At 59.0% G+C, this 57527-nt stretch carries 41 protein-coding genes and 1 pseudogene; 30 read left to right on the top strand and 12 right to left on the bottom strand.

What is annotated here, in order from left to right:
• Positions 1-260 precede the first annotated feature (260 nt).
• On the top strand, positions 261-734 hold the full coding sequence (locus ACIPLA_RS17860) for an LEA type 2 family protein (protein WP_008069225.1): 474 nt from the start codon (positions 261-263) through the stop codon (positions 732-734).
• 3 nt (positions 735-737) lie between these two features.
• On the opposite strand, the gene ACIPLA_RS17855 is transcribed toward ACIPLA_RS17860, so the two are convergent.
• Positions 738-2315, bottom strand: a complete 1578-nt coding sequence (locus ACIPLA_RS17855) for an alkaline phosphatase D family protein (RefSeq protein ID WP_401174676.1) — start codon at positions 2313-2315, stop codon at positions 738-740.
• A gap of 101 nt (positions 2316-2416) precedes the next feature.
• Between ACIPLA_RS17855 and ACIPLA_RS17850 the strand changes: the two are divergent.
• Positions 2417-2488: pseudogene (locus ACIPLA_RS17850) on the top strand (GNAT family N-acetyltransferase); the annotation flags it as partial.
• Positions 2489-2619: 131 nt separating this feature from the next.
• On the opposite strand, the gene ACIPLA_RS17845 reads toward ACIPLA_RS17850, so the two are convergent.
• Complete coding sequence (locus tag ACIPLA_RS17845; RefSeq protein WP_218395156.1) at positions 2620-3543, bottom strand: carbon-nitrogen hydrolase family protein; 924 nt, start codon at positions 3541-3543, stop codon at positions 2620-2622.
• 83 nt (positions 3544-3626) lie between these two features.
• Between ACIPLA_RS17845 and ACIPLA_RS17840 the strand changes: the two genes are divergently transcribed.
• Positions 3627-4565, top strand: coding sequence for a LysR family transcriptional regulator (locus ACIPLA_RS17840; protein ID WP_218394749.1), 939 nt, complete (start codon positions 3627-3629; stop codon positions 4563-4565).
• On the opposite strand, the gene ACIPLA_RS17835 is transcribed toward ACIPLA_RS17840, so the two are convergent.
• Positions 4558-4809 carry a hypothetical protein gene (locus tag ACIPLA_RS17835; protein ID WP_007897387.1) on the bottom strand — a complete coding sequence of 84 codons (252 nt, stop codon included), beginning with the start codon at positions 4807-4809 and terminating at the stop codon, positions 4558-4560. The genes ACIPLA_RS17840 and ACIPLA_RS17835 overlap by 8 nt on opposite strands.
• Positions 4810-4975: 166 nt before the next feature.
• On the opposite strand from ACIPLA_RS17835, the gene ACIPLA_RS17830 reads away from it, so the two are divergent.
• Positions 4976-5293 carry a YqjD family protein gene (locus ACIPLA_RS17830; protein WP_123496796.1) on the top strand — a complete coding sequence of 106 codons (318 nt, stop codon included), beginning with the start codon at positions 4976-4978 and terminating at the stop codon, positions 5291-5293.
• A 102-nt stretch (positions 5294-5395) separates the two neighbouring features.
• On the opposite strand, the gene ACIPLA_RS17825 is transcribed toward ACIPLA_RS17830, so the two are convergent.
• On the bottom strand, positions 5396-6436 hold the full coding sequence (locus ACIPLA_RS17825) for an Ldh family oxidoreductase (protein WP_401174671.1): 1041 nt from the start codon (positions 6434-6436) through the stop codon (positions 5396-5398).
• 267 nt (positions 6437-6703) lie between these two features.
• Here ACIPLA_RS17825 and ACIPLA_RS17820 point away from each other — a divergent pair, with 267 nt between their 5' ends.
• Positions 6704-11527, top strand: coding sequence for a dermonecrotic toxin domain-containing protein (locus ACIPLA_RS17820; RefSeq protein WP_401174668.1), 4824 nt, complete (start codon positions 6704-6706; stop codon positions 11525-11527).
• A 326-nt stretch (positions 11528-11853) separates the two neighbouring features.
• Complete coding sequence (locus ACIPLA_RS17815; protein WP_401174665.1) at positions 11854-12855, top strand: FecR family protein; 1002 nt, start codon at positions 11854-11856, stop codon at positions 12853-12855.
• Between the two features lie 55 nt (positions 12856-12910).
• Here the strand turns inward: ACIPLA_RS17815 and ACIPLA_RS17810 are convergent, their stop codons facing one another.
• Complete coding sequence (locus tag ACIPLA_RS17810) at positions 12911-15256, bottom strand: acylase (RefSeq protein ID WP_401174662.1); 2346 nt, start codon at positions 15254-15256, stop codon at positions 12911-12913.
• A gap of 234 nt (positions 15257-15490) precedes the next feature.
• On the opposite strand from ACIPLA_RS17810, the gene ACIPLA_RS17805 reads away from it, so the two are divergent.
• Positions 15491-15856, top strand: coding sequence for a fe2+ zn2+ uptake regulation protein (locus tag ACIPLA_RS17805; protein ID WP_218394744.1), 366 nt, complete (start codon positions 15491-15493; stop codon positions 15854-15856).
• Between the two features lie 19 nt (positions 15857-15875).
• Here the strand turns inward: ACIPLA_RS17805 and ACIPLA_RS17800 are convergent, their stop codons facing one another.
• Positions 15876-16064: a hypothetical protein gene (locus ACIPLA_RS17800; RefSeq protein WP_007901365.1), complete on the bottom strand. Its 189-nt coding sequence runs from the start codon at positions 16062-16064 to the stop codon at positions 15876-15878.
• Between the two features lie 564 nt (positions 16065-16628).
• Between ACIPLA_RS17800 and ACIPLA_RS17795 the strand changes: the two genes are divergently transcribed.
• The 5 genes from ACIPLA_RS17795 to ACIPLA_RS17775 all read left to right on the top strand — a co-directional run bounded on the left by ACIPLA_RS17795 (position 16629) and on the right by ACIPLA_RS17775 (position 23744).
• The gene (locus tag ACIPLA_RS17795; RefSeq protein ID WP_401174736.1) at positions 16629-17870 is read left to right on the top strand and encodes an MFS transporter; all 1242 of its coding nucleotides are present in this window, start codon (positions 16629-16631) and stop codon (positions 17868-17870) included.
• A 21-nt stretch (positions 17871-17891) separates the two neighbouring features.
• The gene (locus ACIPLA_RS17790) at positions 17892-19022 is read left to right on the top strand and encodes an acyl-protein synthase (protein ID WP_401174658.1); all 1131 of its coding nucleotides are present in this window, start codon (positions 17892-17894) and stop codon (positions 19020-19022) included.
• 1 nt (position 19023) lies between these two features.
• On the top strand, positions 19024-21426 hold the full coding sequence (locus ACIPLA_RS17785; RefSeq protein ID WP_401174655.1) for an aldehyde dehydrogenase family protein: 2403 nt from the start codon (positions 19024-19026) through the stop codon (positions 21424-21426).
• 63 nt (positions 21427-21489) lie between these two features.
• Positions 21490-22782, top strand: coding sequence for a phenylacetate--CoA ligase family protein (locus ACIPLA_RS17780; RefSeq protein WP_401174734.1), 1293 nt, complete (start codon positions 21490-21492; stop codon positions 22780-22782).
• Positions 22779-23744, top strand: a complete 966-nt coding sequence (locus ACIPLA_RS17775; protein WP_401174652.1) for a GNAT family N-acetyltransferase — start codon at positions 22779-22781, stop codon at positions 23742-23744. Before ACIPLA_RS17780 ends, ACIPLA_RS17775 begins: the two co-directional genes overlap by 4 nt.
• On the opposite strand, the gene ACIPLA_RS17770 is transcribed toward ACIPLA_RS17775, so the two are convergent.
• Positions 23733-24659 (bottom strand): LysR family transcriptional regulator, encoded by a 927-nt coding sequence (locus ACIPLA_RS17770; RefSeq protein WP_401174649.1) that lies wholly within the window; start codon positions 24657-24659, stop codon positions 23733-23735. The genes ACIPLA_RS17775 and ACIPLA_RS17770 overlap by 12 nt on opposite strands.
• Before the next feature lie 117 nt (positions 24660-24776).
• On the opposite strand from ACIPLA_RS17770, the gene ACIPLA_RS17765 reads away from it, so the two are divergent.
• Entirely contained in the window at positions 24777-25772 is a 996-nt protein-coding gene (locus ACIPLA_RS17765) for an aldo/keto reductase (RefSeq protein ID WP_218394738.1), read from the top strand.
• A 49-nt stretch (positions 25773-25821) separates the two neighbouring features.
• Here the strand turns inward: ACIPLA_RS17765 and ACIPLA_RS17760 are convergent, their stop codons facing one another.
• Positions 25822-26352: a hypothetical protein gene (locus ACIPLA_RS17760; RefSeq protein WP_008069187.1), complete on the bottom strand. Its 531-nt coding sequence runs from the start codon at positions 26350-26352 to the stop codon at positions 25822-25824.
• A gap of 454 nt (positions 26353-26806) precedes the next feature.
• Between ACIPLA_RS17760 and ACIPLA_RS17755 the strand changes: the two genes are divergently transcribed.
• The 13 genes from ACIPLA_RS17755 (at position 26807) to ACIPLA_RS17695 (ending at position 45005) form a co-directional block, all read left to right on the top strand.
• Positions 26807-27253 carry a DUF411 domain-containing protein gene (locus ACIPLA_RS17755; RefSeq protein ID WP_192342907.1) on the top strand — a complete coding sequence of 149 codons (447 nt, stop codon included), beginning with the start codon at positions 26807-26809 and terminating at the stop codon, positions 27251-27253.
• Positions 27253-27687: a YqaA family protein gene (locus ACIPLA_RS17750; RefSeq protein WP_008069184.1), complete on the top strand. Its 435-nt coding sequence runs from the start codon at positions 27253-27255 to the stop codon at positions 27685-27687. Before ACIPLA_RS17755 ends, ACIPLA_RS17750 begins: the two co-directional genes overlap by 1 nt.
• A 211-nt stretch (positions 27688-27898) precedes the next feature.
• Positions 27899-28948 (top strand): alpha/beta fold hydrolase, encoded by a 1050-nt coding sequence (locus ACIPLA_RS17745; protein ID WP_218394737.1) that lies wholly within the window; start codon positions 27899-27901, stop codon positions 28946-28948.
• 13 nt (positions 28949-28961) lie between these two features.
• Entirely contained in the window at positions 28962-29915 is a 954-nt protein-coding gene (locus ACIPLA_RS17740; RefSeq protein WP_218394736.1) for a D-2-hydroxyacid dehydrogenase family protein, read from the top strand.
• Positions 29916-30468: 553 nt separating this feature from the next.
• Positions 30469-32055 (top strand): glycogen synthase GlgA, encoded by a 1587-nt coding sequence (gene glgA, locus ACIPLA_RS17735; RefSeq protein WP_401174642.1) that lies wholly within the window; start codon positions 30469-30471, stop codon positions 32053-32055.
• A 13-nt stretch (positions 32056-32068) separates the two neighbouring features.
• On the top strand, positions 32069-33865 hold the full coding sequence (treZ, locus tag ACIPLA_RS17730) for a malto-oligosyltrehalose trehalohydrolase (RefSeq protein WP_218394735.1): 1797 nt from the start codon (positions 32069-32071) through the stop codon (positions 33863-33865).
• Entirely contained in the window at positions 33862-35940 is a 2079-nt protein-coding gene (malQ, locus tag ACIPLA_RS17725; RefSeq protein ID WP_401174637.1) for a 4-alpha-glucanotransferase, read from the top strand. Before treZ ends, malQ begins: the two co-directional genes overlap by 4 nt.
• Complete coding sequence (locus ACIPLA_RS17720) at positions 35937-38735, top strand: malto-oligosyltrehalose synthase (protein WP_401174634.1); 2799 nt, start codon at positions 35937-35939, stop codon at positions 38733-38735. Before malQ ends, ACIPLA_RS17720 begins: the two co-directional genes overlap by 4 nt.
• 21 nt (positions 38736-38756) lie before the next feature.
• Positions 38757-39098, top strand: a complete 342-nt coding sequence (locus ACIPLA_RS17715; RefSeq protein ID WP_401174631.1) for a DUF2934 domain-containing protein — start codon at positions 38757-38759, stop codon at positions 39096-39098.
• 128 nt (positions 39099-39226) lie between these two features.
• Positions 39227-41386: a glycogen debranching protein GlgX gene (gene glgX / locus ACIPLA_RS17710; protein ID WP_192342898.1), complete on the top strand. Its 2160-nt coding sequence runs from the start codon at positions 39227-39229 to the stop codon at positions 41384-41386.
• A 361-nt stretch (positions 41387-41747) separates the two neighbouring features.
• On the top strand, positions 41748-42506 hold the full coding sequence (locus tag ACIPLA_RS17705) for a PIG-L deacetylase family protein (RefSeq protein ID WP_401174628.1): 759 nt from the start codon (positions 41748-41750) through the stop codon (positions 42504-42506).
• A 203-nt stretch (positions 42507-42709) separates the two neighbouring features.
• Positions 42710-43510 carry an endonuclease/exonuclease/phosphatase family protein gene (locus ACIPLA_RS17700; RefSeq protein ID WP_401174625.1) on the top strand — a complete coding sequence of 267 codons (801 nt, stop codon included), beginning with the start codon at positions 42710-42712 and terminating at the stop codon, positions 43508-43510.
• 427 nt (positions 43511-43937) lie between these two features.
• Positions 43938-45005 (top strand): autotransporter domain-containing protein, encoded by a 1068-nt coding sequence (locus tag ACIPLA_RS17695; RefSeq protein WP_401174622.1) that lies wholly within the window; start codon positions 43938-43940, stop codon positions 45003-45005.
• Positions 45006-45138: 133 nt separating this feature from the next.
• Here the strand turns inward: ACIPLA_RS17695 and glgB are convergent, their stop codons facing one another.
• From glgB to ACIPLA_RS17680, 3 genes are all read right to left on the bottom strand, one after another.
• Positions 45139-47370 carry a 1,4-alpha-glucan branching protein GlgB gene (gene glgB, locus ACIPLA_RS17690; RefSeq protein WP_401174619.1) on the bottom strand — a complete coding sequence of 744 codons (2232 nt, stop codon included), beginning with the start codon at positions 47368-47370 and terminating at the stop codon, positions 45139-45141.
• 2 nt (positions 47371-47372) lie between these two features.
• Positions 47373-50714 carry a maltose alpha-D-glucosyltransferase gene (gene treS / locus ACIPLA_RS17685; RefSeq protein WP_401174616.1) on the bottom strand — a complete coding sequence of 1114 codons (3342 nt, stop codon included), beginning with the start codon at positions 50712-50714 and terminating at the stop codon, positions 47373-47375.
• Between the two features lie 178 nt (positions 50715-50892).
• On the bottom strand, positions 50893-52890 hold the full coding sequence (locus tag ACIPLA_RS17680) for an alpha-1,4-glucan--maltose-1-phosphate maltosyltransferase (protein ID WP_401174613.1): 1998 nt from the start codon (positions 52888-52890) through the stop codon (positions 50893-50895).
• Between the two features lie 216 nt (positions 52891-53106).
• On the opposite strand from ACIPLA_RS17680, the gene ACIPLA_RS17675 reads away from it, so the two are divergent.
• Complete coding sequence (locus ACIPLA_RS17675) at positions 53107-53292, top strand: hypothetical protein (RefSeq protein WP_123496862.1); 186 nt, start codon at positions 53107-53109, stop codon at positions 53290-53292.
• On the opposite strand, the gene ACIPLA_RS17670 is transcribed toward ACIPLA_RS17675, so the two are convergent.
• Complete coding sequence (locus ACIPLA_RS17670; RefSeq protein ID WP_192342890.1) at positions 53293-53799, bottom strand: MgtC/SapB family protein; 507 nt, start codon at positions 53797-53799, stop codon at positions 53293-53295.
• A gap of 129 nt (positions 53800-53928) precedes the next feature.
• Here ACIPLA_RS17670 and ACIPLA_RS17665 point away from each other — a divergent pair, with 129 nt between their 5' ends.
• The 3 genes from ACIPLA_RS17665 to mapR all read left to right on the top strand — a co-directional run bounded on the left by ACIPLA_RS17665 (position 53929) and on the right by mapR (position 57337).
• Entirely contained in the window at positions 53929-54162 is a 234-nt protein-coding gene (locus ACIPLA_RS17665; RefSeq protein ID WP_123496866.1) for a DUF3203 family protein, read from the top strand.
• Between the two features lie 195 nt (positions 54163-54357).
• A complete protein-coding gene (gene ccoG / locus ACIPLA_RS17660; RefSeq protein WP_218394723.1) occupies positions 54358-55788 on the top strand; it encodes a cytochrome c oxidase accessory protein CcoG in 1431 nt (476 codons plus the stop codon).
• 139 nt (positions 55789-55927) lie between these two features.
• The gene (mapR, locus tag ACIPLA_RS17655; protein ID WP_218395154.1) at positions 55928-57337 is read left to right on the top strand and encodes a GntR family transcriptional regulator MpaR; all 1410 of its coding nucleotides are present in this window, start codon (positions 55928-55930) and stop codon (positions 57335-57337) included.
• The last annotated feature ends 190 nt before the right edge of the window (positions 57338-57527 follow it).

Raw genomic sequence — 57527 nt, 5'->3', positions numbered from 1 at the left:
CGTAGGAGCGAGGCTTGCCCGCGAAGAACGATGACGCGTAATACCTGAAAAACCGCGGCGTATTCTTCGCGGGCAAGCCTCGCTCCTACAGTATTTTCATTGCGGAGCTGCCGAAAGGCTGCGATCTTTTGACCTTGCCTGGTTCACCGGCGTGGAGAGTGAACCCGTTTCACCTGCGGCTGTCGCACAGGTAGACCGTGCGTAATACTCAAGAGCCGAGCCACGAGCGGCTCGGCCTTTTTCTTTACGAGAACCTGTCCATGCGCAGATTGTTTGCCCTGTCTCTGTCCCTCCTGTTGCTCTCCCTGAGCGCCTGCGCCCTGTTCCCCCAACACGACCCGCTGAACATCAATGTGGTCGGTATCGAGCCACTGCCAAGCCAGGAACTGGAAGTGCGTTTCGCGGTAAAACTGCGCGTGCAGAACCCCAATGAAACGGCGATCGACTACAACGGCGTGGCCCTGGATCTGGAGGTGAACGGTCAATCCCTCGCCTCTGGTGTCAGCGACCAGTCGGGCTCGATTCCGCGGTTTTCCGAAGCGGTGATCGTGGTGCCGGTGAGCGTTTCGGCCTTCTCGGTGCTGCGTCAGACCCTCGGGTTGGGGCAGACGCAGACACTGAACAATCTGCCTTACGTGCTTCGGGGCAAACTGGCTGGTGGCGTGTTCGGCACAATGCGTTTCCTTGATCGCGGCAAACTCCGCCTGCCGGAGCCGACCACCGGCACGTGGTAACGCTCACGGTTCGGCTCGCGGCTTAACCGGATCGATCACCTGGGTCACACAATGTTTGAGGCCTTCTACGTGCCAGTTGGCCCACAGCCGACTTTTGCCGGTGCTGTCTTCATCCGGCTCTATCGCCAGCCAGTTTCGAGCGGCGATCAGGTAACGTCCCCGTGCACCAATGGGCAACATGGTTCCGGTGATGCCGTAATCGATCTGTTCCTGGTGCTTGCCAATGGACTCCAGAAACTGCACTGCCAGCACCGGCGGTGCAGGATGCACGACCCCGGTCGAAATCAATTGGTAGATCAATCCCGAACCATCATTGCGATGCCGGGACAACGTCGATTCGATCACGCAGGCCCCTGCCACATGAACATCACCGGACACCAGCGTGACCTTGCATGACTCGGCATGGGCGAAATCCAGCAGACGCATGATCAGCCGCTTGCGTTCGTCCCGGTGGGGCAGGCTTCGCCAATGATCGCGCAAATCGTCCTCAAGCTCCTGTTGCCCCGAGATCAGGTCCAGTGCCTTTTCCGCCGCCTGCAAATCAAGGTAACCCACGGGAATACTCGACATCAGCAGCAAGTGCTTATGCCCCTTGGCCTTGCCCAGCCAGGCATAAATCGCATCCCAACTGACGGGCGAAATGATCCGGGTTTGCCGAGCCGGCGCAGTCGTCAAATCCGGCGCACGTTCGCTGCGCAAGTCGGGAACCAGCAATGCCAATTCGCCCAGGCCGGTAAACCCCAGGTGAAAGCCGTCAGCGGTATCGGGAATCGCACAAGGGTGGGTATCAGCGGACGGTTTGAGGTGCGGATGAGTCTGGATCAGTTGCTGTTGGAAAATCCTGAAATAGCGTTTGGCCGTGGCAAACAGCCCCTGGAACACCGGGCTTGAATGCAGAATCTCATCGTAGGAACCCCAGCCATCGATGATGTCATGGTCGTCCCACATCATTACCGTCGGAACGGCGCTGAGCAGCTTCGCGACCTCAGGCTGTTTCCAGCGCTCCAGGTAGAGTCTGGCGAAGAACTTGTCCAGATCGGCTTCGATCACTTTGCTGTAGACCGCCTTTTTGCGCTCGGCGAAGGGTTTGGCAAACCATGTTTTCATCGACGACAGATTGCTGCGCATGTCATCGCTGTAAACCTGATCGCCCCCCATCAACAACAGGTGATAGGGCTTGCTTTGATGAGCCCCCCACATGTGCTCCCAGCGCTCATGGTTCCTGTCCACCTTCTCCATGTCCTTGGGGTTCGAAAAGCCGTTGCACGACACATAGGCTATGCGCGGCGACTGGCCCTCGGCCGGAACGACGAAGTTGGCCTGCGCACCCTCTATCTTGATCGTGTAAGTGCTGGCAACAGCCTGGTCTTGCAGCGCTTTGAAATCGATGCGCCAGACGCGGTACTGAGGACTGAGCAACGGGATATCGGCGATGGCCAACGGTTTGCCGGCAGTGACACCGCCGGGGACTTTTACGCTGGGTGATGATTCACCCAAAGGTAAAACCACTAGGGCAGACACGTTATAGACATTACTGTTGATGCCACGAAATTGCAGAATCGGGCCGAGTAACAAACTCATGGACAGTCCATCCGTTGACAGGGGTGTGAACGCCTAGAGACTAGACGACAATCGACGCTGCGCATGGCGCACCACCCGTCCCTACAAGGAGGTCACCCACGATGCACGCCGCTCCAACGCTCTACACCGAACGACTGATCTTGCGCCCGCTGGAACTGGCCGATGCCGAGGCTTCAACTGCGCTGAAGATCCACTGTGGGAGCGGGCTTGCTCGCGAAGGCGGTGTGTCAGGCAATATTAATGTCGACTGACACGCCCTCTTCGCGAACAAGTCGAATCGTCGCACCGCCGCTCCCACATTAAGTTATACGTTGAACCGCACGCCCGGTTTGGCCCGCTCATCCACCGTCAATTCAAATACGTCCGGGCGCGCGTAGTGCCCGACCACGTCGTAGTCGTAACGGGCGCGGATCAGGTCCTCGGTGTCGATTTCGGCAGTCAGCAAACCCGCTTCGTCACGCAGCGGCCCGGCGAGAATGTCGCCCATGGGCCCGACAATCACGCTGCCGCCGGCAATCAACGGGCGCTCCGCCGGCCAGTTGGCGATGTCCACGCCCAAGACTTGCGGCGAGGCCTGGACCTGACAGGCGCTGACGACAAAGCAGCGTCCTTCATGGGCGATGTGGCGCATGCTCACCTGCCACATTTCCCGCTCGTCCACGGTCGGCGCACACCAGACCTCCACGCCTTTGGCGTACATCGCGGTGCGCAGCAGCGGCATCATGTTTTCCCAGCACACCACGGCGCCGATTCGCCCGACCTGGCTGTCGATCACCGGCAAGGTCGAGCCATCGCCCTTGCCCCAGATCAGCCGTTCGGTACCGGTGGGCATCAGTTTGCGATGCTTGGCGACCAGTCCGGCCTGCGGGTCGAAATACAACGCGGTGCAATATAACGTGCTACCCGCGCGCTCGATCACGCCGATCACCAGATTGGCCCCGGTGCGTGAGGCCAATCCGGCCAAGGCTTCAGTTTCGGCACCGGGCACGTCTATGGCGTTGTCGAAATACTGCGCAAACGCTTCACGACCTTCCGGCAGTCGATAGCCGAGCTGCGTACCGAAGCCTTCGCCTTTGGGGTACCCGCCGAGCAACGCCTCCGGCATGACCACCAGCGCGGCACCGGATTCGATAATGGCGGTTTCCCAGGAGAGGATTTGATCGAGGGTTTCAGCCTTGCCGCCGGGCAAGGCGCCGATTTGCAGCGCAGCAACGATGGACTTGGGCATCGCGATGACTCCGAGTAATGAGGTGTTGCTCATTGTCCGGCGCCACAGGATCATGAACAAAGCCCGACTCACTGCTGAATGATATGAACCAAATGAATATCGCCACCGTCGATCTCAATCTGCTCAAAGTCTTCGAAGCCCTGCATGAGGAATCCAGCGCCAGCCGTGCCGCACTACGTCTGGGCGTGACGCAATCGGCGGTCAGCGCGGCGTTGCGCCGATTGCGCGAGGTGTATGGCGATCAGCTGTTCGTGCGTACCGGCCGAGGTCTTGCGCCGACACTCAAGGCCAATCAGTTGAAACCGGTAGTCAGCGATGCGCTGAACAAATGCCGCCAGAGTCTGGCGATGGTCGATCCGGCGGCGAATCACTACGACGGACGTTCGGTGACGGTGGGTTTGTCAGATGATTTCGAAATCGCCTACGGGCGACGATTGATTGAAGAGATCGCGGACCGCGCGCCGAAACTGCGGCTGATCTTTCGCCAGACCCACAGCCAGATCGTCGCCCAGGCCTTGATGGAGCGCAGCATCGATCTGGCGATCACGGCAGGCGGGTTTGCCGAGCGTTTGCTCAGTCGTCAGGTGCTGGGTGAAGGGGATTATCTGTGCCTGGTGGACCCTCTCAGTCTGGCCGAGGGACAAGAGACTCTCAGCCTTGAGGCGTTCGTCGCCCGCGAACACATTCTGGTGTCATCGGGCGGTTTTATCGGGATTACCGATGAAGGCTTGGCGGCGTTGGGACTGAGTCGGCGGGTATGCGCGTCAACCACGCACTTTGCCGCGTTGCCGCATCTGCTCAAGGGCAGTCAGGCGGTTGCGACTATTCCAGCCCATGCGGCTCGAAGTATCGCCGCGCTTAGCGGACTGGCGCTACTGCCCTGCCCTTTGACGCTACCGCGCTATCCGATCGAGCTGGGCTGGCGAACCAGTACGCAGCTCGATCCGGTGGTGTTGAAAGTGCGCGAGGCGATTATCGCGACCTTTTCCCAACAGGGGAATGGTGTCTGGAAGCTTATTTAGCCGCCATCAGGCGATTGACTTCACTGCGCACCATGTTGGCGAATTCCGGGGGCGACATGCCGTCGAGTTCGGCGCGGACCCACTCGGCCCATTTGCCTTTGCGCTTGGCACGCTCACCGAACAACCGTGCGGCTTCGCCCTTGGATTTACCCAGGTTGTTTTGCCAGAGTTCGAACAGACGGGATTTTTCATCTTCAAGCGCCGCGCGCTCGGCAAGGGGTTTGTCGGCCAGATTGAAGCTCATGGAAGATTACCTGCTGCGTAAAATAGGCGACATCTTACACTGTAGGAGGAAATGTCCTGTCGTGGATTTTTCTTCAGGGTGGAGTCGCCACGCAAAAAGACTGCAACTTTTGCCAGGGCGCCAGACTCCATTGTTCACTGCCCGTCTATCTGCAAGGAGTACTCCAATGGCCCGCAAAATCATCGATCAAGTCGCCGATGATCAAATCAAGGATCAGGTCTTCAGCGAACTTCAGGCCCTGATCGAAGAGTCGGAAAAACTGCTGAAAAGCAGTGCTTCACTGGTCGGTGAAGAAGCGGACACCCTTCGAGGGCAAATCGCCCAGAAGCTCCAGCAGGCCCGGGGTTCAGTTTCCAGTATGCGTGACCGGACCAGGCCTGCGGTCGAAGCCAGTGAAATCTACATCGGCGGTCATCCCTGGCAAACCGTGGCCATCTCCGCCGGATTCGGTTTGGTGGTCGGATTGTTATTAGGCCGGCGTTAATTGGGAAACACTGAACCAGTAGGAGCCAGGCTTGCCGGCGAAGGCGGACTTGAGATTGCCTTCGCCGGCAAGCCTGGCTCCTACAAAAAAACACTGCTCCTCTCAGAGCCCGGCCAGTTCCCGCAGATCTGCCAGCGTCTGAGGATCAAGCGCAATGCCTTCGATCCTGGCTTTGGCGCGCTGCCCGTGACGTCGATCACCCGGTAACCGCTTGAGCCCCACACCGTGCATCTGCCGGACCAGTTCCTGGCTGCGCTCGGCAAAATTCTGCCCCGCCGATTTGCTCGGATCGATCACAATCAGCAGTTGACCGGTCCAGGGTGTTTTCGCCCCCGGATGGTTCGACCAGTCGAACTCGAAAGAAAAGTTGCCCCCCGTCAACGCCGCCGCCAACAGCTCCACCATCATCGACAGCGCCGAGCCCTTGTGTCCGCCAAACGGCAGCAAGGCGCCGCCTTCAAGGATTGCTTTTGGATCCTGGGTCGGCTGGCCGAGGCTGTCCACCCCCATGCCTGGCGGCAAGCGCTCGCCTTTGCGGGCAGCGATCTGTACATCGCCATGGGCGATGGCGCTGGTCGCCAGGTCGAAGACGATCGGAGCACCGTTGGCCCGAGGGGCGGCGAAGGCAATCGGGTTGGTCCCGAACAACGGACGATCGGCACCGTGCGGCACCACGCAGGTCATGCTGTTGACCACACTCAGCGCCACCAGCCCTTCATCGGCAAACGGCTCGACGTCTGGCCACAAGGCAGCGAAATGGTGGGAATTACGAATGGCCAGCACCGCAATACCGGCACTGCGGGCTTTTTCGACCAGCAATGGCCGCGCCGCCGCGAGGGCCGGTTGGGCGAAACCATTCGCGGCGTCAACCCGGACAAAGCCCGAAGCCACGTCCTCGACCACCGGTACAGCCTGACCATTGACCCAACCACTTTGTAACGTCGATACATAACCGGGAATGCGGAATACACCGTGGCTGTGAGCCCCGTCGCGCTCGGCACCGGCGCAGTTGAGGGCCAGGGTTTTGGCGACATCGGCTGAGGTGCCGTGGCGCAGGAAGATTTGCTCGAGCAACGCCGTCAGCGCTTCGAAGGACAGGTTTTGCGAGATAGCAGTAGACACAGGATCGTGTGGCGCAGACATCTGAAGCTCCAGAATAATTATTGGAGGGGGCAACAGCGTACGAAAACCAACCGATTAACAACGGGCGACGAGCAGCCTGTCAACCTTTCGCTTGAACCGGAGCATCTGATCAGAACCGATTGAGCCGAAAAGACGCTTTGGCGCATGTTTGCACAAACATCGGGCGGCCATGTGGTAACTATCTACCACCTTCGACTCCCCCGCGACTTTTAGTCTTGAGCCTCAACCCACAGGCGCATTCAGCAGCGCCCTGAACGAGACTCGACGATGTCCACACCTCCCGCTCCGCTGTTTTTCCCCCAAGCCCTGCACTCGCCCGGACACTGGAATGATCTGGGTAAAACCCATGGGCTGACGCGCAAGGATTTCGAATGGTTCAGTCATCTGGAACTGGCCAGCCAAACGTTACGCAATCAACAGACCCCGCCCATGTCTGCCGAAAAAATCCTGCTCAATGCGCAAGGCTTGGCCTCCATCCCCTTGGCCGGCAGCTTCGTGTTGAGCCTCACTCCGGATGACAACGGTGAGATTCTCTATACCCCGTACGCCGGCATAAAGAAGTTCCACAGCCGCGCAGCCTTGATCGAACAGCTTGAACGTCAGCTGAAGAGCGCGACCGAGGACGACGACCTGCTGGCTTTCATGTCGTTGTCTGCGCGTAAAACATTGGCGGCTGCGGCCAACATTCAGGTGAGCTTTCAGGCCATCGAGGGCGACATATTCGAAGACCAGCGCACCGTCATCGCCAATAACCAGCGAATGAACGAGCAGGCCATGCTGGACGAGTTGTTCAAGCTGCCAACGCTCAGCTCGCTGCTCACTACGCTGCTTGATGAGTTGCTGCAGTCGCCATTCCCGGGCCTTGATCAAAGCCAGACCCGACTCAACTTCTACTCCATTGCACCGGCCCATGACGACAACCAGGAAAGTGCCCCGCCCCGGCGCTGGATCAACTCCATGTCCCTGAGTGACGCGGTACTGTCGTACTACCGCCATCAGCGATGGCCGATCGGGCAGTCTCATGAATTTTCCCATCCGGAAAAAAAGCCGACGAGCACCGACCAACTCCAATGGGAAACCGCGGTAAAGACCGCTTCCAGCAAACTGATCAGCCTGCTTTCCGGGAAACTGCAGCGCTACTGGGACGATGCGGCGGCTGACGGGGCATCCCGCCGCGTTTTTTTCAGCCGGGCCATCCGTGAAAAGGCACGCGCAGAGTTCCTGATCAAGCGCGAGGCCGAGATCATCAGCCCTGAACAAAGCCAAGCCTTGCACTCGTTGATTCAGCCGACGGCGAGTACGTCCTCGGCACTCAGCCTCGAGACGGTGCGTCTTTGGGAACACGCATCCAACTATGTCGAACTGGCGGGCGCACTGATGATCAGTCACGCCAATTCCAAGGCCTTTCTTTACACCCCCACGCAAGGACTCCAGGTGCTGAAGGACTATCAGGACCTCAAAGATACCTTGCTGAGCAAATTCAGCGCGGTCGGTCACGAAGATGAGCTCTACGGCCTGCTGAGCCTGGAGGAGCGTAACCGGTTCATCGGTTTCAATCAGCCTCAGGTCTCCGGCGAGGTGATTTCAGGCTCGATATTCAAAACGCTGTTTGAGGCGATCATCACCAAGCAACGGCAAAACATGGAATACGTTCTGCAGGTTTTCCGTCACAGCGACGGCACCGTGGACGTCCATGCCTTATTCGACAAGGCACTGGATATCCGCGCCATGATCAGCGATCAATTACTGACGCTGGATGTTCAAGGACGCTGGAGTACCCGGCCGGTGTTATCTGGCAACCAGCTGCCCTCCATGGTCTTGGCGGATAGGGCCGCGGCGTTCGTAAAAACCTTCAGCGATGTCGAATCGCTGATCAGCGCGGAATTCGCCTCCCAGCCGATCGCCTCTGGAGCCCTGCAGCGCATTTACCTGGAGAATCTGAAACCGCGCCTGGCCCACGCGCTTTCCGTGGGTGTACGGGGAGAAGCCAGCCTTCGAGTGCTCAACGCCACGCTGCGGGACGCCGACCGGGCCATTGTCAATACGGTGCTCAACCCGGATCAACCGGATCGAGAAACGCGCCTTGCCCTCAATGGTTTCAGGCCTGACGCTTATTCACTGCTCCTTGAGTGCTCCGGGCAGAAGAATCCGCTGCCCTTGGCCAATTGCGTGCTGTTGACCGAGCGTGGCGGGCTCGATGTTCAACACTCCGGCCGGGCAATTCTGTGGACGCCTGCGACCGGACTGGAAGTCTTCGCGACGGTCAGTAGCGCAACGACGGAATTGAACCGGCGCCTGCTCGACGCCAGCAAACGCCTGGAACTGCTGGAGAACCTCCCCCCTGCCCAGCGCATATTCCACCAGCGCTATACGCTCAACTCGTTGCGACTGATTGAGGGCAACGTCCTGCGGCGCCTTGCGCAATCCTCCATTGACCACTTCCTGGCCCGTTGCGAACACCTGCGCAGCCTGAAGCTGGACGCTGCACAGAAGATCAAAGCGCTTAACGAAATGACGCAACGGGTCATCGACACCAACTTGCAAAGAGCCAGGTTGATCTCGCAGGCCATCACCCGACAACAGTCCCTGCCTGCATGGCTTGGCATGGCCCCTGTCGAAGAACAGCAGTTACACATTGAACTGCTGGAGCAATACCACAACAGCGTCACCGACGATAAAGACTACCTGCACGGGGTCCAGCCCCTGAAGTCCTATGTGCATGACCGATTGGTGTCACTGCTCGGCAGCCGATTCACAGGAACGCGACTGGACCCCGACCACATCAAAATCACGCCCAACCTGGCCCTGGCCGGGCCGGCGCGTAGCCTGACCGAGTTTGCCCTGAACCCTGTCAACGCAGCTCAAGGCATCGGCTTCAAGATTGCCTCGACAACCTCGACGGCCCTTCCCGATCGCCTGGATCAGAACGCCGTGCGCCAGCTTGTGCAGTCACTGAATATCCACAGCGATTATGCAACGCGGGTGACGGATGCATTGACTCAAGCCGGCACCGATGCCGACAGACGAAAGCAGCGTTTTATTCAGCAACTACCGTGGCAACTGTTGCAACACGCTCATGCACTGAAACTGCAGCAACATCTCAGTGCCAGCGCCTTCGATTTGATCTGGCAGGTTCTCGACATGCCGGACGCCATTGCCCGCGCGGCTGTAACAGGTGCCCACGCCATCGTCAGGCCGCTGGAACTGATCAAGACGGCAGGTGCCACGGCCGTTAAAACTCTGGGTCTGTACCTGATCGGCCCCGGTGTCGGACATCAAGGGCCGCAAATCCTGTATGCGCCCTACCACACAGGCTCCGTGTTCACCGAATTCGAGAACGAAGCCAGCGTTATATCTGCGATCAATGTGCCAGGAGCACTGCAGAATCTGATCATTCGTCGGCTTCCCGAGGGTGAGCAAACCTTGTTCGGCAATCTGCTCAAGTCCACCGTAGGACAACAAAGCGAAATCACTCTCGCGTCCACCCCCATTAACGGCAACCTGCTTGCACAACTGTTCAGCGATAATGTCGGCCTTCTATCAAAAATGCTGGGCAGCCAGTCAGAGATCACCGGCCAGGCCGACTGGGAAACCGCCAAAAACCTCTTCAGCGCCGGCATCAAACTGATTTCGGGCCTGTTGCCGGGCAAACTCGCCTATGGGCAGTTACTGTGGCAAAGCTACAAGGACTTCAAGAACTCCGCCGAAGCGCTACAGGATCATCACTGGAAACAGGCATTGCAGGCGTTTATTGCCGGCACCGCGCAAATGGTGACGTTGGGCAAATTGTCGCTGGAAGCTTCAGCGCCCCCTGCGCAAGCAACCTCCACCGCGCCTGTTGCCAAACCGGTGGCCGCCTTGCCATGGTTGAAAGTGAAGCCGACGGCCCTGATGCGCACAGTGTTGCAGCCTTTCGAGGCCTCGAACGTTGCATTAAAGGATCTTAGGAAGAGCAGCACCAATGGAACTTACCTGGATTCGATCAGCAATCGTACGTACGCCCCCGTCAAGGGAAAGGTTTACCCCGTGGTCAAAACCGGGCCGGTCTGGCGAATGATCAAAGACCGACAGCAGGGTCCCGCGTTGCTGGCGGCTTCCGGCCAGCAGCTAGTGATCGATCCGGACATCCATACGGTCCATTACGGCAAAGCCCTGTCGAAAATGCACAATCGATATGTTGTTGATCGCACGGCTCGGGACATTCTGAATATCGAAGCGCGGGGAATGGAAGACATTCGGATAAAACACCCGGAAAAAGCACGCATGATCGTGCAGGCCATAGACATGGCTCGCTATTACGCGTTTAACAGTCTGCATAATCTGGCGCAGCTCAGACATCTGAATCCGGGGACGCGGCTGGATACCTTTCTTAAAACCTTTTTTGATGCTGACCACCTCGACGCCAGCCTGCTGGACAAAATCAAAAAGGTCATCGTTCCCATTTGCACAGCGCTGGTGAACCCACACGAGGACTTGATGAACTCCGAACGTTTTGTGGTCGGTTCAAACAAATACGAGACCAGTACGATCGCTTTTGTTGTGCATGACGATGCACAGAAGCATGTGCATTTCACGGAGCTGTTTTTTGACCCGCAACTTGATTGGTACAAGTCCTGTTTGACTGAACCTTTCGACGTCGACGACCATTCCCGGGCCGCTACCCTGATTCATGAGTTCTCCCATATTTTTTCAAACACCGTAGATATTGCAACGCTTGAGGCAAGGCGTCCGTTCACCGATCTGATCGCCACCGTCATCGGTTTCGGCACGGAAACCAAACAGACTCAGCAGGACTTCCAGCGAGAGGCACTGTCCCTGGAGACCCCGAGGGAAGAACTGTTTGCCCGTTGGAACGAAACATTGCAGTCATGGATCAGTCTGGACTCGATTGAGGGGTTGGAGCATGTGGGTAAGGACATCCTCAAAACGACGAGCTGCAAAACGATGAATGAGGCCCGCAACGCCTTCCTGAATCCAGGGAAGGTGGACCTGCGAGCCGACATCATTTTGCGCAACGCCGACTCGATCGCTCACTTGATCTGTGAAATGGGTCGACAACTGGATCCGGTGCCAGCCCCGCCCACTGCCTGACGTCCGGCGTAGCAGCTGTCGAGCCCTAGTGAGGCTGCGTAGCAGTCATAAATCAGATTGCAGTAACCGCATTAGCCGGTTTCACGACTGCTACGCAACCGAACGCAGCCTCGCTGGGGCTCGACAGCTGCTACAGCCCGGGACGGCGGGATCAGTCCTGGAGGTCTTGACCCTTTTTTCACTCCAGTTATGGATACTGCCTGGTGCCCCCCCGGCTTTCAGAGCGTCCATGTGAAAATAAGTTGTTCTTTGATGGGCAAATGCCATGACGGTTGTTCTCGCAGACTTCCCCTCAAGGTTAGAATGCAGGAAATCAGGATGAGTCAATGACCGACCACTCTCTCTCCCAAGCACAATACGACGCCATCACCGATGCCGCTGCGCACTGGTGCATGCGTTTGCATGCCATCGACTGCACAGCCGAAGAGCGTCAGGCGTTCGAGCAATGGCGTGATGCCCATCCCCTGCATGCCTTCGAATACGAAGCCATGCTGGAAATCTGGGAGGTTGCGGGCGATTTGCCTCGTCCCGAATCTCCCGCGCCGGCTGTTCGCGGCAAACCGACAATGCCTTGGCGCACTTTCGGCATTGCCGCCACCGTCTGCGCCTTGGCGTTGCCGCTGGCGGCCTATACCGGATGGAACCTGGGTTGGCTGCCCAATGCCTATCAGCATTTCGAGGCGACCGATAATGTTCGTCAGGTCACGCTGAGCGACGGCAGTCAGGTGGAGCTGAATCTGGGCACTGAACTGACGTTCAGCAATTACAAGGATCAGCGTCGTGTCACGCTGAAAAAAGGCGAAGCCTTCTTCAGCGTCAGTCATGACCTGCAGCATCCATTTATCGTCAAGGCAGCCGATGGCAGAATTCGCGTCACCGGTACCCGATTCAACGTCTGGATGTATGAAGACCAGGTACGCGTGAACCTGATCGAAGGGTCCGTGCTGGTGACCAGCAACGGTGCCCTGCCCGGCGAAGGTTCACGTCTTGAACCTGCCATGCAGGCACGTTATCGACACGGTGACTTCACGCCGCAAATCAGCCAGGTCTCTGCCGATGACCACTCGCTGGCGTGGCGCAGCGGCAAACTGGTGCTCGATGATCTGACGCTGACCGATGCCCTGCCCTTGATCAATCGTTATTTGAACAAGCCCGTCATGATCGCGGACCACAGCACCGGCTCGATTCGCCTCGGTGGTGTCTACAACATCAAAGAGCTCAATAGCCTGGTGGCTTCGTTACCCAAGGTGCTGCCGGTCTATCTGACCCGCAACAAGGACGGTAGTCCGGTCCTCAATTCGATCCCGCAACAAGCCCCAAAAAGCTGAAGGCCGCCACCCTTGCGGGGTGCGGCCTTCATGTTTCGTTCGAACGCTATCGCTATTACTGCGCGGCGATCTTCCCTGCTTTCTCATCCTGCTCGCGGATCGTCTGAGCCTGGTACTGCGGATCGGACGTGATCTGCTGCTCGGTGAACGGCAACACACTCAACTGCTTCTTCGAAAAGGCCAGTGTCTGGTCCCGGGAGTACTTCGATGCCGGGTCACTGGACAATGAGAATGCCAACAAACCTTGAGCCTGCGGCCCCTTGTCATCGAAAGTCACCACCTGCAAATAGCTGGTACCACTGACGACTTCGCGCTTGCCGTCGGTTCTCGGCACGCTTTGGATCGCGTTATACACACCCAGCGTGCCCGGTCCGCCGTGAATTGGCGTTTGCTGCCCGCCACTGCTGACCACCTGGATATCACCCCAGCGGCTATCGGCTTTCAGGCCAAGGGTTTTTACCTGTTCGACCGAGGCCAGCATCGCCGCCCGAATCGCTTTGGCGACGTCTGGCTGTTCAATTGCCAGGCCACGTGGAGTGTGTTGCGGATCCTTCGGATCGAACGCGACACGCCAGATGCCAGGGATCTGCTGCAACGGCTCCATGACATTTTGAAAATGCACAAAGCCCAATCCACTGTCCAGATTCACCCGGCGATCCCAAGCCTTGAGGCTGGCACACAACGGCGTAAGCGTCGGCGCATCGGCGCCAAGATCCGCGGCGCAGAATTGCAGCAGGTCCGGCATCACCTGGGTCGCCTGATACACCTGATCGTCCATCACCATGTGTTGCAGATCTGCCGCAGCGACAGGGCCGGCCTTGCTCAAGGTGCCCAGACGCTCCAGTGCGAAACGCGAACGCAGCCCCAACGGTTGATTGTCCTGACTGATCAATGGCGAGAAGCCGGTGAGCGGTTGTGCCGGGTTGGCCATCCAGGCCGAATCGTTGGAATGTTGTACAAAGTCTTTGCGCAACAGTTGCGGCAACTTGTCTGCCGCATAAATACCTTTTTGCGCAGCGTGTGGGTCGATGTCCCAGGCACAGGCGCTGTTGGAACCGTCGAGCAGGATCATCTGTAATCCGACCCGAGGATCGCTGCACTTGGCCAGCTTGTCGGCATTGACGTTCGGCACCACCGACAGGTTCATGTAAAGCGTCTGCCCCTGATCGTCCACCGCCAGGGTATTGACCCACGGAATCCCCTGAATCTTGTGCACCGATGCCTGCAAATCCTTGAGGCTGGCGGCACGGTTCATCGCATACCACTGTTGCAAGACCCGGTCGTTCTCCAGATTGGCATCGCGCAGGCTATAGGCGAACTGGTTGTTCCAGTCCAGCTTGCCGGGCCATTGCACAATCGGGCCGAATTGCGAGCTGTAGACCACATGGGAAACCTGCCGGGTCTGGCCATCGGCTTGCTTCACGTTCACCGCCAGCGTCTGCTTTTTCATCGGCAAGGACTTGCCGTCCAGCAGGTAACGGGTCGGATCCTTGGGATCGAGTTGCAGACGATACAGCGTGAAATGCTTGGACGAATCCACGGTGTGGGTCCATGCCAGGTGCTGGTTGAAACCAATATTGATCATGGGCAGGCCGGGCAACGCGGCGCCCATGACGTCCAGTTTGCCGGGAATAGTCAGGTGCATCTGATAGAAACGCATCCCACCGCCCCAAGGAAAGTGCGGATTGGCCAGCAGCATCCCGCGTCCGTTGAACGAACGTTCGCTGCCGACCGCCACGGCGTTACTGCCGCGATCCAGAGCGAAACGTTGCATGCGTGAAGCCGCCAGCTGGAACGACGCCGGATCGCCCACCACCTGCGCGACGGTTTTCGGTGGGGTAGCGCCGGCCAATGCTTCGGCAAACTGACCCACGCCGCCTTCGACCAGCAGACGTCGGGTCAGCTTGACCAGATCCTGCGCAGTGATCGCGCGCACCCATTCGCCCTGGCATTGCTGCGGCAAACCCTGGGCCTGGCGCTCTGTCAGCGAACGGCTGTAACCGGCCACATAACCGTCGATGAGCTCACGAACTTCAGGCGTTTGCGCCTGCCAGAAAGCGCCGACTGCCTGCGGCGTATTCAACCAGTTGAAAAACAGATCGCTGGCCAGGTTCCCGCGCTCTTCGACGGTAAACTGGTCCGGCCCAAAATACCGTGAGCGCTCGCCATTGACGGTGACAATCTCATTGGCCAGCAAGCACAGATTGTCTTGAGCGTAGGCATAGCCAATGCCATAGCCGAGCCCGCGCTCGTTGTCGGCACGAACATGCGGCACGCCGAAACTGGTTCGACGAATCTCGGCTGTCGCCTGCTCTGGCTGGCTGCGCGCGTTTGCCGCAAGACTCAGCCCCAGCAACACACCCGCAAGGCTCAACCTGGTTAACTGCCTGGAAATAATCACGCTCGCTCCTGATCGAAAAGACGTATGACACGCAATGCGCCTCCCCTTAAAACGAAGCAAACAGCAAAAATTTAAGCCTTTGAGGGTAACCCCACGCCCGGCTCACGGGCCGCTGACGTGCTGGCGACAAATTTTCTACATACGGGTCTTCATTATTTGCCTGGCTCGTTCGTCTTATTGATTGAGAGCACCCATCACATTTTTCCTGATCAGGCTCTGAAAAGGAGTTTTTGCATGTACAACCCGCAACTGCCAACGGACGGTAGCCATGCGCCAAAGGCCAGCACCCTGGGCGTTTTCAATCAACCAGCCGAACGCCACGGCAACGAACGGATCAGGTTTCTGCTCAAGAGCTTTGGCCTGCGAACCAGTCTGATTCGCCTGAAAGTGATCGACGCCTTGCTGACGGCCGCCCAAAGCGACCGCAGCCTGGGTGTGCGTGGCGTGCACAGTCACTTGCTGGACCTGGACATTCCCCTGTCCTTTCTCAGTGTCCGTGAAGTGTTGAAACGCTTATGCGGTGAAGGCGTGATCACCCTCAATCCGGACAAAAGCTACAGCCTGCATCCACAGGCTGCCGCCGTCCTGTTCAGCGAGTAGTCCGGCCATGGGGCGTCGCTCAAGGCTTGACCTTGCGACGCATCACGCCATTGATCACCACCACGAGCACCGCCACGCCAATGGCGATGTACTGGAACAGCTGCTCTGTGATGATCCCTGCATTTTGCAGCCAGGAAAGGCCGAACATGATCCCCAGTACCACCAGGGAGATCAGAATCGAGTATTTCAAACGTTGCGACTGGGTCATTGCGGGTTCCTGAACCAAAAAATGTATCCGACTTGTATTCGATTGCATGCCAAGCCACTACCGATCTGCGGGAATGAGGGGCTGCAAGCGAGGTCGTATGTTACAGCCGATGACGAAATTTGACTTCATTGCGGCGATATCCATGAGGATTTTGAAATGTTTCGTCGAATCACACAGCCGATTCCCTTGCTTGCTCTCCTGACCCTGAGTGGCTGCATCGTTTCCCCCCACGGCGGCTGGCATGGCGATCGTCATTATGACCATGGCGCGCCGAGTTATGATCAGCCTCGATAACATTGGCTGGCCGGTTATATAACCGACTTATTCGCCGACACCAAAAACTTATCTATCAAACCTCCGTATAAATGTCTGCTTTATAGCGGGCTTTTTTCGTGCAGGGGATTTATTACGACCCCCCAGTCTCTTTCCCCTGAAAACCCCAGTCAGACACACAACGAAAAATACTGAAGCTTTTGGCCTCAAATAAGCACATGAAAATCCTCATGGGCCATGGTTATTCTTGTTCTGCCGTCTTATCAGACTTCCGGCATAAACAGGAACATCATGCACAAACCCTTAATAGATATAAGTTCGTCTAGACTTCTTGGCTTTTGCCTTGCAATCACTCTTTTTGAACTTCTGACTTATATGGCCAGCGATATGATCATGCCGGCCATGTTGACCGTAACCCATCAATTGAATGCCAGTGCGAGTCATGTTCCCTATGCCTTCAATCTTTATTTGGCAGGGGGCATTCTTTTGCAGTGGTTTATCGGTCCACTGTCCGATCATTTCGGTCGTCGCAGAATGCTGCTCATCGGTTGTGCGGTATTCGCTCTAGCCTGTGCTGCGGCGTTTTACGTGCAGAGCATCTTTGTCTTCAATGGTTTGCGCCTGATTCAGGGCATGGGATTGGGATTTGTCATCGCGGTCAGTTATCCAGCCCTGCAAGAAGTCTTCTGTGAAGCCGACGCTGTAAAGATCATGGCATTGCTGGGCAACGTGGCGCTGCTCTCCCCGCTGCTGGGCCCCTTGCTCGGCAGCCTGATGCTGGAATGGCTCTCCTGGCGGGAGCTGTTTTTACTGTTAGGGGTTGGCGGCGCGATGGTCTGGTTGGGGCTTTATTGGTACATGCCGGAAACGGTGGGCACCTTGCGTCAGGACGGTCAGCGACTGGCTGCCGTACCCTTTGAATGGGGCGGCACGGTGCGCCGCTACGCCGCTTTGCTCACCAACACGCAATTCCTGCGCGCCACCGTCGCCTTGGGACTGATGAGCCTGCCGTTGATTGCCTGGATCGGGCTGGCACCTCTCTTGCTGATCCAGAACCAGGGACTTTCCACCCTGCAGTACGGCCTGTGGCAGATCCCGGTATTTGCGGCTGTCATTCTCGGCAATCTGATACTCAACCGATTGATTGCCAACACTGAACTGCCCCAACTGATTCGATACGGGCTCTGGCCGTTTTGCGGTGGGCTCATCGCATTGGCCGCCATTACTTTCACCGGTGCCTCGACGCTCCTGTTGGTCAGTTGCCTGTCGCTTTACGCCATCGGTCTTGGCATGAGCAACGCCGCGCTGTACCGGCTCGCGCTGTTTTCCAGCGATGACAGTAAAGGGCTGGTCTCAGCCGCGATCGGCATGATCTCCATCGCTGTCATGGGTGGTGGTGGCTCGATTATCGCGGCCCTGGGTGCCGGTGACAGCCTTGAGGCCTTCGCTCTGATGGCCTGTCTCATGGGGCTATTGTGCCTGGCGCCCTTGAGTCTGTTTCTGCGTCGTTCTCACATCCCGCTTGCGATCTGACACCAACCAGTAGGTCTTTTGATGATCCATCTACCCCATACCGATGCGCTTTGTGCGTTAACGCAACCCTATTGCCTGGATTCCGTGCCGGACGGTCTGTTCGACCGGGCCATGAGCGAAATCAGCCTGTTTCATTGTCATCACACACCCGGATACGAACGCTGGTTGAATGCTAATGATCTTGACGCCAACGCCCTGGAGACGCTGGATGACTGGTCAAGGTTGCCGCCGATTTTCGCCAATTACTTCAAACGTCATTTGGTGTTCGGTCCCACAGGCGAAGGCGCGCTGGAGCTGACATCATCCGGCACCAGCGGCCAAAAGAGTCGCATGCGCTACGACCATCGCAGCATGGCCGCGGCACAAGGCATGGTGAACCACATTTTCCGGCATTACGGCTGGGATACACCGGACAGCCCCTGCAACTATCTGCTCCTGAGCTATGAGCCTGAGGCAGCCATCACCCTGGGCACTGCCTATACCGATCAGTTTCTTTGTAGCTACGCCCCCGTCAACCGTGTCGCTTACGGCTTGCGCCTCTCCGGCAAAGGTCATGAGTTCGATCTTTTTGGTGTGATTCGAGCCTTGCAAGAATTTGCCGAGGAAGGATTGCCCGTTCGCATTCTCGGTTTTCCGGCGTTCCTTTCCCATGCCCTTCAATGCATGGAAGACACCTGCGTGGCTGATTTGCAATTGCCTGCCCAATCATTGGTGTTTCTGGGGGGAGGCTGGAAAACCCAGGCGGCACAGGAGATTCCCCTGCATCAGTTGTATGCCCGGATCAATCGGCAATTGGGTATCGAACTGCCCCGCTGTCGGGACGGCTATGGCGCCGTAGAGCATGCAGTGCCTTATATCCAGTGTGCCCACCATCATTTTCATGTACCGATCTATTCGAAGGTTTTCGTGCGTAACCCATCCGATTTCACTGTCCAGCCATACGGCAAGCGCGGCTTGCTCGAATTCGTCTCGCCGTACATTTCGTCGAGCCCTGCCCATGCCGTGGTCATGGGCGATCTGGCAACATTACATCCTGGCGCCAGCTGCGGATGCGGTCTGCCAACCGATTGGTTCGAGCTCCATGGCCGTGCCGGCACCTCCGCCAGTCGCAGTTGTGCCATGGCCGCTTCCGAACTGATCGGAGGCGCTTGATATGTACCTGATCAATGGCCAGTTGCGTGATGACCTCACCCCGGAAAGTGCCCTCGAACTCCTTAAGAAACCATTGCCCCGGCTGCTTTCTTCCCCGATCGATAGTGAGACCGTTATCGAGTCTGCTGTGCGCTTTGCCACGAAGTTGCAATCTCGTAGCCAGGATCTGTCCCTTGACGAAGAGCAGTATCAGGGGCTGATCGATTTCTGCCAGCGCAGCAATCTGAGCACAAAACTTGAGCGAGAGCTGGGCCTGCAACCGCGTTCGCTGCGACGTATCGACTATCGACAGCCATGTTTCGAAAGCTGGCATCCATTAGGCTTGGTGGTGCATATCACCCCAGGCAATGCGCCGTTACTGGCGTTCTGCGCAATACTCGAAAGCCTGCTGGCCGGCAATATCAACTGGTTGCGCCCCAGTGCCAGCGATCAGGGGTTGACCGCACAGTTGCTGGCCGCCCTTGTGCAATGCGACAGCAGCGGCAGGCTGGCCGAATTCGTAGCAGTTCTGCCGGTTGACACCTCACGGATAGCTCAACTTTGCGCCACGGCAGACGGAGTATCGGCCTGGGGTGGTGTCGCAGCGCTCAAGGCGATTCGTCAGCAGATTCCTGCGGGATGCCGCTGGATCGATTGGGGGCACAAGATCAGCTTCGCTTATCTGTCACCTGAAGCGGCAGAGCCCACCGCGCTCGATGCCTTGGCAGATGAAGTCTGTCGACTGGATCAACAAGCGTGCTCCAGCCCTCAATGGGTGTTGGTGGACAGCAACGATCCGGCGGTCCTGCACCACCTCGGAGAGCGTCTGGCCGAAGCCTTCAAACGTCGCGCCCAACAGTGGCCGGCGCTAATGCCGACAGATCAGGAAGCTTCGGAAATCACCACACGCACTGCCATGGCGCAGCTTGATCAGTGCTTTACCCATCAGACCGGCCAGGTGTGGACCGGCTCCGGGTGGCGTGTCATCTGGGAGCATCATCAGACGCTCGCGCCGTCGCCGCTGTTTCGTACAGTGCTACTCAAGCCAGTCCCACAGCACTTGCTTGCCGAATCATTGTTGCCCTGGCGAAACGTCCTGCAAAGCTGCGCGTTGATAGCCTCCCCGGCAGGGACACCCGAGCTTGTTCGTACACTGGTCAACGCCGGCGTCACTCGCATTGCTCCTTGCGAGACGATTCATGATGGCTACGCTGGCGAGCCTCACGATGGTGTTTATGCGCTGTCGCGTCTGAGTCGCCGCCTCTCCGTGAGCCTGGCCGCTGATGTCTCGATTGGCCGCTCAACGCTCGACCCGGTGCCGCCTGCCCCTGACACAGCCCGTGGCCCGATCATGGACAAAGACACCTTCACGACCCAGCCGATCAGCCCCACGGCACAGCTGTATTTTCGCTCCGGCGGTAGCAGCGGCACTCCGGCCCTGGCAGGTTTCAGCTACCGAGACTTCCAACGACAAATGCGCGCCGCGGCTGATGGCATGTTCGCTGTCGGGCTCGATCCGTCACAGGACCGGGTGATGAACCTGTTCTATGGCGGGAACCTGTACGGTGGTTTTTTCAGCTTTTCGAGCATTCTTGAACAGATGGGCGTTGCACATTTGCCTATGGGGGCTCCCCAGGACGACGACTTCAGCGAAATCGCCCGACTGATCGTGGAGCAACGAGTCACCGTGCTGATTGGCATGCCCAGTACGCTGCATCGCCTGTTTTTCAAGGAGCAGGCCCGACTTCGCGACTATGCCGGTATTGGCAAAGTGCTCCTTGGCGGCGAGCATCCGGGCGAGGCCAGTCGACGCCTGATGGAAAGTTGTGGAGTGTCGACGATTCGTTCTGCGCTCTATGGATCCGTCGATGCAGGCCCACTGGGTCATGCCTGCCGGGCTACCGCAGACGGCGTGTTTCACTTGATGTGCGAAACCCAGTATCTGGAGATCGTTCAGTTCGAGCAGGATGTGCCGGTGCAAGCCAATGAGATCGGCCGTCTGCTATTTACCTCCCGCGCCCGGCAAGGTCAGCGCGTTCACCGATATGACATCGGCGACACCGGCCGCTGGCTCCCCGGAGCCTGCCCTTGCGGACTGGAAACGCCGCGATTCGAACTACTGCAGCGGCACGGCAAGCTGGTGCGGATTGGTACGGAGTTCATCTCGCCTTCGGCGCTGGAACACAGCGTAGGAGTCCCCATTCAAGTTGTTCTGGATTACACCGCCAGTGGCGTCGAACGAATGCAAGTTCGAACGGATGCCGATATCACTTGGGTACGAGAAAAATTGCTGAGCCATGAAGCATTGGCAAATGCCATAGCCGCTGCCCTGTTAGTTGTTGAAGTAATCGCATGTGCTGAACATGAATTCATACGAAACAAGCACAGCGGAAAAGTCCCACTGATTGTCGATCGAAGAATATAAAAACAGAACGTTTCAACGACCGTGTTTTTCAAACCAAAACGCCTGATTAGAAAAGAGAATCCAGTGAAATCAATTCATTCGCTCGAACAACTCGTGTCTTTTGTACGACAACACTCAAACTACTACAGCGCGCATCTGAAACATTTACCCACCACAGGTATTACGTTAAAAGATTTACCGTTAACCAATGTGACCAACTATTGGACCGGCAGCAATGATTTGAATCATTGGTCGGTCTTGACGGGAAACGTTGATGACGCGTTGGTGTTTAAAACCGGAGGTTCGACCAGCCAGGGGAAACTTGCGGTTTACTCCTACGAGGAATGGCAAACACTGGTCAGTACCTTCGGAAACAGTCTCTCTTCTCAATTGAACAATGGCGATCGCGTCGCCAATCTGTTCTTTTCAGGGGATCTCTACGCCAGTTTTCTGTTTGTCCACGATTCCCTGGCCCATGTCGGACGATCCATCTGTGAGTTTCCGTTTACCGGCGACATCGAACCGGACGTACTGGCGGATGCGATCGCACGACATCGAATCAATGTTCTGGCCGGGGTGCCCGCACAGTTGCTTCGATTCGCGGCCTACCTGACGCAGCATCAGCGTGTGCTCTGCGGGGTCGAGACACTGCTGTATGGCGGCGAAAGCCTGTTTGCCCCGCAGTTGGCAATCCTCGGCGAAGTATTCCCCAACGCCCGTATTGCCTCTATCGGTTACGCCAGCGTAGACGCCGGGCTCATAGGGGCCAGCACTCGCGACTGTGCATTGGGCGAGCATCGGGTATTCGAACAGCAAACCTTGCTGCAAATCATCGATGAACACACCGGTGAAGTGATTGAAGAATGCGATCGTATCGGAATGCTAGTGCAGACCAATCTGACACGCCGGCTCATGCCGCTGCTGCGTTACCCGGTGGGCGACCGTGCATGTTGGCGTGAACCGACCGCCACCCCGAGGCGTAAATTCGCCCTAAAGGGGCGTAGCGCCCACAGTCAGCGGGTACGAGTCGGCGTGCTGTCGCTGTTTACCGAAGAAATACACGAGATCATTCAGCGCGTAGCGCACAGCGAGCAATGGCAATTGCTGATCGAACAGACCGGCTCCAAGGATCTGTTGAGCGTGAAGTGGGTGCCCGAACCTCAGTCACAAACCGTCGAGCCGGTACTCCGCGCATTGCGTGAAGCTTTGCTTGCCCACTACCCTGCCATCGACGACCTGAGCCGCGAGGGTCTGCTGGAGTTTCGAGTGCTCTGCTGCGCAGCCACAGACCTGCAGCTTCACCCTCGCTCGGGCAAACAATTGCGAGTGCGGGATTTGCGAGTGTATGACGTTTGCTCGCAGGAGCCCGCGCAATGACCCGGTTGATACTTCGCCCCTACCGTCCTTCCGACGCAGATGCCGTGAGCCGGTTGTTTCGAGAGGTCTACGGCGATCTTTACGCTCAGCCGGATGTTTACCTGCCGAACATGATCAGTCAGCACAACGCCGAAGGCCGCTGGCAATCGATACTGGCCATGGATGGCGCGCGGGTGCTCGGGCATGCCGCGCTGTGCCGCGACTCGCCTTCGAATACCGCGGAACTGGCGCTCACCGTGGTACATCCCGTCGCCCAGGGACAGCATATCGCGACGCGCCTGGGCCGAGAGTTATTGATGTTGTCGGGTTCTCTGGGGATCCGGAGCGTATCGATCAAGCAAGTGACCCACCATCCCTACACTCAACGCATGGCAGAGAATATCGGCTTTCACAGCACTGGACTGCTTCCCGATTACGTCCCTTCGCCATTCGGTGAATCGCTCCCGGAAACCATCGTGATGGGCAGTCACATGATCGAAGGACACACGCGCCCGCTCCCCGACATCCCCTGGCCTGAAAGCTGCCGAGCATTCATGCAGCACCTGTGCTCGGTGTTCGGAACCTGCCAGGACAAGGCGTCACGACCCGCGATGCCGTTGCAAATAAAACAACATCAGCACCGGTATGACATTGTCATCCAGCACTTGAACAAAGACTTGCTCGAGCAGCTCTGGCAACTACCCAGGCACTGGCTGATCTCGGCACGAGTCGGACTATCCCGGCACTTCGCCCGCAATCTGCGCAACTTATCGACTTTGGGCTTCGCCTTCACTGGCCTGATGCCTGCGCCGGGTGACAATGGTTGGTTCGCATTGTTTCATCGGGGCGTCCGTTCTCGATCCCTCAACCTGCACTGCGCGCGCATGCAACAGTTGCATGACGAACTACAGCAGAACACCAACGCCACGAATCCCATGATTGCGTCGATACACTCGCCTATGGATGCCCGCTCAGTCGCGTAAATGTTTTCTAGAAAAGTCATTACCTGGTTGCGCACAGAGCTCCACCAACCAATCGACAAATACCCGCACCCGCCGGGACAACTGGCGGTGAGGAGGATAGAGCGCCGTCAGCGGCATACCCGGTGGCGGCACGTCCCTCAGGACCTCGATCAAACGCCCCTCCTTCAGTTGGCGGGCAACGTGATAATACGGGGTCTGGACCAAGCCATATCCCGCCTCGCACGCCGCCAGATAACCATCGGAGCTGTTGACCGACACGTGCTTGGGCAGGTCGATCAGTTGCAGTTGGTCATCGACTACAAATTCCAGCCCGTAGCGTTTGCCGGTGCCATTGGAAAAGTATTCCACCATCTGATGCCCCTTCAGATCCTCCAGGCATAGCGGAGTCCCGCGAAGTTGCAGATAGTCGGGGCTGGCGCATGTGATCTGGTCCAGTATGCCCAGCGGCCGCGCCACCAGTGAGTCTTCCAGGGCCGAGCCCCCCCGCAACACGCAATCGACACCTTCGCGGATCAGATCCACTGGCCGGTCATTCAACCCGATTTCCAGTTCGATCAAGGGATACCGCGCAGTGAATTGCGGCAATGCCGGAATCACAATCAAACGTCCCACTCCCGCCGGCATATCCACTCGCAGCAGACCCTTGGGGTTTTGGCGAGCAGCGGAAAACACCGCTTCGGTCTCCTCCAGATCCGCCAGCAGCCGCACGCAACGCGGGTAATAGGCGGCGCCATCGAGCGTCAGGCTGATCTGCCGGGTGGTGCGTTGCAGCAGTTGCACGCCCAGATGAGCCTCAAGTTGCTTGATCAGAATGGTCACCGAAGCCCGGGGCAATTGCAGGCTGTCCGCCGCTTTGGCGAAGCCGCCCAGTTCGACGATTCGGGTGAATACGCGCATGGCGTTGAAACGGTCCATTGCTTTGGCTTACCGGCTGATTATTTAGAATTCACAAATAGTGATAGCAGTTTTAGCCGGTTTATCTTGTTTCTGTCGAGGTCAACAATGGGATTCAATTCACAGGGAGCTGATTTCATGCAAACACGTCAACTGGGCAAAAACGGTCCGCAGGTGAGCGCGATCGGTCTGGGCTGCATGGGCATGACCGATTTCTACACCACCGGCGTGGACACCCGCGAAGCCACGGCCACTTTGCACCGCGCGCTGGAACTGGGAATCAACCTGCTCGACACGGCAGACATGTACGGCCCACATACCAATGAAGAGCTGATCGGCAAGGCCATTATCGGCAAGCGTGAGCAGGTGTTTCTGGCCAGCAAGTTCGGCATTGTCCGTGACCCATCCAACCCCGGTGCACGGGGCGTCAACGGGCGACCGGAATACATTCGCAAATCCATCGACGGCACCCTCAAGCGCCTTGGCGTGGAAACCCTGGATTTGTATTACCAACACCGCATCGATCCGCAGGTGGCCATCGAGGAAACCGTCGGCGCCATGGCAGAACTGGTGAAGGCCGGCAAGGTGCGTTACCTGGGATTGAGTGAAGCCTCGGTCGCCACGCTGGAACGAGCGAACAAGGTTCATCCGATCAGCGCACTGCAAAGTGAATACTCGCTATGGAGCCGCGATCAGGAGGAAAACGGTTGCCTGGCTGCGTGCCAGCGCTTGGGCGTTGCTTTTGTACCTTACAGTCCATTGGGCCGAGGCTTTTTGACCGGTGCTCTGAGAAGCCCGGATGATTTCGCAGCCGACGACTACCGTCGCTTCAGTCCACGTTTTCAAGGGGAAAACTTCGCAAAAAACCTGTTGCTGGTGCAGCAAGTGCAGGCCCTGGCCGCCGACAAGGGGGTGACGGCGGGCCAACTGGCGTTGGCATGGGTCTTGGCCCAAGGGGATTACCTGATTCCGATTCCAGGCACCAAACAGCGTAAATACCTGGAAGAAAATATGGCCGCGCTGGACGTGAAACTGAGCCGCGAAGAATTGCAGGCCCTGGAAGGGATTTTCCCGGCCAATGCCACGGCCGGCCTGCGTTATCCGGAAGAAGTCATGAAGTTGCTTGACCGATAACAGGTGCCCGGCCCGTTCGATGGTTCGAGCGGGCCAACGCGGCCAAACATCACGCCTTGGCGTTAACGCCCTTGTCATTAGGAACCGTCGTACCGTTGCCCTTGCCGTAAGCTTGCAAGTTCTGCAGTACGTAGATCGCCGTCTTGTATTCAGGGATCAGGCCAACGGCGTACTTATCACCCTTAATACTGTTGTTCTGAATGGTGTCCAGTTGCGTGGCGAAATACTCCAGCGCATTGAACTTCGCATCCGGGTCTTTCTGTACGCCAAAACGATCAAACTTGTCACCGGCATTAAGCAAGGTCATCGAAGTAATATCGGAAATCAGGCCTTTGCCTCTCAAGAAGGCACTGAGATTGCCCAGTTGCTTGGCGGATACATTTTCCGGGTCGAAGCCCTTGATGTTCCTGTGCAGTTTCTGTTCATCCATTTTCGCCGTATTCAGCGCATTGGGATTGCTTCCCACCAATGCCAGCATCTGCTTGACCCTGGCGCTGTGGGTGACAGGCTTGCCGCTGCCGGTATCCTTGACCAGTAAACCTGCCTTGCTCGTCCATGCGCCTGTATAGCCGATTGTCATGACCGGGCTCCCGACTGCGTGACGGGATGCCGATCATCCAAAACACACAGACGTCCTTGTGAGGCGACCATAAAAGTTCCTTGTTTAAACCGAGATAGGTGCGGGCGAGTATCGATGTGTGCTCTAACGTCACCAACAAATATTTCCATTTTTTACAATTCTCATACATTTACGGTACATACCAGAAAGCGTCTTGTTTCATTGGTCTACATGATCTTTCGATATTGGCGAATATCACTAATCAAGCTCATGTACGCCTTGGTTAGTTATTTGTGCGTGCCGGGCAAACCAACTTGCTGGCGCTCAAGGTTCGTTGATCGGAACAGGTTGGCATGTCCCCCTGTGGCGAGGGGGTTTATCCAACGCTGTATTACTTCGAAACAATCCGCTGTCTCTTTGTTGGGTAAACGGGTCAAAATGCATCTTTTTGGCCACAACCCGAGACGAGATCCCCATGCGAACCCACCTGCGTCTGGCCGCCCTGAGCGCCCTTTTCATCTCTTCCCTGGCCCAGGCTGCCGAGCTGATTCCCATCGAAGTTCATCGCGATGCCAACTGCGGTTGCTGCAAAAAATGGGTCAGCCATCTGGAAGCCAACGGTTTTAAGGTCGCAGACCATGTTGAAGCCGACATGAGCCAATTCAAGCAACAACACGGTGTGCCACCTCGGCTCGCGTCGTGTCACACCGGCCTTATCAACGGCAAATTCGTCGAAGGCCACGTGCCGGCTGATCAAGTACTGGCCTTGAGCAAGCGTGACGATTTGTTGGGGGTTGCAGCCCCTGGCATGCCGATGGGCTCGCCCGGCATGGAAACGGACGGCATGAGCGATGCCTATCAAGTGATCGGTTTGAAAAAGGACGGCACTGACGTGGTAGTGGCGGACTACCCCGCCCATTGATGTTCGGTGCCTACATCGGGCTGTTTCTCGCGGCGTTCGGTGCCGCGACGCTGCTGCCACTGCAATCCGAAGCAGTGCTGGTGGGGTTGTTGCTCAGCAATCAGGATTGGCTCTGGTCGTTGTTGGCCGTCGCAACGCTGGGCAATGTGCTGGGCTCGCTGCTGAACTGGTGGCTGGGGCGCGGCATCGAGCGGTTTCGCGAGCGGCGCTGGTTTCCGGTCAGCCCTCGCCATCTCGAGCAAGCCCAAAAGCACTACCAGCGTTACGGGCATTGGTCGTTGTTACTCAGTTGGGTACCCATCATCGGCGATCCATTGACGCTGGTGGCTGGCGTCATGCGCGAACCGCTGGGGCGTTTCCTGGTGATCGTGACACTCGCCAAGGGCGCCCGCTATGGTGTGTTGGCCGTGGCTACGCTGGGGTGGATGGGTTGAATGATCATGGCCATGGCGGCGCGAAACCTGTGGGAGCGGGCTTGCTCGCGAAGAGGGAGTGTCAGTCGACATTAATGTTGTCTGACACACCGCCTTCGCGAGCAAGCCCGCTCCCACATGGATTTCGCTCGGCATTGCGGCCATGACCTATGTTTAATGTCACCCTAATCATGCCAGTCCAGCATCGGCGGATTTCCTGTGGAGCTTACCCATGTCGCCCATCCTCTCCCGCTGGTTACCCGGCCTGCTGCTGACAGCGGCACTGCCCGTTCTCGCTCACGCCCAGAACCAGAATCAGAACCAGGCCGAAACGCCGGAATACGGCCCGCAACTTCAGGGCTTCGATTACCCCTACACGGTCAAGCACTTCGACTTTGAGTCCCAAGGCAAATCCCTGCAGATGGGTTACATGGACGTTGCAGCCCAAGGCAAGGTCAATGGACGCAGCGTGGTGCTGATGCACGGCAAAAACTTCTGCGGCGCGACCTGGGATAGCTCGATCAAGGCGCTGAGCGAGGCCGGTTACCGGGTCATCGCGCCGGACCAGATCGGCTTTTGCACCTCCAGCAAACCGGACCACTATCAATACACTTTCCAGCAACTGGCAGCCAACACCCAGCAACTGCTCAAAACCCTGGGCATCCAGAAGGCCACCCTGCTCGGCCACTCCACCGGCGGCATGCTCGCCACCCGCTATGCGTTGCAATACCCCGATCAAGTCGAACAGTTGGCCCTGGTCAATCCAATCGGCCTGGAAGACTGGAAAGCCCTTGGCGTGCCCTATCTCACGGTTGATCAATGGTATGAGCGCGAGCTGAAAGTCACGGCACAAGGTATCCACGACTACCAACGCAACACCTATTACGATGGCCGCTGGAAGCCGGAGTTTGATCGTTGGGTGAACATGTACGCGGGCCTGGCCAAAGGGCCAGGCAAAACAGCGGTGGCCTGGAACTCGGCGCTGATTTACGACATGATCTTCACCCAACCGGTGTACTACGAGTTCAAGGACCTGAAAGTGCCGACCCTGCTGCTGATTGGCACCTCCGACACCACGGCCATCAACAAGAACATCGCACCGCCCGAGGTCAAGGCGAAAATCGGTCATTACGACGTACTCGGCAAGCAAGTGGCGAAATTGATTCCCCGGTCGACGCTGATCGAATTTCCCGGTATGGGCCACGCGCCACAGATGGAGGAACCGGCGAAATTCCATCAGGCGTTGCTCGGCTGGCTGAACCAAACCAATCCCGTTCGTTGATGAGGCAAAGCTGATGGCGGTGCAGATTGCGGTGATCGATGACTGGCAGGACGTGGCTCGCGATGTGGTGGACTGGTCGGTGCTGGACAGCATCGGCCAGGTGAGTTTTATCCATGACTACCCGGCCGACAACGAAACCCTGGCCGAACGCCTCGGCGCATTCGAGGTGATCTGCGTGATGCGCGAGCGCACCCGGTTCGACGAAGACCTGCTGCGCCGCTTGCCCGCACTCAAACTGCTGGTCACCGGCGGCATGCGCAATGCCGCCCTGGACCTGAAAGCCGCCGCCGCGCTGGGCATTCAGGTGTGCGGCACCGACAGCTACAAACATGCCGCCCCCGAACTGACCTGGGCGCTGATCATGGCCGCGACCCGCAACCTGGTGGCCGAAGCCAATGCCTTGCGCGCCGGTCAATGGCAACAGGGATTGGGCGGCGACCTGCAGGGCAAGACCTTGGCGATTCTCGGTCTGGGCAGCATTGGTCAACGGGTAGCCCGGTTCGGGCAGGTGTTCGGCATGCGGGTGATTGCCTGGAGCGAAAACCTGACCGCCGAACGGGCTGCCGAGGTCGACGTCACCTATGTCAGCAAGCAGGAACTGTTCGAGCAGGCCGATGTGCTGTCGGTCCATCTGGTGCTCAGCGAGCGCAGCCGAGGGCTGGTTGACGCTCAGGCACTGGACTGGATGAAACCCACGGCATGGTTGGTCAACACCGCCCGCGGGCCGATTGTCGATGAATCCGCATTGATCAAGGCCCTTCAGAAAAAACGCCTGGCGGGTGCTGCGCTGGATGTGTTCGAGCATGAGCCGTTGCCCCGTCATCATCCCTTCAGAACGCTGGACAATGTACTGGCCACGCCGCATGTCGGGTATGTCAGCCGGCAGAATTACCAACTGTTTTTTTCGCAAATGATCGAGGACATACAGGCTTGGGCGGCAGGGGAGCCGGTTCGGATTCTGAGCTAAGACCGCGTTATCGTTCTTCGCGAGCAAGCCCGCTCCCACATTTGAAATGCGTTCCCCTGTGGGAGCGGGCTTGCTCGCGAAGAGGCCCCCTAAACCCTACGCACCGCAATGGTGCAACCCACATCCCATCACGCCCGATTATCGTGACTTCCCGGTCCCGATTTGACCCACGCCAGAAAATAAACCTGCCCTTCGTCGGTGCGTCTCCCCGCAAAGCTCTATGCCTGTACCCTCTTTTGACCGATTGTCGAACAATTTCACCCGTTGGCCGCCCCCGCTCTAAGTTCTGGCCTAGACTCATTTTCGCGGGGTAAAACCGGTCGGTCATTCGGTGAAAATAATCGAAACTTTTGGTACTGGCCGCGAGTCAGGTTAAGAGTAGGGCCACAGCGACTGGTGCATTCCTTGCAACAGCCACTTCACCCATTCTGCTTCAGCGCATGGGCAGCACTTGCTCACCGATGCGTAGCGCGTTTGCGCCCGGCCACAGGATTTGGCCACGAACACCGTTTGTGCCAGGCCTAGAATTAGATCAACAACACGGGAGATTCATATGATCAGTGCGGCTTTAGATATCCAGGGAGAACGTGCTCATCAGCAGGTCGGGGAAACGAGCACCGTCGGTATCCTCAATGCCAAATCGGTCAACATGCCGACCCCCAAGACACTGGCACCGGTAGTCAGTCAGAATCCCAACAAGAAAAGAGTCCTGTTTGTCACCTCGGAGATTGCCGACCTGGTAAAGACCGGAGGTCTTGGCGACGTTTCCGCCGCACTGCCCCGGGCCATGGCGCATCTGCACGATGTGCGTGTGCTGATCCCCGGTTATCCGCAAGTGATGAATAGCGAAAACCCGATTCATATCATCGGTGAACTGGGCGGGCACGCAGCGTTGCCGCCCTGCAAGATCGGGCGCATGGACATGCCCGATGGCCTGGTCATTTACGTGTTGATCTGCCCTGAATTGTACGAGCGCGAAGGTTCACCTTACGGCGCCAACAACGGCCGCGACTGGCCGGACAACCACATTCGTTTCGCCCGACTGGGCCTCGCGGCAGCCGATATCGCCGCCAACCTCGCCCAAATTCACTGGTGCCCGGACCTGGTGCATGCCCACGACTGGCCCGCAGGCCTGGCGCCGGCCTATATGCACTGGCGTGGCCAACGCACCCCGACCCTTTTCACCATTCACAACCTGGCGTACCAAGGTGTCACCAGCCTCGGTTCGTGCCCGGAACTCGGTATCCCCATGCATGCCTTGCAACAGGAAGGCATGGAGTTTTACGGCAAGATGTCGTTCCTCAAGGCCGGCATGGCCTACTCAAGCCACATCACCACCGTCAGCGCGACCTATGCCCAGGAAATCACCACGCCAGCCTTTGGCTGCGGTCTCGACGGTTTTCTCGCCGCCAAGACCCAGCAAGGCTTGCTCAGCGGGATTCCCAATGGCATCGATGAAAGCTGGGATGCAGCGACCGATCCGCACCTGTTCCACCCGTTCGGCATCGGCGACTGGGACGGCAAAGCAGTCAACGCCGCGCACGTTCGTCGGCTGTTCGACCTCGAAGACTCCGAAGGTCCGTTGTTCGCCGTGGTCTCGCGGCTGGTCTACCAGAAAGGCCTGGACCTGACCGAAGCAGTGGCCGAATACATTGTCGATAACGGCGGGCAAATCGCGATCATCGGCCGTGGCGAACCGGAAGAAGAACAAGCCATGCGTGAACTGGCGTTGCGCTTCCCCGGGCAAGTCGGCGTGCACATCGGCTTCAATGAAACCGACGCCCGCCGGATGTTTGCCGGCAGTGATTTCCTGCTGATGCCTTCGCGTTACGAACCCTGCGGCCTGAGCCAGATGTACGCCCAGCGTTTCGGTTCATTGCCGGTGGCGCGCAATACCGGCGGCCTGGCCGACACCATTGAAAACGGCGTGACCGGTTTCCTCTTCGACGAATCCACGGTGGAAAGTTATCGCGAAGCCCTGAGCCGCGCGTTCAAGGTGTTCGCCTTCCCCGGCCTGCTCAACGCGATGCGGTGCCGAGCCATGGCGGCGCCGTTCAACTGGTGCAAGGCAGTCGAACCCTACGCCGAACTCTACGAAAAACTGGTGGCTAAAGCGCTGGGAAAATCGGGCAAACAGTAAGAGGCTTTCAACGATGCCGTTACGGACCCTTGAGACCTGGCCCCACGGCGCAATCATGCTGGACGCAGAACACACGCGTTTTGCCTTGTGGGCGCCAGATGCGTTTTTCGTCAGTCTCGAACTGGAAGATGGACAATCCCTGCCACTGCTGCCTCAGGCCGATGGCTGGTTTGTGATCAAGACCCGCTGCCCCGCGGGTACCCGCTACCGCTACAACATCGATGGCGAGCTTAGGGTGCCGGACCCGGCCTCCCGCGCCCAAGCGGGCGATATCGACAGCCACAGCGTGGTGGTCGATCCCCTCGCCTATCGGTGGCAACACAGCGCCTGGCAAGGTCGACCGTGGAATGAGGCGGTGATCTACGAACTGCACGTCGGTGCACTCGGCGGCTTCAGCGAGGTTGAGCAACACCTGGCGCACCTGGTTGAGCTGGGTATTACCGCCATCGAACTGATGCCGCTGGCGCAGTTCCCCGGCGAACGTAATTGGGGCTATGACGGGGTTTTGCTTTATGCGCCTCAAGCCTCCTACGGCTCGCCCGAACAACTCAAACACCTGATCGACACGGCCCACGGCCATGGCCTGGCAGTGATTCTCGACGTGGTCTACAACCACTTCGGCCCCGACGGCAATTACCTTCATCGCTACGCCAAAGGCTTTTTCCGCGAAGACAAACACACCCCGTGGGGTGCGGCGATCGACTTCCGGCGGCGCGAGGTGCGCGACTTCTTTATCGACAACGCGCTGATGTGGTTGCTGGAGTACCGCTTCGACGGCCTGCGCCTGGACGCGGTGCATGCCATCGAAGACCCGGACTTTCTTCAGGAGCTGGTGCAACGGGTGCGGCGGCAAACCGATCCGGCGCGACACGTGTGGCTCATGGCGGAAAACGAACACAACCAGGCCAGCCTGCTGGAACAAGGTTTCGACGCGCAATGGAACGACGACGGCCATAACGCCCTGCACGTTCTGCTCACGGGTGAAACCGATGCCTATTACGCCGACTATGCCCGGCAGCCCACCGAACAGCTCGCCCGTTGCCTGAGCCAGGGCTTCGTGTTTCAGGGCCACATCACCCGCCACGGTACGGCACGCGGTGAGCCGAGCGGTCACTTGCCGCCCACGGCCTTCGTGCTGTTCCTGCAGAACCACGACCAGATCGGCAATCGCGCCTTTGGCGAGCGTCTGCATCAGTTGGCCCATCCTGATGCCCTTTACGCCGCCACCGCGTTGCTGCTGTTGTCGCCGATGATCCCACTGATGTTCATGGGCGACGAATTCGCCGTCGAGCAACCGTTTCTATTCTTCACCAGCCACCATGGTGAATTGGCGGAGTTGGTGCGCGAAGGACGACGCAATGAGTTCGCAGCGTTCAGCGCCTTTGCCGATCCGCACAAACGCGAGCAGATTCCCGACCCGAACGCGACGCAGACCTTCGAAGCTTCACGGCCGAAACTGAGCGCCAGCCGCCAATCGCCGGTTTATGAGCTGTATCGCCAACTGTTGAAGATCCGCCATCAACACATCATCCCGCACCTGCCCGGCGCCCAGGCGCTGGGGGCGCAGGTACTGGCCGCGGGCGCGGTGACGGCGCGCTGGCGGTTGGGCGATGGCAGTCAGTTGCGCATTGACCTGAACCTCAGCGATGCACCCGTGGTCCACACCCCACAGGCCGACGCGACGTTGCTGTTCGAACACCCGCCACAATCGGCCGGTCTGTTGAATCAGGGCACACTTGCCCCGTATTGCGCGCTAGTCAGCCTCACGGCCGCAGCCCCTTTGCTACCCCCGGATGGAGAGCGCCCATGAGCAATGCGCAACTGGAAATACTGGCCAGCCGAGCAGGCCTGGCCGTCGACTGGACCGATGCCAATGGCCGTCCACAGAAAGTGACCCCGGCGGTGTTGCGCTCGGTGCTCAGCGGGCTTGGCCATCCCGCCAATACTGCCCAGGAGATCGACGCCAGCCTGCTGCAATTGCAGGAAGTGCAACAAACCCGGCACCTGCCACCGCTGTTGACCTGCGATGTGGGCGTCGGCCTGGACCTGGCCCATTACTTCGAACCGCAAACCCCATGTGAAATCCATCTCGAAGACGGCTCACGGATCAACTTGAAGCTCGATGACAACGCTGTGTTGCCCGGGCTGGTGCCGGTGGGTTATCAGCACGTCAGCATCGATGATCAATCCTTCACCCTGGCGGTGGCACCCCAGCGCTGCTACAGCGTCGGCGACGCGGTTGATAGTAAAAACCCCCGCGCCTGGGGCCTGAGCGTGCAGCTGTACTCGCTGCGCCGTCCCGGCGATGGCGGTTTCGGCGATACCCAGGCCCTCGAAGATCTGGCCCGGGTGGCCGGGGAACGGGGCGCCGAAGCGTTGGCGATCAGCCCGCTGCATGCGATGTTCAGCGGCGACACCCAGCGTTACAGCCCTTATTCGCCATCCAGCCGCCTGTTCCTCAATAGCCTGTACGCGGCGCCCGGTGCGATTCTCGGTGAGCGTGCCCTGCGCGCCGCGATCGACGCCACCGGCCTTGCCGCTGAGCTCAAGCACCTTGAAGCACTGCCGCTGATCGACTGGCCCACCGCCGCCGAAGCCAAGCACCGCTTGCTTGAAGCCTTGTACGAAGGCTTCACCCACGGCGAACACCCCTTGCACCCGGATTTCAGCAGCTTCCGCCATGCCGGTGGCGAAGCGCTGGAAAATCATTGCCGCTTCGAAGCCATCCAGGAAGTCCGTGCGCGGGACGGTGAAAGCCTCGACTGGCGCGAGTGGCCCGAACAATGGCGTGACCCGCGCAGCACCGCCCTGGCGCATTTTGCCGAAGAAAACTCGACCCGCATCGGCTACTACGCGTTCTGCCAATGGCTGATTGCGCGCAGCCTGGAACGCGCCCAAGCCGCCGCCCGCGGTGCCGGCATGGGCATTGGCCTGATCGCGGATCTGGCCGTTGGCGCCGACGGCGGCGGCAGCCAGGCCTGGAGTCGTCAGGACGAATTGCTCACCTCGCTGACCGTGGGTGCGCCACCGGACATCCTCAATCGTTCCGGCCAGGGCTGGGGCATTTCCGCGTTCTCCCCCGAAGGTCTGGTGCGCAATGGCTTTCGCGCGTTCATCGAAATGCTGAGGGCCAACTTCGCCCATGCCGGCGGCCTGCGTATCGATCACGTCATGGGGCTGCAACGACTGTGGGTGATCCCCAACGACGCACACCCCAGCGACGGTGCCTACCTCTATTACCCGGTGGACGACCTGCTGCGCTTGCTGACCCTCGAATCCCATCGACATCAGGCCATCGTCCTCGGCGAAGACCTCGGCACCGTGCCCGAGGGTCTGCGCGAGAAACTCATCGCACGCTCGATTCTCGGCATGCGCGTGCTGCTGTTCGAACAGGACAATACTCACTTCAAGCCGATTCTCGACTGGCCGGACAACGCCTTGGCAACCACCAGCACCCATGACCTGCCGACGCTCAATGGCTGGTGGCATGGCCGCGATATCGACTGGAGCGCGCGCTTGAATCTGGTCGACGCCCCGGGTGAAATCGAATGGCGCCAACACCGTGAGCGCGAGCGCGAAGGTTTGCGTCGGGTGCTGAGCGAGGACCCGCAGAATTTCCGCGAGGAGTCCCACGAAACCGATCAGGTGCTCGACGCCGCGATCCGCTTCCTCGGCCATACCCGCGCGCCGCTGGTATTGCTGCCAATGGAAGATGCCTTGGGGATCGAACAGCAGGCCAACCTGCCCGGCACCACCGACACCCATCCCAACTGGTCCCGCAGGCTACCCGGCGACAGCGAAGCCCTGCTCGATGATCCGGACGCCGCCCGGCGCCTGGAACTGCTCGCCTGTGCGCGACTTCAGGCGGCCGAGCGTGACCAATGAATCAACCGTTCAACCAACCGCTGCGGGCGACTCTGCGGCTGCAGTTTCATAAAGGTTTCACTCTGGATCAGGCGGTGCCGCTGGTGCCGTACTTCGCCAGCCTGGGCATCAGCCACGTCTATGCCTCGCCGCTGCTCGCCGCCCGCGCGGGGTCCATGCATGGCTACGACGTGGTGGACCCGACCACGGTCAACCCTGAGCTGGGTGGCGAAGCTGCGTTGCGCCGTTTGGTCAGTGCGTTGCGCGAACAGCACATGGGACTGATCCTCGACATCGTCTCCAATCACATGGCCGTCGGCGGTGGTGATAACCCTTGGTGGCTCGACTTGCTCGAATGGGGGCGACTGAGCCCTTACGGCGAGTTCTTCGACATTCAATGGCATTCGCCCGACCCGTTGATGGAGGGCCAATTGCTGCTGCCTTTTTTGGGCAGCGATTACGGCATCGCCTTGCAGGACGGCACCCTTCCCTTGCGTTTCGATGCCCGGCGCGGCGCTTTTTATGTCGAGCACTACGAACATCACTTCCCGATTTGCCCCACCAACTACGGCGAATTGCTCAAGGCCGATGATCAATTGAATGCCGGGCAGGTCGAGCAGCTCAAATCCCTGGCAGACCGCTTCAGTACCTTGAGTTACCAGACTGACGCGCACAGCTTGGCGATCCCACTGAAAACGGAACTGGCTGAACTGGCCAGCGATCCGGCCATTCTTCAGGCCATCCAGCACACGCTGGGCACCTACGACTCGCTCACCGCCGAGGGTTTCCAGCGCCTGCATAACCTGCTGGAGCGCCAGAGTTATCGCCTGGCCAGTTGGCGCACCGCGGCGGACGACATCAACTGGCGGCGCTTTTTCGACATCAATGAACTGGGCGGCCTGCGCGTCGAACGTCCGGCAGTGTTCGAGGCGACTCATGCAAAAATCTTCGAGCTGGTGGCCGAAGGTCTTGTCGACGGGCTGCGCATCGATCACATCGATGGCCTCGCCGACCCGCGTGGTTACTGTCGCAAATTGCGCCGCCGAGTCGATCGCCTGGCACCGGACCGGCACCTGCCGATCTACGTCGAAAAGATCCTTGGCGAGGGCGAAACCCTGCACCGCGACTGGTCCGTCGATGGCAGCACCGGTTACGAATTCATGAATCAGTTGTCGTTGCTGCAACACGACCCCGAAGGCGCCCAGACCTTGGGTGAACTCTGGAGCCGGCACAGCGAACGGCCCGCCGATTTCCGTCAGGAAGCGCAACTGGCGCGCCAGCAGATTCTCAACGGCTCCCTCGCCGGGGATTTCGAAAGTGTCGCCCACGCCCTGTTGCAAGTGGCCCGGGACGATCTGATGACCCGGGACCTGACCCTCGGCGCAATCCGTCGGGCCTTGCAGGAACTCATCGTACACTTCCCGGTGTATCGCACTTACATCAGCCCGCTGGGCCGAAACTGCGCCCAGGACGAGGTGTTTTTCCAGCAGGCCATGGACGGTGCAAGGCAAACCCTCGGCGAGGCCGACTGGCCGGTGCTCGATTGCCTGTCCGGCTGGCTCGGCGGTCAACCCTGGCGCAAACACCCGGTGGGCCGCCCACGCAAACTGCTCAAGCATGCCTGCGTGCGCTTCCAGCAACTGACCTCACCGGCGGCGGCCAAGGCAGTGGAAGACACCGCGCTTTATCGCTCGGCGGTGCTGCTGTCGCGCAACGACGTCGGCTACAACACCGAGCAATTCAGCGCTCCGGTGGCTGACTTCCATGCTGCCTGCATCAATCGCCTCGCCGAGTTCCCCGACAACCTGCTGGCCACCGCGACCCACGACCACAAACGCGGCGAAGACACCCGCGCGCGGCTGGCGGTGTTGAGCGAGCGCAGCGCCTGGTATGCCGACCAGGTCGAACACTGGCGAACCCTGGCCGACAAATTGCGCATTGAACCCGGCGCGCCTTCGGCGGGTGACGAGCTGATTCTTTATCAAGCGATCCTCGGCAGTTGGCCGCTGGAGCTGCACAGCAACGATCAAGTGGCGCTCGAGGACTACGCCAAACGCCTCTGGCAGTGGCAACAGAAAGCCCTGCGCGAAGCCAAGTTGCAAAGCAGCTGGAGTGCGCCAAACGAGGGGTATGAACAGGCGACCCATGGGTTTCTCGAACGCTTGCTGCTCAGCCCCGAAGGCCAGCCACTGCGCACGGCCATCGGTGCGGCGGCGCAGAGCATCGCCGCGCCGGGAGCATTGAATGGCTTGGCGCAAACCTTGCTGCGAATGACCGTGCCGGGGGTACCGGACCTCTATCAGGGCAACGAGTTCTGGGACTTCACGCTGGTCGATCCGGACAACCGCCGACCCGTGGATTACGTCAGTCGTCAGCAGGCCATGCACCTACGGTTGGACCTGCCCGATCTGTTGGCGAACTGGCGTGACGGGGGCATCAAGCAAACCCTGATCGCCCGGACGTTACATCAACGTGCCGAGCATGCCGGACTGTTTCAAAAAGGGACGTATCAAGCCCTGGAAGTCCTCGGTAGCCAGGCTCACCGGGTACTGGCGTTTGCTCGTGAATGGCAGGGAAAACGGGCTATCGTGATAGTACCGATACGCTGTGCCGAACTGCTGGAAAACAGTGCCGAACCACAGATTGATGCGCCGCTCTGGGGCGATACACGGGTCAAGTTGCCGTTCGCCATCCCTGAAGAAAATCTGAAGGGACTTTTTGCAAGCGTCATAGTCACAAAACACAGGGAACTGTTGGTCAGCACCGCGCTGGGGAATTTCCCGGTCAACCTCTTTATCCAAACTACCCAAGCTTGAGTTCAGTTCAGGAGCATTGCGATGAGTACCGACGATAAACACATCCGCGAATTTGCCTATCAAATCTGGGAATCCGAAGGAAAACCCACGGGCCAGGAAAAACGCCATTGGGAGATGGCCTGCAAACTGGCCGACGCTGAAGCCCAAGCCAAAGCGCTGGCGCCCGGCAAGTCATCGAAAGCTGCCAGTAAAAGCATCGGTGCCAAGTCCGCGGTGGGCAAGCCCGACGGCAAGCTCAATGCCAAAGGCGTCGAACCCAAAACCAAGGCCAAAGCCAAACCCTCTGCTTCGACAGTGACCCCGCTTGGCGAAAAAAACGTCGAGAAAAAGCCACGCGCTGCGCGCAAGCCGCCAACGACCTGACGCGTTTATCGCCTTGCCTCGCTTGATTTGTGGCGTGTCTCTCGCCACCGAGGGCGCGCTCGCCCTCGAAAAAAACCAGAGCCACGGTTCATCGCAGTCGAGTACCGTCACCCCATGCAGGAGCAACTATGAGCAGCCCAAAGAAAACCGCGCCCGAACCTCGTGCCGAGGCTTCGCGAATCCGTGAAGGCTTGCCCTTCCCGCTAGGCGCGACCTGGGATGGCCTGGGGGTCAATTTCGCGCTGTTTTCGGCTAACGCGACCAAGGTCGAACTGTGCATCTTCGACGATTCCGGCGAGGTGGAACTGGAGCGTATCGAGTTACCGGAATACACCGACGAGATCTACCACGGCTACTTGCCTGACGCCCACCCGGGGTTGATCTACGGCTATCGCGTGTACGGTCCTTACGACCCGGCCAATGGTCATCGTTTCAACCCCAACAAGCTGCTGATCGATCCCTACGCCAAGCAATTGGTCGGTCGATTGAAATGGTCCGAAGCGTTGTTCGGCTACACCATCGGCCACCCTGACGCCGACCTCAGTTTCGATGAGCGGGACAGCGCGCCCTTCGTGCCCAAATGCAAAGTGATCGACCCGGCTCACACCTGGGGTCATGACCATCGCGTCAGCGTGCCGTGGGACAAAACGATCATTTATGAAACACACGTACGCGGCTTCAGCATGCGTCACCCCTCCGTCCCCGAGAACCTGCGTGGCACCTTTGCCGGGTTGATGGTCGATGACGTGCTCGAACACATCCGCAAGCTCGGCGTGTCGACCGTGGAATTGCTGCCGATTCATGCCTTCGTCAATGACCAGCATCTGCTGCACAAAGGCATGACCAACTACTGGGGTTACAACAGCATCGCATTCTTTGCCCCGGACCCGCGCTACCTGGCCAGCGGCAAGATCGCCGAGTTCAAGGAGATGGTCGCGCACCTGCACGAAGCCAATCTGGAAGTGATCCTCGACGTGGTCTACAACCATACCGCCGAGGGCAACGAACAAGGCCCGACCCTGTCGATGCGCGGCATCGACAACGCCTCTTACTACCGCTTGATGCCTGACGACAAGCGCTACTACATCAACGATTCGGGGACCGGCAACACCCTGGACCTGAGTCACCCGTGCGTACTGCAAATGGTCACCGACTCCCTGCGTTACTGGGCCACGGAAATGCATGTGGACGGTTTCCGTTTCGACCTGGCGACCATCCTCGGCCGTTACCACGACGGTTTCGACGAGCGTCACAGCTTTCTCGTGGCCTGCCGCCAGGACCCGGTGCTGCGTCAGGTGAAGATGATCGCAGAAGCCTGGGATTGCGGCCCCGGGGGCTATCAAGTCGGGAACTTTCCGCCGGGTTGGGTTGAGTGGAATGACAAATTCCGCGACACCGTGCGCGCGTTCTGGAAAGGCGACGACGGCCAACTGGCGGACTTCGCCAACCGCATGACCGCCTCCGGCGAGATGTTCAATCAGCGTGGCCGGCGGCCGTATGCCTCGGTGAACTTCGTCACCGCCCACGACGGTTTCACCCTCAACGACCTGGTGTCGTACAACGACAAACACAACGAAGCCAACGACGAGAATAATCAGGACGGCAGCAACAACAACCTGTCCTGGAACCACGGTGTCGAAGGCCCCACCGACGATCCCGAGATCAATGAGCTGCGCCAGCGGCAAATGCGCAATTTCTTCGCCACGTTGCTGCTGTCCCAGGGCACGCCAATGCTGGTGGCTGGCGATGAATTCGCTCGCACCCAGAACGGTAATAACAATGCCTATTGCCAGGACAGCGAGATCGGTTGGGTCAATTGGGACCTGAGCGAAGACGGCAAGGCCCTGCTCAAGTTCGTCAAACGCCTGATCAAATTGCGCCTGGCCTATCCGATTCTGCGTCGCGGGCGCTTCCTGGTGGGCAACTACAACGAAGACATCGGCGTCAAGGACGTGACCTGGCTGGCCCCGGACGGCAGCGAAATGTCCATCGAACAATGGGAAGAAGGCCACGGTCGTTGCCTGGGCATGCTGCTCGATGGTCGCGCCCAGGAAACCGGCATTCGCCGCAAGGGCGGCGACGCGACCCTGCTGCTGGTGGTTAACGCCCACCATGACATCGTCAACTTCCTGCTCCCGGAAGTGCCTGACGGCGGTTTCTGGACCTGCATGATCGACACCAATCAACCCTCGATTCGTGGCCAGGAACGCTTCGAGTTCGGTCACGAATATTCAGTCACCGGCCGCTCGCTGCTGCTGTTCGAATTGCAGCGCGAAGAAGAAGAGTAATCCCCCCTGTGGGAGCGAGGCTTGCCCGCGAAGGCGGTGTATCAAGCAACAATGATGTCGACTGACACACCGTGTTCGCGAGCAAGCTTCGCTCCTACAGGCAATACCCGCGCCCTAATGGATGGCCGGTACAGTTTCTCCGAGTATTTGCGACATCTGACACAGCCCGGATTAAAAAAACCGTATCCGACCAAAGACTGAGGCGACGAATAGCGATCCATGAGCAATACTCTGCCCGCAGCAATCCAGGGTTCGGAGCGCTGCAATTGCAATTTACCCCGCCTTCACGGGTCTGCCAGGCTTGCGCCCTCGCAAGCATTGGGCACGACTGAGGGCCAGACAGAACAAGGACGTAGCGCCTATGAAAACGGTTTCCATCAGCGAAAGTGGTCTGCCCGTGCAGATCTGGAACAGCGCCCAGCAACTGGACAACATCCCTGTCATCAATACCGAAACCCTGGTTCCGGCCGGCGCTCGCGCAGTGGTGATCGCGCCGCATCCTGGCGATGAAGTGGTGACCTGCGGCGGCCTCCTGCAACAGCTGTGCGCCCTTGGCCATCCTCTGCAATTGATCTCGATCACCGACGGTAGCTACAGTCATTTTGGTTCGCGACAGTGGTCACAGAAACGCCTGAGCGTATTCCGCCCCCAGGAAAGCGTCGAAGCCTTGCGCCGGCTCGGAGTGCCGATGCACAGCCTGAAGTGGATTCGCGCCGGCTTCACCGACAGTGGGCTGGCCGAACGGGAGTCTGAACTGACCCAATTCATCGTTCGCTACCTGCGCCCCGGCGATGTGGTGTTCACCACTTGGCGCGAAGACGGCAACCTCGACCACAACGCCGTCGGCCGCGCCAGCGCCAGGGCCGCAGCGCTGGTCGGTGCGACGCTCAACGAAATACCGGTTTGGGCCTGGCACTGGCCGACACGTGACCATGGGCTGATCCCCTGGCATCGCGCGCGCAAGGTACGCCTCGACACCTGGACCGTCGCGCGTAAAAGCCATGCCACCTACGCCTACGCCAGCCAACTCGACGGTGAGCCGATGATCGGCGCCTCCCCGTCAGTGCCCCAGGTGCTTCTGGAGCGCATGCGTTTGCCGTATGAAATTGTGTTTGTCTGAAACCCGACTCTCAATCAAGTCACCATTCAATGTGGGAGCGGGCTTGCTCGCGAAAGCGGTTTGCCAGCCGCCGAAGATGTATCGGATGTACCGGCCCCTTCGCGAGCAAGCCCGCTCCCACATTGGATTGGCGTCGCTCAAACTGAACTGCTTGCCCATGCACCAGTCGCATGCATACATCAGCCTGATTCAGAGGAGTGAACGTGACCAGCGATGCCGAACGACAAGCCGTCGAATCGATACCACCGAACACGCCTGCGGCGGTTCATCGACTCAGAGTGCTGACGGTCAACACCCATAAAGGCTTCACTGCCCTCAACCGGCGTTTTATCCTCCCGGAGTTGCGTGAAGCGGTGCGCAGCACGTCGGCAGACCTGGTGTTTCTGCAGGAAGTGGTCGGTGAGCACGACCGGCATTCTTTCCGTTACAACGATTGGCCACAGACCTCGCAATACGAGTTCCTGGCCGACAGCATGTGGAGCGATTTCGCTTACGGTCGCAACGCGGTCTACCCCGACGGCCACCACGGCAATGCCCTGCTGTCGAAATACCCGATCCGCGAATTTCGCAACCTCGACGTCTCGATCACCGGCCCCGAGCGGCGCGGGTTGTTGCATTGCGTACTGGATGTGCCGGGGCATGCCGAAGTGCATGCCATTTGCGTGCACCTGAGCCTGTTGGAAAGCCATCGACAACTGCAGCTGCAGTTGCTCTGCCTGTTGCTCGAATCGTTGCCCGATGACGCCCCGGTGATTATTGCCGGCGACTTCAACGACTGGCAGTTGCAAGGCAATGCCGCCCTCGCCCGGCGCGACTACCTGCATGAAGCCTTCGAACGCCATCATGGCCGACCGGCGAAAACTTACCCGGCACGTTTTCCCCTCCTGCGCCTGGACCGGATCTACCTGCGTAATGCCAGCAGTCATGAACCGCGAATACTTGGCCACAAACCCTGGACGCATCTGTCGGACCATTTGCCGCTGGCGGTGGAAGTGCGCCTGTAACACCGTCAAATGACAGTCGCCAAGGATGCCACCCCTGACAGAAAAAATGACAGCAATGGCGCGCCGACGCCGTTTGTTTATCCTGCCCTGGATCAGCCGCCGAACAACCGATAGCCCCCTACCAAACGCGTCTGGCCCGCGCCTTTCTGGATGATTTTTCGCACAAACAACAACTTATATACGCGCCAAAAATCAGTCACTTACAACACCTAAAATAGCCATACCGCTTATCGGCCACTTTCTTGACGCAGCGTCAGCAGTCTTCTTAGCTAGTGCTTACTACCCCCGGAAATCCATCAGGGGCAAGCCACCAGACTCCTGTAAAAAAAGGCGGGTCTGACCCTGCCCCAATCCATTCGGTCGCCCCTCATTCGGGGTAGGAGAGACGCCAAAGCGAGATACGCATGCCATTGCAAGGTAGACCTCCATGAAAACTTCATTCACCCCACAAGAGATCAAAATCACTTTTTGCACCGTCACGAGTTCACTCCTGCTGTGCTCATCCATGGAGGTGCACGCCTCGTCTGCCGAGGATGAACCAACGCTTTGGTATAACCAGGCACTGCCGACCCTTACCTTGCCCACCGGCTCCGCCACGTATCCCGGCCGTTCACGCGTCAATCCAGATGTACAAAGCTCACGCCTGACGGTCGAAGACGCCGCGCCTTCGGCTTGGGACCACATCTATGGAAAGACCTCGCGGCAGGCCCAAACCGACTATCTGGCCCAGGGCTCTTCCATCCCTGGCGCCAGCGAATTCAAAAGCCCGGCGCTGCTGACCGTCCAAAGCAACAGCGGCCATACCCAGCGGGTCGGACTGATCGGCGGCACCACCCAATTCCAGGGCAATGACAACGGTCTGCTGACCAGTCGCGCCCTCGCCGACCCCGGCCATGACACGCTCAACCTTCAAGGCCAGAGTCTCGGCGCCTACTGGAGCCTGACCGGCCCACAAGGCTGGCACGTAGACTTGAGCGCCAGCGGCGGCCGGGTCAACGGCTACAGCCGCAATGACCAGGGCGCGCGACAAGCCGCCGAAGGCAGCGCGGTGACGCTGTCGGTGGAAGGTGGTTTCCCGATTGGCCTGGGTAATAACTGGGTGATCGAACCCCAGGCGCAGTTGATCAATCAACGCATTACGCTGGATACGCCCTATGCCGGCTCCGGCAACGGCTCCTCCAGCGACATGTCGTCCTGGAGCGGTCGGGTCGGTGCACGTTTGAAAGGCAGTTACGATATCAACGGCCTGCCCGTCGAACCCTATGTGCGGACCAACGTGTGGCACACGGTATATACCGGTAATACCGTGAGCCTGGATCAGGTCGACAAAATCAGCAGCAGCCGCAAATCCTCGACGGTGGATGTGGGTTTGGGGCTGGTCGCCAGAGTGACGCCTTTGGTCAGCCTGTACGTCAGCGCCGATTACAGCAGCGATGTGGATGACAATGATCTGAACGGGTTGATTGGCAGTTTGGGGGTGCGGATGCGGTGGTGAGCGCATGACACAAGAAGCGCTTTGTTCGATCTGGCCTCTTCGCGAGCAAGCCCGCTCCCACATTGGTGTTGTGTACGACGACAATCCAATGTGGGAGCGGGCTTGCTCGCGAATGAAGCGACGCGATTTTAGATCAACCCTCCGGACGCAGGATCAACACCCCCAACGGCGGCAAATTCAACTCCAGTGAGAGAGCCTGGCCATGGCTCGGTTCTTCGTCGGTGAACACCCCGCCGCCATTGCCGTAATTGGACCCGGCATAGGTGTCGGCATCGCTGTTGATCAACTCGACCCAGCGCCCGGCAAACGGAACGCCGACACGGTAGGACTGACGCGGCACCGGGGTAAAGTTGGCCACCACCAATACCGGCCTGCCCTCCTTGCTCCAGCGCAGCCAGGCGTAAACGCTGTTGACCGCATCGTCGCCGATCAACCACTGGAAGCCTTGTGGGGCATCGTCCTGATCGTGCAGCGCCGGTTCTTCGCGATACAACCGATTCAGGTCACCGACCAGTTTGCGCACCCCCTGGTGTTCCGGGTACTGCAGTAAATACCAGTCCAGTTGCTGATCGTGATTCCACTCACGCCATTGGCCGAATTCGCAGCCCATGAACAACAATTTCTTGCCCGGATGCGTCCACATGAAACTCAGATAAGCCCGCAAATTGGCAAACTTCTGCCAGCGATCCCCCGGCATCTTGTCAATCAGCGAATGCTTGCCATGCACCACTTCATCGTGAGAAATCGGCAGGATGAAGCGTTCGGACCAGGCATACACCAGGCCGAAACTCAGCTCATTGTGATGATGGGCGCGGTACACCGGATCCTGCTGAATGTAATGCAGCGAGTCGTGCATCCAGCCCATGTTCCACTTATAGGCAAAACCCAGCCCACCCTGTTGCGTGCTCTGGCTGACACCCGGCCACGCCGTGGATTCTTCGGCAATCACCAGCGCCCCCGGTGCTTCCAGGGCCACCACATCGTTGAGATGGCGGACGAAATCAATGGCCTCCAGATTCTCCCGACCGCCGTGACGGTTGGGCACCCACTCGCCGGCCTTGCGCGAGTAATCGCGATACAGCATCGACGCCACTGCGTCCACGCGCAGGCCATCGACGTGGAAATGCTTGAGCCAGTGCAGCGCCGAGGCCAGCATGTAGCCGTGCACCTCGGTGCGGCCCAGGTTGTAGATCAGCGTGTCCCAGTCCTGGTGAAAACCTTCCTGCGGGTTGCCGTACTCATACAGCGCGGTGCCATCGAACTGCGCCAGGCCGTGGGTATCGGTGGGGAAATGCGCCGGCACCCAATCGAGGATCACGCCAATCTCGGCCTGGTGACAGGCATTGACGAACGCGGCGAAGTCATCCGGCGTGCCGTAACGGGCACTCGGGGCGAATTGCGACAGCAGTTGATAACCCCAGGAACCACCGAACGGATGCTCCATGATCGGCATCAGTTCGATGTGGGTGAAACCCAGCTCCTTTACATAAGGAATCAGCCGCTCGGCCAACTCGGGCCAGGTGTACTGACGGGCGACCTCGCCCAGGTCATCCAGCTCGCATTGCCAGGAACCGGCGTGCAACTCGTAGATCGACAACGGTGCGCTGGTTCGCTGCCGCTCGCCCCGCGACTGCATCCAGTCGTGGTCCTTCCAGTCGATTTTCAGCGGCGCGGCGACTTTCGATGCAGTGTCCGGTGGCAAAGCGGTGGCAAGGGCCATCGGGTCGGCCTTGAGCGGCAGAATGCCGTGGGCGCCGAGGATTTCGTATTTGTAGGCTTCCCCCGCTTGCAGGCGCGGAATGAACAACTCCCAGACACCGGTGGGATGGCGCAGACGCATCGGATGACGACGACCGTCCCAGACGTTGAAATCACCAACCACCGAGACCCTTTTGGCATTCGGCGCCCACACGGCGAAGCGCACACCCTCCACGCCATCGACCGTCTTCAGCTGCGCGCCGAGGCAACTGCTCAAGTCCCGGTGATTGCCCTCGGCGAACAGGTACAAATCCATCTCGCCGAGTAACGGGCCAAAGCTGTAAGGGTCCTCGGCGAGTTGCTCGCCACCGGCCCAACGGGTTCGCAACAGATAGGGTCGGGCCCGCTCGAAGTGCCCGACGAACAGCCCCGGAGTTTGGGTGGTCTCAAGGCTGCCGAGCTCTTCCCCGGATTCCTTGTCCACCACCTGTACGCTCAAGGCGTCCGGTAGATAGGCGCGAATGAATTGCCCGCCAGCGCCATCGCCGTGCGGGCCGAGAATTGCGAAGGGATCCCGATGCTCAGCGCGTACCAACGCATCGATATCCCGTGCCCTGGGCAGCAGCGACTGTTCCACGTGCCCCTGTTCCTTGTTCGAGATACTCATGACTACTCTCCACCAAGATCGGAAAAGGGTTTGAGCCCACTCAATAACCCGTACAGACCGTGCAACGGCACGGGCAGCCAGGTGGGGCGATTTTCAGCCTCATAGGCCACTTCATAAGCCGCCTTCTCCAGACCGAACAACGCCAGCGCGGCGTCCTCGCCTTCAGGATCTTGCCATGCATGAGCAAGACTAGCTGCCGCCAGCCGATAAGCGTCGACAAATGCTTGCCGCGCCTCTTTCAGATAACGATCGGCGACCCGTTGACGCGCCGCTTGGGCGTCGGCAGTGTTATCGACGTTGTGCACGTTGATCGTCATCGCCGCCGCATAATCGAAGGAGCGCAACACGCCGCTGACATCTTTATAAGGGCTGTGTTTGCCTCGGCGCTCATGCAGCGGTCGCGCCGGTTCGCCCTCGAAATCGATCAGGTAGGCATCGCCCTTGATCACCAGCACCTGCCCCAGGTGCAAGTCGCCATGGACGCGAATGCGCAGGCCACCAGCAGCCTTTTTACCCAGTTCCTGGACATGGCTGAGGATGGCTTTTTTGTTGTCCAGCAAGCGACTGACCAATGCCTGGTCCGCCGCGCTCAGTTCAGTTTGATGCTGCTTGAGCAGCTTCAGGGCATGTTCCAGTTGCGCCGTCACGTCCTTGGCCGAGGCCAGGGCATCTTTCTGGGTAGTGATTTGTGGCGCGAAGTCCGGGTTGGTGCTCGGGGCCGCCAACACCTGATGCATTTCCCCCAGGCGCTGGCCGAGCATGCCGGCAAAATCCTTCAACTCGCCGAGGGCGTTGTAGTGCTGCTCCTGTTCGGACATTGCATCAGCGAGTTCGTCGCGAAGTGCCCGTTCGAGGTTGTTCTGGGTCCACTCCCACGCGTCGCCCTGATTGCTCAAGTAGCCTTGGGCGATCATCAACAACGTGTCCTCGCCCGCCGCATCGCGACGAATAACCGCGCCCAGCAGCGGCGAAATATTCTGGAAACCGGCATGGGTCAAGTACGCACTCATTTCCAGCTCCGGGTGCACGCCTGACGCGACCTTGCGGATCAATTTCAGCACCAGGCTGCTGCCGATCACCACCGAACTGTTGGACTGCTCGGCGGACAGGTACCGCACCTCCGACTCGGCCGTCAGGCCAAGCCTGGTCAGTTCGTCGGTCGGCTCGAAACGGATCTCGCCACCGTCCGACGGCAACACCATGCCGGCCTGCATGCTCTGCAACACGGCATGAACAAAGCTGTCGAGGCTGAAGGCATCGGTGATCAAGCCGACCTGACGACCGCGCCGGACCCGGGCCAGTGCCAATTGCTGCGGCAACGCCGCGCCGACCTGTTCCTCGGAGATAAAACCGAATGGCAACTGGTAACGGCTGGTCTGACCGCCGCTGGTGACGTCGATTTCACCCAACAGCACGGGATGCTGCGGGTCGCCGAAACGCACGCCGTAAGCGAGGTTGACGTTGTCGATGACGCCGTCCTTGCCGGCGTACCACCGGCGGTTCTGCAACCAGCTCGGCAGGATGCCCTGCTCCAGGGTGTGGCGGGACGGTGCTTCGAGCAGCTCTTCCATGCGTTTCTTCAGCACCAGGGTGGTGAAGTCCGGCAGGCTTTGCGCCGGCTCCACGTGCCAGCTCGGCATTTGGTTTTCCGCCGCCAGCCCGAACCAGTAAAAACCGTAAGGCGCCAGCGTCAGCAGGAAATTCAACTGGCCGATGGGCGGGAACGCATTGCCGCCGAGCATCTCCACCGGAACCATGCCGACATAAGCCGACAGATCCAACTCCGCCGCCTGCGCGCTGCGGGACACGTTGGCCACGCACAGAATAATCTCGTGCTTACCGTCCGGGCCGGTGAATTCGCGGGTATATGCCAGAATCCGTCGATTGCTCGGTGAAAGCATCTTCAGCGTCCCACGCCCGAAGGCCTTGGACTGCTTGCGCACCGCGAGCAGGCGCCGGTTCCAGTTCAATAACGAATGAGGGTCACCAGCCTGGGTTTCGACGTTTACCGACAGGTAGCCATAGAGCGGGTCCATGATCGGCGGCAACACCAGGCTGGCCGGGTCGGCGCGGGAGAAACCGCCATTACGGTCGATCGACCATTGCATCGGCGTGCGCACACCGTCGCGATCGCCGAGGTAGATGTTATCGCCCATGCCGATTTCATCGCCGTAATACAGGGTCGGCGTGCCAGGCATCGACAGCAGCAAACTGTTGAGCAATTCCACGCGGCGACGATCACGTTCCATCAACGGCGCCAGACGCCGGCGAATCCCCAGATTGATCCGCGCCCGACGGTCGGCGGCATAGTAATTCCACAGATAATCGCGCTCCCGGTCGGTGACCATTTCCAGGGTCAGCTCATCGTGGTTGCGCAGGAAAATCGCCCACTGGCAATTGGCGGGAATTTCCGGGGTCTGGCGCAGAATGTCGGTGATCGGGAAACGATCTTCCTGAGCCAGCGCCATGTACATGCGCGGCATTAGCGGGAAGTGAAAGGCCATGTGGCATTCGTCGCCGTTCTGGCCGTCGGCAGAGGTGTTGCCAAAGTACAACTGAGTGTCTTCCGGCCACTGATTGGCCTCGGCCAGCAGCATGCGATCGGGGTAATTGGCGTCGATTTCGGCGCGGATCTGCTTGAGGACATCGTGGGTCTCGGGCAGGTTTTCGTTGTTGGTGCCGTCGCGCTCGATCAGGTACGGGATCGCGTCCAGCCGCAGGCCGTCGATGCCCATGTCGAGCCAGTAACGCATCACCGACAGCACCGCTTTCATCACTTGCGGGTTGTCGAAGTTCAGGTCTGGCTGGTGGGAATAGAAACGGTGCCAGAAGTACTGACCGGCCACCGGGTCCCAGGTCCAGTTGGACTTTTCGGTGTCGAGAAAGATGATGCGGGTGCCATCGTATTTCTGATCGTTATCGGACCAGACATAGAAGTCACGGGCAGCCGAGCCGGGTTTGGCCTTACGCGCGCGCTGGAACCACGGGTGCTGGTCCGAGGTGTGGTTGATGACCAATTCGGTAATCACCCGCAGGCCACGTTTATGGGCCTCGAAAATGAAGCGCTTGGCATCGGCCATGGTGCCGTAGTCGGCGTGTACGCCACGGTATTCGGCGATGTCATAGCCATCGTCGCGCCGTGGTGAGGGGTAGAACGGCAACAGCCAGATGGTGTTGACGCCGAGGTCGGCGATGTAATCGAGTTTGGCGATAAGGCCGGGAAAGTCGCCGATCCCGTCATTGTTGGAGTCGAAAAAAGACTTAACGTGAACCTGGTAAATCACCGCATCCTTGTACCAGAGCGGGTCCTTGATGAAGGTGGCTGACCTGGGTTTCTTCGCCATTTGTAACTCCTGAAAAATTCTGGGAAAACAGTATCTGCCTGAAGAAATGCGGTCAGTGTGGGAGCGGGCTTGCTCGCGAAGGGGCCATAACAGTCAGCGTTGATGTCGCCTGACACACCGCTTTCGCGAGCAAGTCGAATCGTCGCACCGCCGCTCCCACATTTGATCTTCCCCAGGCTCAGGAACGAGTGATCCTCCAAATCCCGAACGGCAGATGCCACGGTTCGATCCGCATGAACTGGTACTTGCCGTGCCAGGTCCAGCGGTGGCCGTTCATCAAGTCTTCGCCCTGAGTGACGGCATCATCGGGCAGGCCCATTTCCCACAGCGGCAATTCGAAGTTTGCCTCCTGGGCGTGATGCGGATCGAGGCTGACCGCCACCAGAATGAAATTGCTGCCGTCGACGCTGCGTTTGCCGAAGTACAAAATATTGTCGTTCCAGGCGTTGTAGACCTTCAGGCCCAAGTGCGTGTGCAACGCCGGGTTCTGCCGGCGGATGCGGTTGAGCTGGGCGATTTCGGCAATGATGTTGCCCGGCGCATTGAAGTCTCGTGGGCGGATTTCGTACTTCTCGGAATTGAGGTATTCCTCCCGGCCCGGTACCGGTGCCGCTTCACATAGCTCAAACCCCGAATACATGCCCCACAGCCCGGAACCCATGGTCGCCAGCGCGGCACGGATTAGAAAACCGGCGCGCCCGGATTCATGCAGGAACGCCGGGTTGATGTCCGGCGTGTTGACGAAAAAATTCGGCCGGTAGCATTCACGCCACGGCGACTCATTGAGTTCGGTGAGATAGGTCGCCAGCTCGGTCTTGGTGTTACGCCAGGTGAAATAGGTGTAGCTCTGGGAGTAACCGACCTTGCCCAAACGCGCCATCATCGCCGGGGTGGTAAAGGCTTCGGCCAGGAAGATCACCTCGGGATACACCGCCCGCACATCGGCGATCATCCACTGCCAGAATGGCAACGGTTTGGTGTGAGGATTATCGACGCGAAACAGCTTCACGCCCTCCTCGACCCAACCCACCACAATGTCACGCAGCTCGATCCACAGGCCGGGAATCGCGTCCACGGCATAGAAATCGACGTTGACGATGTCCTGGTATTTCTTCGGCGGGTTCTCGGCGTATTTGATCGTGCCGTCCGGCCGCCAGTTGAACCAGCCCGGATGCTGTTTGAGCCACGGGTGGTCCTGGGAACACTGAATCGCAAAGTCGAGGGCGACTTCCAGCCCATGCTCGGCGGCGGCCGCGACGAGCCGGCGAAAATCTTCGCGAGTACCCAGTTCCGAGTGAATCGCCTCATGCCCACCCTCTTCGCTGCCAATAGCGTAAGGGCTACCCGGGTCGTCCGGGCCGGCGATCAACGAATTGTTCGGGCCTTTGCGGTAGCTGCGGCCGATCGGGTGGATCGGCGTGAAATACAGCACGTCGAAGCCCATGTCCTGGATCATCGCCAGCCGCGAATGCACGTCGTTGAAAGTGCCATGACGGGCCGGATCATCGGTGATCGAGCGCGGAAACAATTCATACCAGCTGGCGAACTGTGCCAGCTCTCGCTCCACGTCCACCGGGTATTCAGGGCTCAGGCTCAGGAAGGGACGATGGTCAGCCTGGGCCATCAAGTCCGCGCTGCGTTGGTGCAGAAACAAGGCGACCTGCTCGGTTTCGAGCAGACCGGACAGCTTATGGTGTAACGCCGCCAGTTGTTCACTGAGCGGGCCTTCAGAGCGTTCGGCGGCCTGCTGGACGTGGGTGCGCCCTTCCTGCAACTCCAGGCTGACCGAGACGCCGGCGTCGTGCTTTTTTTTCAGCTCATAACAAAAGCTGGCGAACTGATCGATCCAGGCTTCGAGGCAGAACACATAACGCCCCTGCTTGCTGACACGAAACTGGCCCTGCCAGCCGTTATTGCCCAGCTCGGCCATCACCTCGCTCTGCCAGTCTTCGTCGCCCTCGGCACGCCAGCGGATGCGCACGGCCAGTTTGTCGTGACCGTCGGCAAACACTTTGCTGGTCACCACCACGTCCTGATCAATCACGGCTTTAACGGCGAATTGCCCGCCATCGAGGGTCGGCATGGTGTTTTCGATCACGATCCGCGGTAGCAGTAACGCTTGCGACAGCGGTATATGCGGGTTGTAGCTCAACTCTGTGGGTTTCTCAGCGGTCATCGAGCATCTCTCCTTAACGCCCCAAGGACGCTCTTGTGCCTGGTCGTCGTTCACACGAAGCGATCTGCCCCGGCATGAACTCACTTAAGTTCCGAACAGCAGGCGTCGGTAAAAGTTCAGAGGGATTTGCCAAGTCTTTCGGGGAATCAAATTCCCTGTGTACGGGTCAACCAACTTAAGCACGACTCACGCCATCTGCCACTGGAGACTGTATCGATGAGCATTCCAATCCCGGCCGAGACACCCGATCCGAACATTGATGAGCCGACGGTACCGCCGATACAGCCAACACCGCCGACCGAACCCGCCCCCGTCCCTGAACAGGAACCGCCAGGCACTCACCCGCCACCGCGCGAAGAGCCACCGACTGTGCAGCCACCGGAAATCGTCACCCCTGAGTGATCAGTCGCGCGGGGGGCGTTCCTTTTCCAGCTGGCGCACCACGACCGGCATCACACCGAGAATCACCAACGCCAGCAACGTACTGAGCACCGCCGTCGCCTCGCGGCCCATTCCGGCCGAAACACCAATGGCCGCCGTCATCCACAAACCGGCGGCGGTGGTCAGGCCTTTGACATGGCCCTCATCGCCATCAGTGTTTTTCAGGATAGTCCCGGCGCCCAGAAACCCGATGCCGGCGATTACGCCCTGCACCACCCGACTCATGGCGTCGGCCTGGGATCCTGACATCTGAGGCACCAGCACAAACAATGCCGCGCCGAGCGCCACCAGCATGTGGGTGCGGACCCCGGCAGCCTTGCCCTTCTGTTCACGTTCGAAACCGAGAATGCCGCCCAGCAAGGCCGCCATCAGCAATCGCACGGTAATGCGCGTCAGTTGTGAAGCATCGCCAATGTCGGCGAACTCCGCTTGCAGCGTCACCCAAACCTCGTGCCACCAGGCGTCCATGACGCAGTCCTTGTGATGATTTAATGACTCGATAGAGGATGGACCGCACCCACCATTAATCGGTTGCACAGAACGATGACCGGCCGATGCGCCCTAACGATCTAGAACCTGCAAAAAAAGGGCACCCCCATGACCGTGCGCATCGAAAACCAGACCTGCTTCTTCATCACCCAAAACGGCGAAGAAATCCGTCTTTGCCCCGACGTGACCATCATCACCGACGGGGAAAAATCCATGTCGGCGGTCGACCTCGACGGCCAGCGCATCTACATCACCGAAGCAGAAGCCGATGCATTGACCGTAGCAGGCGCAGTGGACAGTCGCCGACATTTGAAGGCCACGGACAGTGATTCGGTGATTTGACTGACCCGCATCAACACACACCACAAACAACTGGCATAGGCATTTGTGGCCAACCATTGCGGGTGCATCAAGTTGTCGCAGGCGGGTGCGGACAACCCATCTGATCCGCTTTTTATTGCTTTAGCTGAGTCTGTTATGCAAACAGATCGCTGGTCATAGTGCTCAGGCCTGATGGAGGCTGATGAGCGAAAGACCATGAGCGATAGAATCCCCGTCCGAACCGTTGAAAATGCCTCATTTTTAAAAAGCAATGAGCCTTTGCATCCAAAGATAAAGGCCAAATCCAGCGACAACCTGATCCATACCCGCAGCTTCACGGGTGTATTCCGCACCCTGCGCATGAGTGGCGCGGGGGTTCTGTTTCTGCTGTTCTTCGGTACGGTGTGGCTGAACTGGGGCGGTCGTCAGGCAGTGCTCTGGGACCTTTCCGAAAGCAAATTCCACATCTTCGGCGCGACCTTCTGGCCACAGGATTTCATTCTGCTTTCGGCGCTGCTGATCATTGCTGCGTTCGGCCTGTTTGCGATCACCGTGTTCGCCGGCAGGGTCTGGTGCGGTTACACCTGCCCGCAGAGTTCCTGGACCTGGATCTTCATGTGGTGCGAGAAAATCACCGAAGGCGAGCGCAACCAACGGATCAAGCTGCAAGCCGCCCCCTGGGGCCTGAACAAACTGATCCGCCGCTCGGCCAAACACACCCTGTGGCTGGCGATCAGCCTGCTCACCGGCCTGACCTTTGTCGGCTACTTCACGCCGATCCGTCCGCTGGCCGAAGAACTGCTGACCTTGCAAATCGGCGGTGTCAGCCTGTTTTGGGTGCTGTTCTTTACCGGGGCTACTTACATCAATGCCGGTTGGTTGCGCGAAGCAGTGTGCATGCACATGTGCCCGTATGCGCGGTTCCAGAGCGTGATGTTCGACAAGGACACCCTGACCATTTCCTATGACGTGGCCCGCGGCGAAAACCGTGGCCCGCGCAAACGTGACGTCAAACCCACCGAGGTCGGACTGGGTGATTGCATCGACTGCCAATTGTGCGTGCAGGTCTGCCCGACCGGCATCGACATTCGCGACGGTTTGCAGATGGAATGCATCGGTTGCGCCGCGTGCATCGACGCCTGCGATTCGATCATGGACAAAATGGGCTACGCCCGTGGGCTGATCAGCTACACCTCGGAGCATGAACTGCAGGGCGGCAAAACCCACCTTCTGAGGCCGCGACTGATCGGTTATACCGCCGTGCTACTGGTAATGATCGGCGCCCTCGCCCTGGCGCTGGTGGAACGGCCGATGGTGTCGCTGGACGTGAGCAAGGACCGTGGCCTGTTCCGCGAGAACAGTGAAGGCCAGATCGAAAACATCTACAGCTTGAAGGTCATCAACAAGACCCAGCAACGTCAGGATTATCGATTGACGCTGGTCGATGGCGATGGCTTCCAGCTGCAAGGCAAGACCGAACTGAGCCTGGCACCGGGCGAGATTGTGGATGTGCCGGTGTCGGTGGCGATGACCACGGAACGGCCGAGCAGCAGTTCGCAGACGATCAGTTTCAAGATTGTCGACAGTGATGAGCCGGACATCTACAGCGTGGCCAAGAGCCGGTTTGTTGCGCCGATGAACCGTTGAGCCTTTAAGATGGCGAGCGCTTCGCGCTCATTCGCGGGCAAGCCTCGCTCCTACAGTGCGGTGGTGTGTGTAGGAGCGAGGCTTGCCCGCGAAGCAGCCACCCCGATTCTCCAGAATGACTCTCCAACCCGGGCACTCGATGAAACGCTACGAAAAATTCGCCGACGATATCGCTGAACTGATCCGCTCCGGCATCCTCGGTCCCGGCCAGCGGGTGCCGTCGGTGCGCTACGCCAGCCAGACTTACGGGGTCAGCCCGTCCACGGTGTTCCAGGCCTATTACCTGCTTGAGCGCCGTGGCCTGATCCGCGCCCGGCCGCGTTCCGGCTACTTCGTCAATACCCATGCACCGAGCCCGTTTTCGGAGCCGGTGATCAGCAGCCAGGTCAACGAGTCCACCGAAGTCGACGTCAGCGAACTGGTGTTCTCGGTGCTGGACTCGATCAAGGATCCGAACACCGTGCCCTTCGGCTCGGCCTTCCCCAGCCCCACGCTATTCCCGCTGCCGCGGTTGTCCCGCTCACTGGCCAGCGCCGCCCGGGAGATGGACCCGCGCATGGTGGTCACCGACATGTCGCCGGGTAACCCGCAACTGCGTCGGCAAATCGCCCTGCGCTACATGGTCGGCGGGCTGATGCTGCCCATGGAAGAACTGCTGATCACCAACGGCGCCCTCGAAGCCCTGAACCTGTGCCTGCAAGCAGTCACCGAACCCGGCGATCTGGTGGCCATCGAAGCCCCGGCGTTCTACGCCAGCCTGCAAGTGCTGGAACGGCTGAAGCTCAAAGCGGTGGAAATTCCCGTGCACCCGCGCGATGGCATTGACCTTGGTGTGCTCGCCCAGACGCTGGAACGACATCCGATCAAAGCCTGTTGGTGCATGACCAGTTTCCAGAACCCCATGGGCGCGACCATGCCCGAGGCGAAGAAGCAGGAGCTGGTGGAGTTGTTGCGCAGTCACCAGGTTCCGCTGATCGAGGACGACGTCTACGCCGAGCTCTACTATGGGCAACAGGCGCCAAAACCGGCCAAGGCTTTCGATACTGAGGGTCTGGTGATGCACTGCGGTTCGTTCGCCAAGAGCCTGGCCCCCGGTTATCGAATCGGCTGGGTCGCGGCCGGGCAATATGCGCAAAGGATCGAGCGCCTGAAACTGATGACCTCACTCTGCGCCTCGATGCCCGCCCAAGCCGCCATCGCCGATTACCTGCAACACGGCGGCTACGACCGGCATCTGCGCAAACTGCGCTACGCCCTGGAAGAACAGCAAAGCGCCATGCTCGCCGCCATCGCCCGCTACTTCCCGGCCCAGACGCGCGTCAGTCAGCCGGCGGGAGGGTACTTTTTGTGGCTGGAACTGCCGGCGCAGATGGATTCGTTGAAGTTGTTTCAGATGGCGCTGGCGCAAGGGATCAGCATCGCCCCGGGGCCGATCTTTTCACCGACCCAGCGGTTCAGGAATTGTATTCGGTTGAATTACGGGAGCCCGTGGACTGAGGATTCAGAGAAGGCGATGGAGACGTTGGGGCGGATTGTGCGGTCGTTCTGAGGGTTTGATGTTGTCTGGGCTATCGCCTTCGCGAGCAAGCCCGCTCCCACAGGGGTTCGGTGGTGTTCACAAATTTGGTGTGTAGACACCGTCCCCCTGTGGGAGCGGGCTTGCTCGGGTAGAAACCGGAGACATCCTTTACGTTTTAAACCGGAGACATCGTTTACAGGTATGAAATACGGTCAGGAGG

The sequence above is a fragment of the Pseudomonas sp. NPDC086112 genome (assembly GCF_044746425.1).
Classification (GTDB): domain Bacteria; phylum Pseudomonadota; class Gammaproteobacteria; order Pseudomonadales; family Pseudomonadaceae; genus Aquipseudomonas.
Note: the sequence above shows the minus strand (reverse complement) of the source record. Positions and strands in the feature narration are given on the sequence as shown.

Bases quoted from the DNA above. Each gene is read 5' to 3' on its own strand.
- ACIPLA_RS17860 (WP_008069225.1), top strand. From the start codon at position 261: ATGCGCAGATTGTTTGCCCTGTCTCTGTCCCTCCTGTTGCTCTCCCTG.
- ACIPLA_RS17855 (WP_401174676.1), bottom strand. From the start codon at position 2,315: ATGAGTTTGTTACTCGGCCCGATTCTGCAATTTCGTGGCATCAACAGT.
- ACIPLA_RS17845 (WP_218395156.1), bottom strand. From the start codon at position 3,543: ATGCCCAAGTCCATCGTTGCTGCGCTGCAAATCGGCGCCTTGCCCGGC.
- ACIPLA_RS17840 (WP_218394749.1), top strand. From the start codon at position 3,627: ATGAACCAAATGAATATCGCCACCGTCGATCTCAATCTGCTCAAAGTC.
- ACIPLA_RS17835 (WP_007897387.1), bottom strand. From the start codon at position 4,809: ATGAGCTTCAATCTGGCCGACAAACCCCTTGCCGAGCGCGCGGCGCTT.
- ACIPLA_RS17830 (WP_123496796.1), top strand. From the start codon at position 4,976: ATGGCCCGCAAAATCATCGATCAAGTCGCCGATGATCAAATCAAGGAT.
- ACIPLA_RS17825 (WP_401174671.1), bottom strand. From the start codon at position 6,436: ATGTCTGCGCCACACGATCCTGTGTCTACTGCTATCTCGCAAAACCTG.
- ACIPLA_RS17820 (WP_401174668.1), top strand. From the start codon at position 6,704: ATGTCCACACCTCCCGCTCCGCTGTTTTTCCCCCAAGCCCTGCACTCG.
- ACIPLA_RS17815 (WP_401174665.1), top strand. From the start codon at position 11,854: ATGACCGACCACTCTCTCTCCCAAGCACAATACGACGCCATCACCGAT.
- ACIPLA_RS17805 (WP_218394744.1), top strand. From the start codon at position 15,491: ATGTACAACCCGCAACTGCCAACGGACGGTAGCCATGCGCCAAAGGCC.
- ACIPLA_RS17800 (WP_007901365.1), bottom strand. From the start codon at position 16,064: ATGACCCAGTCGCAACGTTTGAAATACTCGATTCTGATCTCCCTGGTG.
- ACIPLA_RS17795 (WP_401174736.1), top strand. From the start codon at position 16,629: ATGCACAAACCCTTAATAGATATAAGTTCGTCTAGACTTCTTGGCTTT.
- ACIPLA_RS17790 (WP_401174658.1), top strand. From the start codon at position 17,892: ATGATCCATCTACCCCATACCGATGCGCTTTGTGCGTTAACGCAACCC.
- ACIPLA_RS17785 (WP_401174655.1), top strand. From the start codon at position 19,024: ATGTACCTGATCAATGGCCAGTTGCGTGATGACCTCACCCCGGAAAGT.
- ACIPLA_RS17775 (WP_401174652.1), top strand. From the start codon at position 22,779: ATGACCCGGTTGATACTTCGCCCCTACCGTCCTTCCGACGCAGATGCC.
- ACIPLA_RS17770 (WP_401174649.1), bottom strand. From the start codon at position 24,659: ATGGACCGTTTCAACGCCATGCGCGTATTCACCCGAATCGTCGAACTG.
- ACIPLA_RS17765 (WP_218394738.1), top strand. From the start codon at position 24,777: ATGCAAACACGTCAACTGGGCAAAAACGGTCCGCAGGTGAGCGCGATC.
- ACIPLA_RS17760 (WP_008069187.1), bottom strand. From the start codon at position 26,352: ATGACAATCGGCTATACAGGCGCATGGACGAGCAAGGCAGGTTTACTG.
- ACIPLA_RS17755 (WP_192342907.1), top strand. From the start codon at position 26,807: ATGCGAACCCACCTGCGTCTGGCCGCCCTGAGCGCCCTTTTCATCTCT.
- ACIPLA_RS17750 (WP_008069184.1), top strand. From the start codon at position 27,253: ATGTTCGGTGCCTACATCGGGCTGTTTCTCGCGGCGTTCGGTGCCGCG.
- ACIPLA_RS17745 (WP_218394737.1), top strand. From the start codon at position 27,899: ATGTCGCCCATCCTCTCCCGCTGGTTACCCGGCCTGCTGCTGACAGCG.
- ACIPLA_RS17740 (WP_218394736.1), top strand. From the start codon at position 28,962: ATGGCGGTGCAGATTGCGGTGATCGATGACTGGCAGGACGTGGCTCGC.
- glgA (WP_401174642.1), top strand. From the start codon at position 30,469: ATGATCAGTGCGGCTTTAGATATCCAGGGAGAACGTGCTCATCAGCAG.
- treZ (WP_218394735.1), top strand. From the start codon at position 32,069: ATGCCGTTACGGACCCTTGAGACCTGGCCCCACGGCGCAATCATGCTG.
- malQ (WP_401174637.1), top strand. From the start codon at position 33,862: ATGAGCAATGCGCAACTGGAAATACTGGCCAGCCGAGCAGGCCTGGCC.
- ACIPLA_RS17720 (WP_401174634.1), top strand. From the start codon at position 35,937: ATGAATCAACCGTTCAACCAACCGCTGCGGGCGACTCTGCGGCTGCAG.
- ACIPLA_RS17715 (WP_401174631.1), top strand. From the start codon at position 38,757: ATGAGTACCGACGATAAACACATCCGCGAATTTGCCTATCAAATCTGG.
- glgX (WP_192342898.1), top strand. From the start codon at position 39,227: ATGAGCAGCCCAAAGAAAACCGCGCCCGAACCTCGTGCCGAGGCTTCG.
- ACIPLA_RS17705 (WP_401174628.1), top strand. From the start codon at position 41,748: ATGAAAACGGTTTCCATCAGCGAAAGTGGTCTGCCCGTGCAGATCTGG.
- ACIPLA_RS17695 (WP_401174622.1), top strand. From the start codon at position 43,938: ATGAAAACTTCATTCACCCCACAAGAGATCAAAATCACTTTTTGCACC.
- glgB (WP_401174619.1), bottom strand. From the start codon at position 47,370: ATGAGTATCTCGAACAAGGAACAGGGGCACGTGGAACAGTCGCTGCTG.
- treS (WP_401174616.1), bottom strand. From the start codon at position 50,714: ATGGCGAAGAAACCCAGGTCAGCCACCTTCATCAAGGACCCGCTCTGG.
- ACIPLA_RS17680 (WP_401174613.1), bottom strand. From the start codon at position 52,890: ATGACCGCTGAGAAACCCACAGAGTTGAGCTACAACCCGCATATACCG.
- ACIPLA_RS17675 (WP_123496862.1), top strand. From the start codon at position 53,107: ATGAGCATTCCAATCCCGGCCGAGACACCCGATCCGAACATTGATGAG.
- ACIPLA_RS17670 (WP_192342890.1), bottom strand. From the start codon at position 53,799: ATGGACGCCTGGTGGCACGAGGTTTGGGTGACGCTGCAAGCGGAGTTC.
- ACIPLA_RS17665 (WP_123496866.1), top strand. From the start codon at position 53,929: ATGACCGTGCGCATCGAAAACCAGACCTGCTTCTTCATCACCCAAAAC.
- ccoG (WP_218394723.1), top strand. From the start codon at position 54,358: ATGAGCGATAGAATCCCCGTCCGAACCGTTGAAAATGCCTCATTTTTA.
- mapR (WP_218395154.1), top strand. From the start codon at position 55,928: ATGAAACGCTACGAAAAATTCGCCGACGATATCGCTGAACTGATCCGC.